50 protein-coding genes (2 of these 50 cut by a window edge) are annotated in these 57,671 nt (G+C 64.9%); 21 read left to right on the forward strand and 29 right to left on the reverse strand.

What is annotated here, in order from left to right:
• Together GR167_RS16520 and GR167_RS16525 are read left to right on the forward strand one after the other, a co-directional pair.
• Positions 1–479, forward strand: the final stretch of a protein-coding gene (locus GR167_RS16520; protein ID WP_160974830.1) for a Calx-beta domain-containing protein. The gene continues 1,774 nt to the left of window position 1, outside the view; 479 of the gene's 2,253 nt are visible here — the last part of the coding sequence; its start codon lies beyond the left edge, outside the window; the stop codon is at positions 477–479.
• Between the two features lie 410 nt (positions 480–889).
• Positions 890–3,106: a choice-of-anchor F family protein gene (locus tag GR167_RS16525; RefSeq protein WP_160974831.1), complete on the forward strand. Its 2,217-nt coding sequence runs from the start codon at positions 890–892 to the stop codon at positions 3,104–3,106.
• A 67-nt stretch (positions 3,107–3,173) separates the two neighbouring features.
• Here GR167_RS16525 and GR167_RS16530 read toward each other — a convergent pair whose 3' ends face one another.
• A complete protein-coding gene (locus tag GR167_RS16530; RefSeq protein WP_160974832.1) occupies positions 3,174–3,836 on the reverse strand; it encodes a TetR/AcrR family transcriptional regulator in 663 nt (220 codons plus the stop codon).
• Between the two features lie 79 nt (positions 3,837–3,915).
• Here GR167_RS16530 and GR167_RS16535 point away from each other — a divergent pair, with 79 nt between their 5' ends.
• Genes GR167_RS16535 through GR167_RS16550 form a run of 4 tightly spaced genes read left to right on the forward strand, consistent with a single transcriptional unit; the run spans position 3,916 to position 7,836 of the window.
• Complete coding sequence (locus tag GR167_RS16535; RefSeq protein ID WP_160974833.1) at positions 3,916–5,235, forward strand: flavin-containing monooxygenase; 1,320 nt, start codon at positions 3,916–3,918, stop codon at positions 5,233–5,235.
• A complete protein-coding gene (locus GR167_RS16540; RefSeq protein WP_160974834.1) occupies positions 5,232–6,134 on the forward strand; it encodes a bile acid:sodium symporter family protein in 903 nt (300 codons plus the stop codon). Before GR167_RS16535 ends, GR167_RS16540 begins: the two co-directional genes overlap by 4 nt.
• Entirely contained in the window at positions 6,131–7,069 is a 939-nt protein-coding gene (locus GR167_RS16545) for an SDR family oxidoreductase (RefSeq protein ID WP_160974835.1), read from the forward strand. Before GR167_RS16540 ends, GR167_RS16545 begins: the two co-directional genes overlap by 4 nt.
• A complete protein-coding gene (locus GR167_RS16550; RefSeq protein ID WP_370741335.1) occupies positions 7,066–7,836 on the forward strand; it encodes an SDR family NAD(P)-dependent oxidoreductase in 771 nt (256 codons plus the stop codon). The genes GR167_RS16545 and GR167_RS16550 overlap by 4 nt, the downstream gene beginning before the upstream one ends.
• 4 nt (positions 7,837–7,840) lie before the next feature.
• Here the strand turns inward: GR167_RS16550 and amrS are convergent, their stop codons facing one another.
• Complete coding sequence (amrS, locus tag GR167_RS16555; protein ID WP_212770012.1) at positions 7,841–8,905, reverse strand: AmmeMemoRadiSam system radical SAM enzyme; 1,065 nt, start codon at positions 8,903–8,905, stop codon at positions 7,841–7,843.
• Positions 8,906–8,988: 83 nt separating this feature from the next.
• On the opposite strand from amrS, the gene amrB reads away from it, so the two are divergent.
• The 4 genes from amrB (at position 8,989) to GR167_RS16575 (ending at position 13,501) form a co-directional block, all read left to right on the forward strand.
• On the forward strand, positions 8,989–10,356 hold the full coding sequence (gene amrB, locus GR167_RS16560) for an AmmeMemoRadiSam system protein B (protein WP_160974838.1): 1,368 nt from the start codon (positions 8,989–8,991) through the stop codon (positions 10,354–10,356).
• Positions 10,357–10,450: 94 nt separating this feature from the next.
• Positions 10,451–10,885, forward strand: a complete 435-nt coding sequence (locus GR167_RS16565) for a MarR family winged helix-turn-helix transcriptional regulator (protein WP_160974839.1) — start codon at positions 10,451–10,453, stop codon at positions 10,883–10,885.
• A 97-nt stretch (positions 10,886–10,982) separates the two neighbouring features.
• Entirely contained in the window at positions 10,983–11,975 is a 993-nt protein-coding gene (locus GR167_RS16570) for an HlyD family secretion protein (protein WP_160974840.1), read from the forward strand.
• Positions 11,972–13,501, forward strand: coding sequence for a DHA2 family efflux MFS transporter permease subunit (locus GR167_RS16575; RefSeq protein WP_370741336.1), 1,530 nt, complete (start codon positions 11,972–11,974; stop codon positions 13,499–13,501). Before GR167_RS16570 ends, GR167_RS16575 begins: the two co-directional genes overlap by 4 nt.
• A gap of 14 nt (positions 13,502–13,515) precedes the next feature.
• Here the strand turns inward: GR167_RS16575 and GR167_RS16580 are convergent, their stop codons facing one another.
• The 13 genes from GR167_RS16580 to GR167_RS16640 all read right to left on the reverse strand — a co-directional run bounded on the left by GR167_RS16580 (position 13,516) and on the right by GR167_RS16640 (position 25,210).
• Positions 13,516–14,364, reverse strand: coding sequence for an alpha/beta fold hydrolase (locus GR167_RS16580; RefSeq protein ID WP_160974841.1), 849 nt, complete (start codon positions 14,362–14,364; stop codon positions 13,516–13,518).
• Complete coding sequence (locus GR167_RS16585) at positions 14,361–15,419, reverse strand: branched-chain amino acid ABC transporter permease (RefSeq protein WP_160974842.1); 1,059 nt, start codon at positions 15,417–15,419, stop codon at positions 14,361–14,363. The genes GR167_RS16580 and GR167_RS16585 overlap by 4 nt, the downstream gene beginning before the upstream one ends.
• 10 nt (positions 15,420–15,429) lie before the next feature.
• Positions 15,430–16,422 carry a branched-chain amino acid ABC transporter permease gene (locus GR167_RS16590; RefSeq protein WP_160974843.1) on the reverse strand — a complete coding sequence of 331 codons (993 nt, stop codon included), beginning with the start codon at positions 16,420–16,422 and terminating at the stop codon, positions 15,430–15,432.
• Entirely contained in the window at positions 16,419–17,141 is a 723-nt protein-coding gene (locus GR167_RS16595) for an ABC transporter ATP-binding protein (RefSeq protein WP_160974844.1), read from the reverse strand. The genes GR167_RS16590 and GR167_RS16595 overlap by 4 nt, the downstream gene beginning before the upstream one ends.
• Positions 17,138–17,914, reverse strand: a complete 777-nt coding sequence (locus GR167_RS16600) for an ABC transporter ATP-binding protein (RefSeq protein WP_160974845.1) — start codon at positions 17,912–17,914, stop codon at positions 17,138–17,140. Before GR167_RS16600 ends, GR167_RS16595 begins: the two co-directional genes overlap by 4 nt.
• A 68-nt stretch (positions 17,915–17,982) precedes the next feature.
• Positions 17,983–19,185 carry a substrate-binding domain-containing protein gene (locus GR167_RS16605; RefSeq protein ID WP_160974846.1) on the reverse strand — a complete coding sequence of 401 codons (1,203 nt, stop codon included), beginning with the start codon at positions 19,183–19,185 and terminating at the stop codon, positions 17,983–17,985.
• A gap of 152 nt (positions 19,186–19,337) precedes the next feature.
• Entirely contained in the window at positions 19,338–20,459 is a 1,122-nt protein-coding gene (locus tag GR167_RS16610) for an ABC transporter permease (protein WP_160974847.1), read from the reverse strand.
• Positions 20,456–21,379: an ABC transporter ATP-binding protein gene (locus GR167_RS16615; RefSeq protein ID WP_160974848.1), complete on the reverse strand. Its 924-nt coding sequence runs from the start codon at positions 21,377–21,379 to the stop codon at positions 20,456–20,458. Before GR167_RS16615 ends, GR167_RS16610 begins: the two co-directional genes overlap by 4 nt.
• The gene (locus tag GR167_RS16620) at positions 21,376–22,326 is read right to left on the reverse strand and encodes an HlyD family secretion protein (RefSeq protein WP_160974849.1); all 951 of its coding nucleotides are present in this window, start codon (positions 22,324–22,326) and stop codon (positions 21,376–21,378) included. Before GR167_RS16620 ends, GR167_RS16615 begins: the two co-directional genes overlap by 4 nt.
• Positions 22,323–22,964 (reverse strand): CerR family C-terminal domain-containing protein, encoded by a 642-nt coding sequence (locus GR167_RS16625; RefSeq protein ID WP_160974850.1) that lies wholly within the window; start codon positions 22,962–22,964, stop codon positions 22,323–22,325. The genes GR167_RS16620 and GR167_RS16625 overlap by 4 nt, the downstream gene beginning before the upstream one ends.
• A gap of 130 nt (positions 22,965–23,094) precedes the next feature.
• Complete coding sequence (locus GR167_RS16630) at positions 23,095–23,949, reverse strand: class III extradiol dioxygenase family protein (protein WP_160974851.1); 855 nt, start codon at positions 23,947–23,949, stop codon at positions 23,095–23,097.
• 3 nt (positions 23,950–23,952) lie between these two features.
• Entirely contained in the window at positions 23,953–24,312 is a 360-nt protein-coding gene (locus tag GR167_RS16635; RefSeq protein ID WP_160974852.1) for a protocatechuate 4,5-dioxygenase subunit alpha, read from the reverse strand.
• 13 nt (positions 24,313–24,325) lie between these two features.
• On the reverse strand, positions 24,326–25,210 hold the full coding sequence (locus GR167_RS16640; protein WP_160974853.1) for an amidohydrolase family protein: 885 nt from the start codon (positions 25,208–25,210) through the stop codon (positions 24,326–24,328).
• Between the two features lie 141 nt (positions 25,211–25,351).
• On the opposite strand from GR167_RS16640, the gene GR167_RS16645 reads away from it, so the two are divergent.
• Both GR167_RS16645 and GR167_RS16650 read left to right on the forward strand, forming a co-directional pair.
• Positions 25,352–26,563, forward strand: coding sequence for a LysR family transcriptional regulator (locus tag GR167_RS16645; RefSeq protein WP_160974854.1), 1,212 nt, complete (start codon positions 25,352–25,354; stop codon positions 26,561–26,563).
• Positions 26,564–26,690: 127 nt separating this feature from the next.
• The gene (locus GR167_RS16650) at positions 26,691–27,635 is read left to right on the forward strand and encodes a Gfo/Idh/MocA family oxidoreductase (RefSeq protein WP_160974855.1); all 945 of its coding nucleotides are present in this window, start codon (positions 26,691–26,693) and stop codon (positions 27,633–27,635) included.
• 62 nt (positions 27,636–27,697) lie between these two features.
• On the opposite strand, the gene GR167_RS16655 is transcribed toward GR167_RS16650, so the two are convergent.
• The 3 genes from GR167_RS16655 to GR167_RS16665 all read right to left on the reverse strand — a co-directional run bounded on the left by GR167_RS16655 (position 27,698) and on the right by GR167_RS16665 (position 32,846).
• Positions 27,698–30,154 (reverse strand): ATP-binding protein, encoded by a 2,457-nt coding sequence (locus tag GR167_RS16655; protein WP_160974856.1) that lies wholly within the window; start codon positions 30,152–30,154, stop codon positions 27,698–27,700.
• A 161-nt stretch (positions 30,155–30,315) separates the two neighbouring features.
• Positions 30,316–31,485: a DUF1501 domain-containing protein gene (locus tag GR167_RS16660; RefSeq protein WP_160974857.1), complete on the reverse strand. Its 1,170-nt coding sequence runs from the start codon at positions 31,483–31,485 to the stop codon at positions 30,316–30,318.
• A gap of 2 nt (positions 31,486–31,487) precedes the next feature.
• Positions 31,488–32,846: a DUF1800 domain-containing protein gene (locus GR167_RS16665; RefSeq protein WP_160974858.1), complete on the reverse strand. Its 1,359-nt coding sequence runs from the start codon at positions 32,844–32,846 to the stop codon at positions 31,488–31,490.
• 163 nt (positions 32,847–33,009) lie between these two features.
• Here GR167_RS16665 and GR167_RS16670 point away from each other — a divergent pair, with 163 nt between their 5' ends.
• The 3 genes from GR167_RS16670 to GR167_RS16680 all read left to right on the forward strand — a co-directional run bounded on the left by GR167_RS16670 (position 33,010) and on the right by GR167_RS16680 (position 35,893).
• A complete protein-coding gene (locus tag GR167_RS16670; RefSeq protein ID WP_160974859.1) occupies positions 33,010–33,522 on the forward strand; it encodes an acyloxyacyl hydrolase in 513 nt (170 codons plus the stop codon).
• Between the two features lie 166 nt (positions 33,523–33,688).
• A complete protein-coding gene (locus tag GR167_RS16675) occupies positions 33,689–34,618 on the forward strand; it encodes a murein L,D-transpeptidase catalytic domain family protein (protein WP_235915996.1) in 930 nt (309 codons plus the stop codon).
• Positions 34,619–34,828: 210 nt separating this feature from the next.
• Entirely contained in the window at positions 34,829–35,893 is a 1,065-nt protein-coding gene (locus GR167_RS16680; RefSeq protein ID WP_160974861.1) for a PASTA domain-containing protein, read from the forward strand.
• Between the two features lie 172 nt (positions 35,894–36,065).
• Here GR167_RS16680 and GR167_RS16685 read toward each other — a convergent pair whose 3' ends face one another.
• The 9 genes from GR167_RS16685 to GR167_RS16725 form a co-directional block, all read right to left on the reverse strand.
• Entirely contained in the window at positions 36,066–37,139 is a 1,074-nt protein-coding gene (locus GR167_RS16685; RefSeq protein ID WP_160974862.1) for a BMP family ABC transporter substrate-binding protein, read from the reverse strand.
• 56 nt (positions 37,140–37,195) lie between these two features.
• Entirely contained in the window at positions 37,196–38,002 is an 807-nt protein-coding gene (locus tag GR167_RS16690) for an ion transporter (RefSeq protein ID WP_160974863.1), read from the reverse strand.
• Complete coding sequence (locus tag GR167_RS16695; RefSeq protein ID WP_160974864.1) at positions 37,989–38,909, reverse strand: ABC transporter permease; 921 nt, start codon at positions 38,907–38,909, stop codon at positions 37,989–37,991. The genes GR167_RS16690 and GR167_RS16695 overlap by 14 nt, the downstream gene beginning before the upstream one ends.
• Entirely contained in the window at positions 38,909–39,988 is a 1,080-nt protein-coding gene (locus GR167_RS16700; RefSeq protein ID WP_160974865.1) for an ABC transporter permease, read from the reverse strand. The genes GR167_RS16695 and GR167_RS16700 overlap by 1 nt, the downstream gene beginning before the upstream one ends.
• Positions 39,989–40,024: 36 nt before the next feature.
• Positions 40,025–41,542 carry an ABC transporter ATP-binding protein gene (locus GR167_RS16705; RefSeq protein ID WP_160974866.1) on the reverse strand — a complete coding sequence of 506 codons (1,518 nt, stop codon included), beginning with the start codon at positions 41,540–41,542 and terminating at the stop codon, positions 40,025–40,027.
• Complete coding sequence (gene xdhC, locus GR167_RS16710) at positions 41,539–42,486, reverse strand: xanthine dehydrogenase accessory protein XdhC (RefSeq protein ID WP_160974867.1); 948 nt, start codon at positions 42,484–42,486, stop codon at positions 41,539–41,541. Before xdhC ends, GR167_RS16705 begins: the two co-directional genes overlap by 4 nt.
• Positions 42,476–44,806, reverse strand: coding sequence for a xanthine dehydrogenase molybdopterin binding subunit (xdhB, locus tag GR167_RS16715; RefSeq protein ID WP_160974868.1), 2,331 nt, complete (start codon positions 44,804–44,806; stop codon positions 42,476–42,478). Before xdhB ends, xdhC begins: the two co-directional genes overlap by 11 nt.
• Entirely contained in the window at positions 44,803–46,197 is a 1,395-nt protein-coding gene (xdhA, locus tag GR167_RS16720; RefSeq protein WP_160974869.1) for a xanthine dehydrogenase small subunit, read from the reverse strand. The genes xdhB and xdhA overlap by 4 nt, the downstream gene beginning before the upstream one ends.
• A 179-nt stretch (positions 46,198–46,376) precedes the next feature.
• On the reverse strand, positions 46,377–46,853 hold the full coding sequence (locus tag GR167_RS16725) for an SRPBCC family protein (RefSeq protein WP_160974870.1): 477 nt from the start codon (positions 46,851–46,853) through the stop codon (positions 46,377–46,379).
• Positions 46,854–46,964: 111 nt separating this feature from the next.
• On the opposite strand from GR167_RS16725, the gene dnaE reads away from it, so the two are divergent.
• Positions 46,965–50,471 (forward strand): DNA polymerase III subunit alpha, encoded by a 3,507-nt coding sequence (gene dnaE / locus GR167_RS16730; protein WP_160974871.1) that lies wholly within the window; start codon positions 46,965–46,967, stop codon positions 50,469–50,471.
• A 270-nt stretch (positions 50,472–50,741) separates the two neighbouring features.
• Here the strand turns inward: dnaE and GR167_RS16735 are convergent, their stop codons facing one another.
• Positions 50,742–50,936, reverse strand: a complete 195-nt coding sequence (locus GR167_RS16735) for a SlyX family protein (RefSeq protein ID WP_160974872.1) — start codon at positions 50,934–50,936, stop codon at positions 50,742–50,744.
• A gap of 132 nt (positions 50,937–51,068) precedes the next feature.
• Between GR167_RS16735 and GR167_RS16740 the strand changes: the two genes are divergently transcribed.
• From GR167_RS16740 to hisG, 4 genes are all read left to right on the forward strand, one after another.
• The gene (locus GR167_RS16740) at positions 51,069–51,869 is read left to right on the forward strand and encodes a crotonase/enoyl-CoA hydratase family protein (protein WP_160974873.1); all 801 of its coding nucleotides are present in this window, start codon (positions 51,069–51,071) and stop codon (positions 51,867–51,869) included.
• A gap of 157 nt (positions 51,870–52,026) precedes the next feature.
• Entirely contained in the window at positions 52,027–53,508 is a 1,482-nt protein-coding gene (gene hisS / locus GR167_RS16745; protein WP_160974874.1) for a histidine--tRNA ligase, read from the forward strand.
• Positions 53,501–54,586 (forward strand): ATP phosphoribosyltransferase regulatory subunit, encoded by a 1,086-nt coding sequence (locus tag GR167_RS16750; protein WP_160974875.1) that lies wholly within the window; start codon positions 53,501–53,503, stop codon positions 54,584–54,586. Before hisS ends, GR167_RS16750 begins: the two co-directional genes overlap by 8 nt.
• Positions 54,583–55,278, forward strand: coding sequence for an ATP phosphoribosyltransferase (hisG, locus tag GR167_RS16755; protein ID WP_160974876.1), 696 nt, complete (start codon positions 54,583–54,585; stop codon positions 55,276–55,278). The genes GR167_RS16750 and hisG overlap by 4 nt, the downstream gene beginning before the upstream one ends.
• 128 nt (positions 55,279–55,406) lie before the next feature.
• Here the strand turns inward: hisG and GR167_RS16760 are convergent, their stop codons facing one another.
• Positions 55,407–55,838, reverse strand: coding sequence for a DUF1489 family protein (locus GR167_RS16760; RefSeq protein ID WP_160974877.1), 432 nt, complete (start codon positions 55,836–55,838; stop codon positions 55,407–55,409).
• 203 nt (positions 55,839–56,041) lie between these two features.
• On the opposite strand from GR167_RS16760, the gene GR167_RS16765 reads away from it, so the two are divergent.
• Positions 56,042–57,671, forward strand: the 5' portion of a protein-coding gene (locus GR167_RS16765; protein ID WP_160974878.1) for an adenosylcobalamin-dependent ribonucleoside-diphosphate reductase. It continues 635 nt past the right edge of the window; only the first 1,630 of its 2,265 coding nucleotides appear in the window; the start codon lies at positions 56,042–56,044; its stop codon lies beyond the right edge, outside the window.

The following is a 57,671-nucleotide window of genomic DNA, read 5'->3' on the forward strand; positions in this document are numbered from 1 at the left end:
GTTATGGCAATGATGAACTGCGCGGCGATGCCGGTGACGACACCATCACCGGCGGATTCGGCGCCGACACGGTGATCGGCGGCACCGGCGACGATGTTCTGACCGGGCAGGCGCTGTCGGACCTGATCCTTGGCGGCGACGGGATGGATTTCATCAATGGCGGCTTCGGCCATGACCGGCTGATGGGCGGCGATGGGGCGGACCGGTTTTTCCACCTGGGCATCGAAGGGCACGGTTCGGACTGGATACAGGATTTCGATTCCGTTGAAGGCGATGTGCTGCAATTCGGCGGATCGGCGACGGCGGACCAGTTCCAAGTGAATTTCGCCAATACCGAGAATGCCGGGTCAGCCGACATTGACGAGGCCTTCGTGATCTACCGCCCGACCGGGCAGATCCTCTGGGCGCTGGTCGATGGTGGTGCGTTGGGCGGAATCAGCCTGTCCGTCGCGGATGATGTGTTCAATCTCTTGGCGTAATTTTGCGGAAAAAATTACCTGGGATTGAAAATTGATCTAGATCAAAATTTTCAGAAATTTCCCATTTTTCAGGCGCTCGGCCCCTGCGAATAGCAAAACTTTTTACCGCCATGTGTCGTAGGGGCAACAAGGTTAAGAAATATATAATTTTCGGAATGAAGGCCATCTAACCCCACCGGCTGTTCTGATAGTTTTCGGGTACCATCAGCAATGGGATTGTCCTGGCCGCGTACAATGATCCTGCGCCACATGGTTGAGCGCATAATTGACGTAGTTCAATTTGGACATCCGGCCGGCACCCCGTTGCAGCAACCAAAGGCAGAGCAGATTCTGCATCGTCTGCCATCGAATAAGGTTCCAAAGAAGGGGCGGCATTTCGTCGTGATTGGAAGATGAAAAAAATGTTGAGTTTGAAAAAGATAAGCGTCGCGCCGATCGCCATCATCGCCGGCCTTGCGACCTCGGCCTGGGCCGACACGCTCCCCGATGACGTTCTGGTCAGCACCTCGGGCGACGGTTCGATTTTCGCCGACCCGGAAGAAGGCGTCGAAGAGCCCGGCATCCGCGCCGTCACCTTCACCCGCACCCGGGATGGGGAAGATTTTGTCGATCCGTACGAAGTGATCATCACCGATTTCAGCGATCTGGGCAGCCGCGGCGAAGTCACCAACTGCATCATGACCAACCAGGAAGGCGTCTATTGCGATGCAGCGGGTGGTGCGGGCAAGCGGGTCAAGACCTGGCTGACCGGCCGCAACCCGTTCGACATCCGTCTGCGCACCGAGACTGATTCCATGTACCCGTCGGTGGATTACTTCACCTTCGGCAAGACCTCGAACTTCACCGGCGCGCGGATGACCGGCTTCACCATCGAACTGCTGGATTCCGACGGCAACCCGATGAGCGATACCGCCGCGGCCGAAGCTGTTTTGTACAACCTCGATGCGACCACGCTGGGCATCGGCGCGCGTCTGCCCGACGGTCTGTTCGGCGACGGCGGCAATGAAGGCGAAATCGGCTTCTTCTCGCCGGACCGCGGGTCTCTGACGCTTACCGCGGCAGATGACACCCTGACCTTCGGCGCCCTGACCAACGCGGATTACGTCGCGAATTTCGGCACCGGCTTCCTGGATAACTCCATGGTGCCCGACGGGCTGTTCTGGGACGACAACGACAATCCGCTCGACGAAGCGGCGCTGGTTGCCTGGAACAACCTTTCCGCCGGCGGCTGGACCTACGGCACGCTGGAAACCGCTGCCAATCTCGATGCGCGACTGCAGGAACTGGCCGATACGCTGGGCGTCGAAGTGGCCGATCTCGGTTATGTCGACGGCGGGCTGGTGCCGGCCGATATCGTCGCGCTGGCAGAGGCGAACGGCCTGTTCGCGGTCGATCCCATCGAGGATCTGCGCAACGCGAACCTGAACTACACCATCACCGTGGGCGATGTGGAAAGCGGCGAATTCATCCTGCGCATTTCCCCGACCTTCGCCCCGGTCGTGGAACAGACGGTCACCCCGTACCAGTTCGCCACTGCCGGGTATCTCGACAGCGCGGCCAACGTTCCCTACCTGGATCTTGGCTACGCGGCCGATTACCAGGCGGCGATCGCCGATATCCTGGCGCTCGACACCGCAGAAGCCAACGCGCTGCTGGAAACCACCGGTTTCAGCTTCCTGGCGGGCTTCAACGGCATCGGCCTGGAATTCGGCAAGGCCGTGGTGAACGGTATCGGCATGGCATCGTCCGAGCTGAGCAATGACGGCGCCACCCTGTCGACCAAGGGGATGCCGGACAGCTGGGAAGTCGGTGACGACACCCATGCCTTCGTGTCGCTGGGCGGTTCGAAAGCCACTTATGACGCGACGGCGAACGGCATCGGCTACGACGTCGAAAGCTGGAACGGCATCTTCGGCCTCGAAAAGCGCTTCAGCGGCACCAGCTCGCTCGGCGTGGTCGCGGGCTATTCGGACGGGACGGCGGACGCTGCCCTGTCGCGCGGTTCGATCGACGCGTCGGGGCTGTTCATCGCGGCTGTCGGCCGGACGACCTTCGGCAAGGGCGGCGCAGCGCAGGCGATGGTCGGCTATCAGGACCTGTCCTTCGACACCACCCGCAACGTGATGGGCGCGGTTGCCACCGGCAGCACCGACGGGTCGCAGGTCTTCGCGGCGCTGAAGGGCGAATACATGTTCTCGCAGGGCGGCTTCCGCTTCGGTCCGACCGGGTCGGTCGAATACTATGACCTGTCGGTCGATGGTTTCGATGAAACCGGTGCCGGCGCCTGGAACCTGTCGGTCGGCGACCAGGAGGGTCAGGTGACCATCGTTTCGGCGGGGCTGAGCGGCGAATACGCGCTGTCCACCGGCGAACGGGCGACCAAGCTGACCGGTGCCGTGGCCTATAACAACGCGTCGGGCGACGATCAGCTGGTGCAGACCGGTTTCATCGGCCTGCCCTCGGGCGCCACGCCGGTTGACGGCATGGACACCGACTGGGTGTCGCTGTCGCTGGGCGTCAGCTCCAAGATCGGCGCTTCGACCATGCTGAATGCCGGTTATGTCGGCGCCTTCGGCAGCGACTACGACAGCCACGCGCTGCAGCTGTCGCTGAGCATGCGGTTCTGAGACGCTTCAAAATAAGACGATCCCTGCGGCGCCCTTGTGGCGCCGCAGTTGTTTTTGCGGGACCGGTTTAAGCGTTGCCTTCCTCGGCACCCCGGGCGATCCGGGCCGCGCAGCCGGCGGCGCAGAAGGCCACCAGCCCCTCGGACGACGCCCGCGCCCCGGCCTGGCCCGACAGCGCCGCCACCCGCCACTGCGACGTCAGGAAGGCCAGCAGCGCAGCGATGGAATAGACGAAGGCCTCGGCCGCCACCGCCCGCCCGGCCGCCGGATGAAGCGCCGCGATTTCGTCGATGAAGCGCTGCGCGGTGGGGTCGAACAGATCGGCGGAAATATCCGCCCAGGCCGGATCGGCCGACACCGTCGCCACCAGCCGCGCATAGGCCAGCCATTGCGGATCGCTGCCCTCGGCCTTTTCCAGATAGGGCAGGAAGAAACAGCGCAGCACCGTCTCCAGCGTCAGCGGCCCCTCGGCCTGCGCGCGCTCCAGCGCAGCCAGGCGCAGGCCGGACAATTCCGCCGCCCGCCGTTCCACCACTTCGCGGAACAGCGCCTCCTTGCCGCCGCCGTGATGGTGCACCAGCCCCAGCGGAACCTCGGCCAGGGCGGCGATGTCGCGCACTTTCGCGCCTTCGAATCCGTCCCGCGCGAAAACCGCCTCCGCCGCGTCGAGAATCCGCGACCGGCTTTCGAGTGATCGCTTGGAAGGTGCCCTAAGTCGCTGTTTTTTCATTCGGTTTTCTATTCTCAGTTGAGGCTTGATTATTTTGAACAATGGTTCAATCTAAGACCGTCTTGGGAGGAGACATAACATGATAGATACGAGGGGCCAATTCGCCCTGATCGGCGCGGGCCCGATGGGCCTGGCCGCGGCGAAGGTATTGTGCGAGCAGGGCATCGATTTTCAGGGATTTGAGCTGCATTCCGATGTCGGCGGGCTGTGGGACATCGAGGGGCGCAAGTCCACGATGTACGAAACGGCGCATCTGATTTCATCCAAGCGGATGACCGAATTCACCGATTTCCCGATGCGCGACGAGGTGGCCGAATATCCCAGCCACCGCGAAATGGCGCGCTATTTCCGCGACTTCGCCGATCATTTCGACCTGCGCCGCCGCTACCGTTTCGGGGCCGAGGTCACCCGGGTCGAACCGCTGGGCGGCGACGGCGACGGATGGCGGGTGTGCTGGAAAGACGCCGGGGGCGAGCATGAAGCGATCTATGCCGGGGTCCTGATCGCCAACGGCACCTTGAGCGAGCCGAATTTCCCCAGCTTCCCCGGCCATTTCGACGGCGAGCTGATCCATTCCTCGTCCTATCGCAGCCCCGAACAGTTCAAGGGCAAGCGGGTGCTGGTGGTGGGCGCGGGCAATTCCGGCTGCGACATCGCGGTGGACGCGATCCATCACGGGCAAAGCTGCGACCTGTCGATGCGGCGCGGCTATTACTTCGTGCCGAAATACGTCTTCGGCAAACCCGCCGACACGATGGGCGGGGCGATCCGCCTGCCGATGTGGCTGAAGCGCCGGATCGACGGGGTGATCCTGAAATGGTTTGTCGGCGATCCGGCGAAATACGGGTTCCCCAAGCCCGATTACAAGCTCTACGAAAGCCACCCGGTGGTGAATTCGCTGGTGCTGTTCCACGCTGGGCATGGCGACCTGACGGTGCGCCCGGATATCGACCGGATGGACGGGCACACGGTGCATTTCAAGGACGGATCGCAGGCCGATTACGACATGATCCTCGCCGCGACGGGCTACAAGCTGCATTACCCGTTCATCGACCGCGAGCTGCTGAACTGGCAGGGCGACGCGCCGCATCTTTACCTCAACGCGATGCACCCCGCACGCGACGATATCTTCGTGCTGGGCATGTTGGAGGCCAGCGGCTTGGGCTGGCAGGGGCGCCATGAACAGGCCGACATGGTGGCGCGCTATATCCGCGGGCTGCGCGATGGCAGCGACGCGGCCAAGCGTCTGCGGGCGGAAAAGGCGGCCGGGTTCGACCGGGCGACCGGCGGCATGGCCTACCTCAAACTCGCGCGGATGGCCTATTACGTCGACAAGGCGACCTATCGCAAGACGGTCACCGGCTGGATCAAGGCCCTGGGCCGGAAGGCCGCGGCATGACCGGGATCGACGCGGTACGGCTGAATTTCAGCCCCGATGCGCTGACCCTGCTCAACGCGGTTCTCGCCATCGTCATGTTCTCGGTCGCCATCGACCTCACGCCGGGCGATTTTCGCCAGTTGGCGCGCAGGCCGAAATCGCTGATCGTGGGCTTTGCCTCGCAATTCCTGGTGCTGCCCGCGCTGACCTTCCTTCTGGTCAGCGTGATGCAGCCCGCCGCCTCGATCGCGCTTGGCCTGATCCTCGTCGCGGCCTGCCCGGGGGGCAACGTGTCGAACTTCTTCACCCATCGCGCCGGGGGCAATTCGGCGCTGTCGGTGTCGCTGACGGCGTTTTCCACCGCCGCCGCGATCCTGCTGACGCCGTTCAACATCGCCTTCTGGGGCAGCCTTTACGCCCCCAGCCGCGATCTGCTGCGGCAGACCACGATCGACCCGGTGTCGGTGGCGATCACGGTGGGGCTGATGCTGCTGCTGCCGCTGGTGGCGGGGATCGCACTGAACGTGGCGCGCCCCGATATCACGGCGCGGCTGCGCGGGCCGCTGAAATGGATATCGATGGGCATCTTCGTGGCCTTCGTGCTGATGTCGCTGGCGGCGAACTGGGGGTATTTCCTGCAATTCGTCGGGCTGATCGCGGCGATGGTGGTGATCCATAACGCGGTTGCCTTCGCGGGCGGTTACGCCACCGCGACGCTGGCGCGGTTGTCGCCCTATGACCGCCGCTCGGTCACCATCGAGACGGGAATCCAGAATTCCGGCCTCGGGCTGGTGCTGATCTTCGCCTATTTCGGCGGGCTTGGCGGCATGGCCATCGTCGCGGCCTTCTGGGGGATCTGGCACATCATCGCCGGGTTCGGCCTGTCGACCCTGATGGCAAGGACGGAGGCCCGCCGATGAGCCGCATCCTGATAACCGGCGCGGGCGGCATGATCGGCCGCGCGCTGACAAAGGAACTGGCGCAGGGCCCGCACGAGGTGATCGCGACCGATCTGGCCGCGCCTGATGACCTGCCCGAGGGGGTGCGCTTCGTGCCGCTCGACGTGACCGGCGCCGCGCCCGAACGGGTGATCGCGGCGGAACGGCCGGATGTGATCGTGCATCTGGCCTCCATCGTGACGCCGGGGCCGGGGATGGGGCGCGACCTGGCCTATCGCGTCGATGTCGAGGGCAGCCGCAAGGTGCTGGACGCCGCGCTGGCCCACGGCGTGCGGCGGCTGGTGGTGACCTCGTCCGGGGCGGCCTATGGCTATCACGCCGACAACCCGGTGCCCTTGCGCGAAACCGATGCGCTGCGCGGCAACCCGGAATTCGCCTATGCCGATCACAAGCGGCAGGTCGAGGAAATGCTGGCCGAGGCCCGCGACAGTAACCCGGAACTGGAACAGGTCGTGCTGCGCGTCGGCACGGTTCTGGGCGCGGGCACCGACAACCAGATCACCGCCTTGTTCCGCAAGCCCAAGCTGCTGGCGATCCGCGGCTCGGACAGCCCCTTCGTCTTCATCTGGACCCGCGATCTGGCCCGCATCCTGCTGCGCGCCGCGACCGACGGGCCGGCGGGCATCTATAACGTGGCGGGCGACGGCGCGATGGGGGTCGGCGATCTGGCGCGGCGGCTGGGCAAGCCGGTGCGGCGCATCCCTGCTGCGGCGATCAGGGCGGCGCTGGCACTGGCCCATCCGCTGCGATTGAGCCGTTACGGCCCCGAACAGGTGCGCTTCCTGCAATACCGGCCGGTGCTGGCCAATGACGCGCTGAAGCGCGATTTCGGCTACACGCCGGACCTGACCAGCGCCGAGGTGTTCGACCTGTGGTGCCGGGAGGCAGGGCTGTGAGTGCGCCGGTCGCCGTGATCTCGGGCGGGGCCGGGGGGCTGGGGCGGGCGTTTTCCGCCGCGCTGAGGGCCGAGGGCTGGAAGGTGGTGCTGCTCGACCGCGATATATCGGGGGTCGAGGACGCGCCGGATCAGCAGGCCATCACCTGCGACCTGACCGACCCGGCGCAGATGGATGACGCCTGCGCCCGGGTGATCGCGGAAAATCCCCGCATCGACCTGGTGATCTACAACGCCGGAGTGACCCAGATCGGCGCCTTCGAGGATCTGACCGACGCCGCCCACCGCAGGCTGTTCGAGATCAACTATTTCGCCGCCATTTCGATGGCGCGCCACTTCCTCGACCCGTTGCGGCAAAGCCGGGGGACGCATCTGGCGATTTCGTCTGTCGCGGGGTTTTCGCCGCTTTATCACCGCACCGCCTATGCCGCGTCGAAACATGCGCTGGAAGGTTTCTTTTCCTCGCTGCGCTCGGAAGAGGCGCGCCACGGTGTGCGGGTGCAGATCGCGGCACCGTCCTTCGTCGCCACCAATATCGGCCGGGCCGAGCGGCAGGAGGACGGCATCGCGCGCCCCGGTTCGGCCACGGACGGGGTGGATTACATGACGCCGGAGGAGGCCGCCAAGGTGATCCTGCGCGGCATGAAGCGCGGCGCGCCGATGATTCCGGCGGGCCGGGTTGCGCGGCTGTCATGGTGGATCAACCGGCTGTCGCCGCGGCTGTTCCAGCGGCTGATGGAGAGGAATATCTCGACGTCGGACGGGTAGCGGATCAGCCGATGCGGATCGGCTGCCGCTTGCGGCCCCAGTCGCCCGGCGGGCCGTCGATCACACCCGGGAAAGCGGTGCCGCAGCTGCGGCAATGGCCGTCATCGGTCAGGTTCCAGTCCGACAGCCGGTACCAGTCGCGGCCGATCACCTGTTCTCCGCAGCACGCGCAATAGCTCGATTGCCCGTCCTTGTGATGGGTGTTGCCGACATAGACGTGGTTGACCCCCGCCGCCTTGGCGATGTCGCGCGCCCGTAGCAGGGTTTCCTGCGGCGTGGCGGGCACGTCGGGCATCCGGTGATCGGGGTGGAAGGCGGAAAAATGGATCGGCACGTCCGGCCCCAGCCGGTCCATGATCCATTCCGACATCTCGGTCAGTTCCTGGTCGCTGTCGTTCCAACCCGGGATCAACAGCGTGGTCAGTTCCACCCAGCAATCGGTTTCGTTCACCACGTAGTCGATCGTATCCAGCACCGGCGCCAGCTGGGACGCGGTGAGCTTGTGATAGAAGTCCTCGGAAAATGCCTTCAGGTCGATATTGGCCGCGTCCATATGGGCGAAGAATTCCGCGCGCGGCTCGGGCGAGATGTAGCCGGCGGTCACCGCGACGCTGCGGATTCCCTTCTCATGGCAGGCCTGGGCGATATCGACGGCGTATTCGTGGAAAATCACCGGGTCGTTATAGGTGAACGCGACCGAGGCCGCGCCGGCATTTGCCGCCGCTTCGGCGATCATGTCCGGCGTGGCGTAATCGGTCAGGCTGTCGACCTGGCGGCTGGTCGAAATTTCGTGGTTCTGGCAGAACTTGCAGGCCAGGTTGCAGCCCGCCGTGCCGAAGCTCAGCACCGGTGTGCCCGGCAGGAAATGGTTCAGCGGCTTCTTCTCGATCGGGTCGATGCAGAACCCGGACGAGCGGTTATAGGTGTCGAGCACGATGCGCTGGCCCTCGGCCTTGCGCACGAAACACAGGCCCCGCTGGCCCGGTTTCAGGGCACACATGCGCGGGCATAATTCGCAGACGAGCCGCCCGTCTTCGGGGCGGGACGACCAGAAACGTGCTGTGTTCAAGCTGACCCCTCCAAAATTTGTGATCACAAACTATATAGGGATCAATCGCCCCGGTAACAGGGGCCTCGCGAAGGTAGGTCACAATGTCCGAACGCAGCTGCCGCTTCGCCGGCATGTTCTTTCCCGCAGAAAGCGGCGCGCTGTCCGCCGCCGTGGCGGAGCATCTGAAATCCGCAGAAACCGCAGCCCCCGCCGGGGCTGCCGAAGCGCGCGCCATCGTGTCGGCCCATGCCGGATACCCCTATTCGGGGCGTTTTGCCGGGGCGTCCTTCGGCGCGGTGGGCTGGGTGCCCGCCCGCGTTGTGGTGCTGTCGCCGTCGCACCGGCACCTGTTCCGGGGCATCGCCTTCCCCTCGCAGGCAGTCTTCGCGACCCCGATCGGCGCTTTGCGGATCGACCGCGACGCCTGCGCGGCGCTGGACGCCGCCGGGCTGGCGCATGAAGAAGACGCTGCGCATGACAATGAACACGGGATCGAAACCCAGCTACCCTTCATCCGCACGCTCTGGCCCGAGGCGCGGATCGTGCCGCTGGTCTGCGGCGACGTGCCCGCCGAGCAGGTCGCGGCGGCCATCGACGTGCTGGACGGGCCGGAAACGCTGTTCGTGCTGTCCTCGGACCTCAGCCATTTCCTGCCCCAGTTGGAGGCCAGCGAAAAGGATGCCGAAACCGCCGAGTTGCTGGAAACCGGCAATTGGCAGGACCTGACCCCGTATCACGCCTGCGGCGCCAAGGGCATACAGGGCTGGCTGTTGTCGCGGGCCGGGCAGGGGGCCAAGGCGTTGCGGCTGGACCTGGGCGACAGCGCCGATACCAGTGGCGACCGATCCCGCGTGGTGGGATACGGCGCCTGGGGCTTTTATCCGATCGACGCAGCGATGCTGAATGGCGATGCGCAGGCCGACCTGCTGGGGCTTGCCTATGACGCGATTGCCGGGCGGCTGGCGGGCTGCCCCGCTGCCGCCGCCGATCCGGGCCGCGCCGCCATTCCGTTGCAGACCCGGGCGGCCAGTTTCGTGACGCTGACCCAGAACGGCCAGTTGCGCGGCTGCATCGGGTCGGTCGCCGCGCGCCGGGCGCTGGCGCGGGACGTGGCCGAAAACGCCATCGGCGCGGCCTTCCGCGATCCGCGTTTCATGCCGGTGACGGCCGGGGAATTGCCGGAGCTGCGGATCAAGGTGGCGGTGCTGAGCAAGGCGCAGGACATGCAGGTCTACAGCGAGGAAGACGCGCTGACGCGGATCGAACCGGGGCTCGACGGGCTGATCCTGTCCTCGGCCGGGCGGCGGGGCTTGTTCCTGCCTGCGGTGTGGGAAAGCCTGCCCGATCCGCGCGATTTCCTGACCTCTCTGAAGCAGAAGGCAGGCCTGCCCCGGCAACACTGGGCCGAGGACCTGACGCTGCAGCGGTTCCGGGTGGAAAGCTTCGGCGACGGCGACCTGGCGGCCTGACGGCGCGGGCTGAAACCCGGCCCGGGCGGAATGCTCTTCCATTAGTATTGGTCCGTATAGTATAGGTTCGTACGAATCTACAGGATACGAGCCCATGAGAAACATCGCCGCCATGCTGCACGAAGCGACCCTGCTGATGCGACGGCGCTTTGAAAGCGCCGCGCGGCCGCAGAAGCTGACGCTGATGCAATGGCGGTTCCTCGGGACGCTGGCGCGCAAGGGCGCGATGCGGCAGGTCGCGCTTGGCGAGGCGATCAAGGCCTCGCCGATGACGGTCAGCGACGTGGCCGAACGGCTGGTCGCCGCGGGCCTGATCCGCCGCGACACCGATCCCGACGACAGCCGCGCGAAGATCGTGGCTCTCACGGAATCCGGTGAACGCAAGACCGAGATCATGCGCGACATCAGCGCGGCCGTTTTCGCGGACGCTTTCGACGGCGTTAGCGAAGCCGATCTCGAAGCGTTGCAGCGCGCGCTTCCCAGGATCATCGAAAATCTCGGCGGTACGCTGCCGGACAAGGTGGAATAAGCACATGAACGCAGACGCGAAAAAGCCCGGCGAACACACGGCCCCGTCGGATTCCGGCCAAAAGGCACGCAAGGGTCACGGGCGGCGGCGCCTTCTGATGGCGATGCTGCCGGCGGTGCTGCTGCTCAGCGGCGGCGGCTACTGGGTGACCGGCGGGCGCTATGTCGAAACCGACAACGCCTATATCCACCAACCGATGATTTCGATCTCGCCCGATGTCAGCGGCCGCATCACCGGCGTGTCGGTGGGTGAAAACCAGACCATCGAAAAGGGCGCGGCCCTGTTCGAAATCGATCCCACCCCCTACCGCATCGCGCTGGATCGGGCCGAGGCGACGCTGGCCGCCGCAAGGCTGTCGGTGGCGCAACTGCGCGCCGCCCATGCCACCGCCAAGGCGCAGCTCGAGGCGGCGCGCAATATCCTCGACGTGCAGCAGCGCGAGCTGGAGCGGCAGCAGGAACTGACCGCGCGCGGCGTCGGGTCGATGGCCAAGCTGGACCAAAGCAAGGTGACCATGCTGTCGGCCCGCAACGCGGTGGAAATCGCGCAGCGCCAGTTGGACGCGGCGGCGACCGCGCTGAACGGCGATCCCGAAATCGAAACCGATGCGATGCCTTCTGTCCGCGCCGCCATCGCGGCGCGCGACGCGGCCGCCCGGGACCTGGAAAAAACCACCGTCCGGGCGACCAGCTTCGGCACCGTGTCGCAGATCGAAAGCCTGAACGTGGGCCAGTTCCTCGCCGCCGGGTCCACCGCCACGACACTGGTCGACACCTCGCAAAGCTGGGTCGAGGCCAATTTCAAGGAAACCCAGCTTGACGGGCTCGCCGTCGGACAGCCGGTCGACATCGGCGTCGATGCCTATCCCGGCGTGACCCTGCATGGCAGGGTCGAAAGCTTCGGGTCGGCGACCGGGTCGCAGTTTTCGCTGATCCCGGCGCAGAACGCGACCGGCAACTGGGTCAAGGTGGTACAGCGGGTGCCGGTGCGCATCCGGATCGACGGCGCGCCGGAAAAACCGCTGCGCGACGGGATGAGCGTCTCTGTCGCGGTCGATACCGGCCATTCCCGGCTGGACGCGTTCCGGTGAGCACGCCCGCCCCGTCAAATCCCGGCCTTTCGAAACCCAACCTCATGGTGGCGGCGCCGGGGTGGCTGACCGCGTCGATCATGCTGGCGACGGTGATGCAGGTGCTCGACACCACCATCGCCAACGTGGCGCTGCCGCATATGGCGGCGAGCCTGGGCGCGACGCAGCAGGAAATCACCTGGGTGCTGACCTCCTATATCGTGGCATCGGCCATCGCCACGCCGCTGACCGGCTGGGCGGCAGAGGTGATCGGGCGGCGCCGGGTCTTCGCCGGGGCCATCGCCGGCTTCACCCTGACATCGCTTTTGTGCGGGATTGCCACCGGTCTGCCCGAGATGGTGATCTACCGCGTTTTCCAGGGCCTGTTCGGCGCGGTGCTGATCCCGTTGGCGCAGGCGGTTCTGCTCGACATCAACCCGCGCGAACGGATCGGCCAGGCGATGGCGATCTATGGCGCGGGCATCATGGTCGGCCCGATCATCGGGCCGACGCTGGGCGGCTACCTGACCGAGGTGTTCAACTGGCGCTACGTCTTCTTCATCAACTTGCCCGTCGGGCTGGCCGCGCTGGCCGGGGTGATGAGCTTCCTGCCGAAGGAAAGCACCAAGGCGCGCCGCTTCGATTTCACCGGTTTTGCGATGCTGGCGATCAGCATCGGCGCGCTGCAGCTGATGTTCGACCGGGGCGAGGCGGTTGGCTGGCTGGAATCGGCGGAAATCTGGCTTTACCTTGGGCTTGTCGTATCCGGGCTCTGGGCCTTCGCGATCCATTGCCTGATGGCGGATAACCCGTTCATCGACCTGCGCATGTTCCGCGACCGCAATTTCGTGATGGGGCTGGTGTTCATCTTCATCATCGGGCTGACGCTGTTTTCCGGCCTCGCCTTGCTGCCGCCGCTGCTGCAGAAGCTGATGGGATATCCGGTGATCGAAACCGGGCTGGTGATGGCGCCGCGCGGCGTCGGCACGATGCTGTCGATGCTGCTGGTCGGGCGGCTGGTGTCGCGCTTCGACCCGCGGGTTCTGGTCGCCATCGGGTTGGCGCTGACGGCTTGGTCGCTTTACGACATGTCCGGGTTCGAAACGCAGATGGACGCGCGGCTGATCGTCACCTCGGGGGTGATGCAGGGCTTCGGGCTTGGCTTCGTCTTCGTGCCGCTGTCGACGCTGACCTTCGCCACCATCGCCCCGCATTTTCGCGGCGACGCCACCGCGATGTACAGCCTGGTGCGCAATGTCGGGTCCGGGGTGGGGATTTCGCTGGTCACCGCCGTGCTGTCGCGGATGATGGTGGTCAATCACGAGGAACTGGCGGGGCAGCTGACCGCCACAGCGCCGCAGGTGCGCGATACGCTGCCCGGGTTGCTGCAGCAATCGCCGCTGATGGCAAGCATCGCCGACGGGTTGGTCGGGCAGCAGGCGGCGATGATCGCCTATATCGACAATTTCGTGCTGATGATGATCCTGACCTTGGCGGCCTTTCCGATCGTGTTCCTGCTGCGCAGGCCCGGGGCGGGCCGGTCGTAACCGGCCCTTGGGGTTCAGCTTGTCAGTTTTTGCAGCAGGCTGGCGATCAGCGCGGCGTCTTCGGGGTTGGACAGGGTCGGCGCGTGGCCGCAGTCGGGGAAGGCGCTGGAAGCCGGGCGCGGGCCGGCATCGGTCATGCGCGCCAGGATGTCGTCGGTCAGAAGGTCCGATTGCACCCCTTGCAGCACGTGGGTCGGCGCCGTGATCCGTTCATAGAACGCCCAGTTCGACAATTGCCCGGGCACCGCTTCCAGAGCGTCGATGATACGCGGATCGTAATGCAGCGTCAGCTTGCCGTCGTCGCGCCGTCGGGTCGAGGTTTCCGCCATCCGCGGCCAGAACCCGTCGGGCGCCGGGCCGAACGGGGCATAGACCGTGCGCAGCCAGTCCTCGGCCTCGGCCATGCGGGAAAATTCCGGCAATTCGCGGGCATAGGTGATGATGCGATCCAGCGCCTCATCGGGGATTTCCGGGCCGATATCGTTGATGATCAGGGCGCTGATCCGGTGGGCGTTTTCCCCAGCAGCCACATGCATCCCGATCAGCCCGCCCATCGACGTGCCGATCCAGGCCGCCTTGTCGATGCCGTAGTGATCCAGCATCGCACCCGCGATTCGGGCGTAATAGGCGGTGACGTATTGCTCATTGGGCGCATCGGCCCAGCTCGACAAACCGCGGCCGATCGTGTCGGGGCAGATCACGAAGTAATCTCCCGACAGCGCCAATGCGAGTTCGTCGAAATCCCGGCCCGTGCGGGCCAGCCCGTGCCACATGATCAGCGGCGGCAAGGACGGATCGCCCCATTCCATCACGTGGATGTCGTGCCCCATCAGGGGCAGGAAAACCGAACGCGGCATGTTCATTTCGCGTCTCCCTTGTTGATGATCGTTCCGGCGATCCCGGAGGGGAAGAAATAGACCAAGAGGATGAAGATGATCCCCAGCCACAGCAGCCAGCGTTCGGGGGCCAGCAGGTCGGGCAGCACCGGCACGGAGGCCACGGCGGTCGAGGCGGCCTCCATCAGGTCGCGCAGGTAGTATTGCGCCATCACCAGCGCCGTCGCCCCGATCACCGCGCCCCACATGGTGCCCATGCCGCCGATCACCACCATCAGCAGGATGTCGATCATGATGGTGAAGCTCAGCGCGGTATCCGGTCCGGTATATTTCAGCCACACCGCATAGACCGACCCGGCCAGCGACGCGGTGACGGCGGCGATGCAGAACACCGCGGTGCGGTAGGCCACGACCTTGTATCCGATGCCCTCGGCGCGCGCCTCGTTCTCGCGGATCGCCTTCAGAACGGTGCCAAGCGGCGATCCGGTGATCCGCAGCATCATCCAGAACATCAGCGCGGCGGTCACGAAGACGAAGTAATACGCCGCCAGCTTGCCGTTCAGCTTCACGCCCATCAGCCGCACCACCTTGCCGTCCTCGTCGACCATCAGCTTTGCAGCGGTCTTGAAGATTGCCGGGGTCTTGTAGGTGATCCCGTCCTCGCCGCCGGTCAGCCCCGACAATTGCTGCGCCAGCACCAGCACGACCGAGGCCGCCGCCAGCGTGATCATGGCAAAAAAGATCGCCTTCACCCGCAGGCTCAGCAGGCCGATCAGCACCGCGATCACCAGCGACACCGCCACGCCCGCCAGCGCGCCGAGGCCCAATGCGCCCCAGCCCGCGCCGATATGTTTCAGCGAAATCGCCGCACCATAGGCGCCGAAGCCGAAGAACATGGTATGGGCAAACGACACGATGCCGGTATAGCCGATCAGCAGGTCGTAGCTTGCCACCAGCGCGATGAAGACGGCGATGCGCGCGGCCACTTCCATCGAGCGCACGTCCTGGAACAGGAACGGCGCGAACAACAGTACCGCCCAGATCGCCAGCGACGCGGTTTTGACTGTCAAAGTCCCTTTCATCTCCGCCCCCTCATTTCACCGCCGGGGCCAGCCCGGAGGGCCGCCACAGCAGGATCAGCATCATCAGGATCATGGTCGACGCCAGCGCCAGTTTCGGCGCCAGGAAGCCCACGTAATTATCCGCCAGCCCGACCATGATCGCGCCCAGCAGAGTGCCCTGGATCGATCCCAGCCCGCCGATGATCACCACGATGAACACGACGACCATCAGTTCCGCCCCCAGCGAGGGGGTGATCAGCGTCTCGTAGCCTGCCCACATCGCGCCGCCCAGGGCGGCGAGCGCGGAGCCCACCATGAAGACGCCGATGAACAGCCGGTCGACCTTGAAGCCCAAGGCCTCGACCATTTCGCGGTTCTCGACGCCCGCGCGGATCAGCAGCCCGATCCGGGTGCGGTTCAGCAGCAGGTGCAGCCCGATATAGACCAGCGCGCCGAGGCCGAAGGCGAACAGGCGATAAAGGTCGACCGAGGCGTCGCCGATCAGCAGCGATCCTTCCAGGAAGGCCGGACGCGGCACGTTCAGCGGCGCGCCGCCCCAAGAGGCCAGAATGATCTGTTCGGCGACGATCAGCGCCCCCATGGTGATCAGGATCTGGCGCAGGTGGTCGCTGTAGACCGGCTTGACGATGACGCGCTCGAAGAACCAGCCGCCGGCAAGCCCGAAGGCAATCGCGGCGGCCAGCGCGCAGGTCAGCGCCAGCAGGTTCAGCATCACGCTGTCGGCGCCCAGCCAGCCGCCAAGCGCCGCCAGAACCGATGCAGCGACGAAGGCACCGAAGGAAATGAAGGCCGAATGGCCGAAGTTCAGCACGTCCATCAGCCCGAAGACGAGGCTGAGCCCCGAGGCCATCAGGAAAATCATCATCCCCATCGACAGCCCGGCGACCGTCAGGGTCAGCCAGCTGGACGGCGCGCCGATCAGGATGAAGGCGACAATCGCCATGGCGACGGGCAGCAGGAACACCCCGCCTGCGCGTGAAATAAGCTCGGACAGCCCGGTCATTCGGCTTCCTCCTCGAACATGGACAGGCTGAGCAACCGGTCCTGCAATGGCTTGTCGGCGACGAAATCGGCCATCGTGCCGCGATGCACCACGCGGCCGTCATCGATCACCGCCATGTCGCGGCCCAGCGAGCGCGCGAATTCGAAATTCTGCTCCACCAGCAGGATCGTGGTGTTTGCGGAAATTTCGCGGAACGCCTCGGCCATCGCGTTGACGATGGCCGGAGCCAGCCCCTTGGTCGGCTCGTCGATCAGGATCAGTTCGCGCGGTTCGATAATGGCGCGCGATACGGCCAGCATCTGTTTTTGCCCGCCCGACAGGGTGCCCGCCTGCTTGTCCCAGAACTTCTTCAGCGCCGGGAACAGGGTGTAGATGCGTTCCAGCCGGGTCTGGTCGAACTTGCCGTTGGCGGTGGCCAGGATCATGTTTTCGGCCACGGTCAGCCCGCCGAAGATGCCCATGTTTTCGGGCACGAAGGCGATGCCGCGCTTGGCGATGTCCGACGCGTGCAGCCCGGTGATGTCCTGATCGCGGAAGGTGACCGAACCGGGATTGGGTTTCCACAGGCCCATGATCGAGCGCAGCGTCGTCGTCTTGCCCGCACCGTTGCGGCCCAGCAGCACGAAAACGCCGCCCTCGGGCACGTCGAAACTTACGTCGTGCAGCACCGAATACTGTTCGATCTTGGTCTGCATGTTCTGAAGGCTGAGAAGGGTCATGCGCTGGCGTCCTCCGTCGCGGGGGCGGTGCCGAGATAGACATCGCGCACGATCTGGCTCGACATCACCTCGTCGGGGGCGCCGTCGGCGACCAGCCGGCCGTTGTGCAAAACGATGATCCGGTCGGCCAGGGCGCGCACCACGTCCATCTTGTGTTCGACCAGCAGCACGGTTTTCGACTTGTCGTGCTTGATCTCGGCGATCAGGTCCAACACGTCCGGCGCGTGATCGAGGCTCATCCCCGCGGTGGGTTCGTCGAACATGTAGATATCGGGTTCCATCGCCATCAGAAGCGCCACTTCCAGCTTGCGCTGATCGCCGTGGGGCAGGGCGGATGCGGGTTGATGCGCCACCGCTTGCAGCTTGGTGGCCTCAAGGTAACGTTCGGCGCGCGCGGTCAGTTCGGTGAACCGGCCCACGGGGCGGAAGAATCGCGCCCCTTCGCCTGCCTGCGCCTGCACGGCAAGGCGGATGTTTTCCAAAACGCTGAGCTGCGGAAAGAGGTTGGTGAGCTGGAACGCCCGGCCGATCCCGTGGCGCGCGCGTTTCGAGGCGGGGAAACGGGTCATGTCGATCCCGTCTTTCATCACCCGCCCAGCACTCGGCATCAGCTGCCCCGAGATCATGTTGAAGAAGGTTGTCTTGCCAGCCCCGTTCGGGCCGACGATCACCGTCAGTTCGCCCGGGTTGAAGGCGCAGGATACCGCATCGACGGCAACATGCCCGCCGAACCGGATCGTCAGATCCTCGGTGAGAAGCGATGGATGTGTCATGATAAGTCGTCCAAGGGGAACCCGGCCCGCCGCGGAGGACGGACCGGGGGAAGGGATGGAAAGCGGGCTCAGTTGTTGCGGCCGACCGGGATATCCATCTCGCTGGCTTCGATGATGCGGACGCGTTCGGGGATCGCCCAGTCCACGTTCGGATCGACCTTGATCTTGAAGTGGATCATCGATTGCAGCGCCTGGTGGTCTTCGGGGCGGAAGGTCATTTCACCCTTGGGCGTGTCCCAGGTCATGCCTTCCATCGCGTCGATCAGCCCCTCGGCATCGATGGTTTCGGCGGTTTCGATCGCCTTGACCACGGCCAGCGCTGCCGCCATGCCGCCTGCGGTGAAGAAATCCGGCGGCGTGTCGAAGCGTTCCATATGGGTCTTCACCAGCCATTCGTTCACCGGGTTGTCGTAACCTTCGTAGTAGTAATAGATCGCGCCTTCCATGCCCGGAACCCGCTTGTAGGTCGTCAGCGCGGGCAGGATGTTGCCGCCGGTCGAAATCTTGATGTCGAAGCGTTCCGGCTGCATCGCCAGGATCTTGCCCATCGGGTCGGACGCGCCGGCGACGTAGATATAGATGATCTTGCGGCCCGGCTTGTCCTTCAGCGCGTTGAACATGCGTTCGGTGGCAGCGGTGAAATCGGTGGCGTCGGTGGGCACGTATTCTTCGGTCACCACATGGGCGCCGCGGCTTTCCAGCGCCGATTTGAACGCGGCGATGCCGTCACGGCCAAAGGCGTAATCCTGCGCCAGCGTCGCGACATAAAGATCGTCGCCCGGGTTCAGCGCCAGCGCCTGCGCCTGCGCGTCCATCGAGGAATTGCGCGAGGTCTTGAACACGTAGCGGTTCGAATCCGGACCGGTCAGGCTGTCGGCCACCGCCGGTTCCACGATCAGGATGCGTTCGTATTCCTCGGCGATCGGCAGCATGCCGACGGTGACACCCGACGAGGTGCCGCCGACCGCGATCAGCGCGTCGTCGTCACCGTAAGCTTCGGCCAGCAGGGTGCGGGCGATGTCGGGCTTGAACTGGGTGTCCTTGTGGATGATCTCGAGCGGGTGGCCCTTGACCTCCATCGTGCCGCCGGTGGCGTATTCCAGCCCCAGCTCGAAACCGGTTTCGCTCTGGCCGGAATAGACCTCGAAGCTCGACCCGGACGTGCCGTGGATCAGCGCGATCTTGATCGGGTCCTTGTCGGCCGCCTGGGCCGGTACGGCCAGGGCAAGCGTCGCCCCCAGTGCGGACAGCACTTTGGTTAATTTGTACATCTGTGTTCCTCCCGTTGTCGTCCTGCCCCCCTCCTGGGGCGGGACTGAAAATGCATTGGGCAGGAGCATTCCAAACGGCCTGTTTGAAAGCAAGTTGGTGAAAACACGCAATGGGTTTTCACCTACATGGGGCAGGTGCGCGGGCGTGTACCCTAGTCCAGCGTGCGGCGGAACCGCAGCAGTGCCAGCAGCGCCAGCACCAGCGTGAACAGGCCAAGTGCCGCGAAGGGGGCGGCGACGGTCGCAGGTTCGGCCCCTTTCAGCATCACCGCACGGATCAGGCGCAGGAAATGGGTCAGCGGGAAAACCTCGCCCAGCAGCTGCGCCCATTGCGGCATGCCGCGATAGGGGAACATGAAGCCCGACAGCATCAGCGAGGGCAGGAAGAAAAAGAAGGTCAGCTGCATCGCCTGCATCTGGGTCCGCGCCAGCGTCGAAATCAGGTAGCCCAGGATCACCAGCGCCAGCACGAAGACGAAAATCCCCGCCAGCACCAGCGACAGCGATCCCACGAAGGGCACGTCGAACACCGCTTTTGCGGCGATCAGCACCACCGCCACCTGCACCGCGCCGACGGCGAGGAAGGGCACGATCTTGCCCAGCATGATTTCCAGCGGCGTGGCGGGCATCGACAGCAGGTTTTCCATCGTCCCCCGCTCGACCTCGCGGGTCAGCGCCATCGCGGTCATCATCACCATGGTCAGTTGCAGGATCACCCCCAACAGGCCCGGCACGATGTTGTACTGGGTGATGCCTTCGGGATTGTAGCGGCGGTGCACGATGATTTCGACCGGCGGCGACGCGGCGGCGATTCCCGCTTCGCGCTGCAAGGCCGAGCGGGCCACCGTCGACAGGGTCGATATCGCGCCTGAGGCGACCGACGGGTCGGTGGCGTCGGCTTCGATCAGCATGGTCGCGCCGTCGCCGCGTTCGACCCGGCGGCCGAAATCCGACGGCACGGTGACCACGAAGGACACGTCGCCCTTGGTGATCATTTCCTCGGCCTCGGCCGCCGTCGTACCCATCGCGGTGAAGCGGTAATAGCCGGTCAGTTCCAGCGCCGACACCATGGCGCGGGTGAACCTGTCCTGGGTCGGCGCGACCAGGGCGGCGGGCAATTCCTTGGGATCGGTGTTGATGGCGAAACCGAACAGCATCAACTGCACCAGCGGCACGCCCAGCATCATCGCGAAGGTCACCCGGTCGCGGCGCATCTGGATGGTTTCCTTGGCCAGCAGCGCGCGCAGGCGGATGAAGGAAAAGAACCGGTTCATTGCATGTTGTCCTCGGCGCTGCCCATCAGCTGGATGAACACATCCTCAAGGCTGGTTTCCGCCGGGCCCGCCGTGCAGCCGGTCTGCTCCGCCACCGCCGCGACCGAGGCTTTCAGCGCCGCTCCGTCGCGCCCCACCACGTGCAACGTGGCGCCGAACGGCGCGATTTGATCGACCCCCGGCGCGCCCTTCAGCGCGCGCGCCGCCGCCGCCACCTTGTCGCCGCTGATGATCATCGTGGTCAGGTTCGCATCGCGCAGGACCTCGGCCACGGTGCCCTTGGCGATCAACTGGCCGTAGGAGATATAGGCGATGCGGTGGCAGCGTTCGGCCTCGTCCATGTAATGGGTCGACACCAGCACGGTCAGCCCGTCCTGGGCGAGGTTGTGAATCTCGTCCCAGAATTCCCGCCGCGCCTTGGGATCGACCCCGGCGGTGGGTTCGTCCAGCAGCAGAAGATCGGGCTTGTGCATGATGCAGGCGGCCAGCGCCAGCCGCTGTTTCCAGCCCCCCGACAGCTTCCCGGCCAGTTGATCCTTGCGCGCGGTCAGGCCGAGGTCTTCGAGCGTGTCGCGCACCACCTGCCGTTTCGGTTTCATGCCATAAAGCCCGGCGACGAAATTCAGGTTCTCGGCGATTGTCAGGTCTTCGTAGAAGGAAAACCGCTGCGTCATGTAGCCCACCCGCCGCTTGATCGCGCGGCGGTGACGGCGGATGTCGTAGCCCAGCACGGTGCCGTCGCCGCCGTCGGGTTCCAGCAGCCCGCACATCATCCGGATCGTCGTGGTCTTGCCCGACCCGTTGGGGCCCAGGAAGCCCATGATTTCGCCCTTGCGCACCGACAGCGACACGTCATTGACGACGGTCTTGTCCCCGAACCGCTTGGTCAGCCCGGTCACGGTGATGGCGTTGTCGGTCATTGCCCGGCCCCGGGCAGGGCGACATCGACGATCTGGCCGGGGTTGAGGTCGCTGCCATTGGCTGGCCGCGCCTCGACCAGATAGACGAGCTTCTGGCGGTTCTGCACCGAATACAGCTCGGGCGGGGTGAATTCGGGTTCGTTGGAGATATAGCTGATCTTCGCCTGCAGCCCCGCGTCACAGCCGTCGCAGGCGACCGCCATCAGGTCGCCCACCGCGATCTGCGACAGCGACGCCTCGGGCACGTAGAAGCGCAGTTTCACCGCCCCGTCGGCCAGCACCGACAGGACCGGCGCCGACGGCCCGGCGATTTCGCCCTGCTGGCGGATCACATCGACCACGGTGACGGTTTCGGGCAGCGACAGGCTACGCTGTTCCAACCTCCAGGACACCTGATCGCGCGCCGCTTCGGCCGCCGCGACGGCGGCTTCGGCCTGGGCGATGGCCTGCGGCCGGGCGGGCAGGCGGGCGACGGCGAGTTCCGCCGACACCTGCGCGACGGCGGCCTGGGCCACCTGGGCGGCGGTGACGGCATCGTCGCGCTGCGCATCGGTGACGACGCCGCGTTCTGCCAGCTGGGTCATCCGTTCGCGGGACCGTTCTGCTTCCTCCGCCTGCACCTTGGCCGAGGCCAGCGTCGCCTCGATCACCTCGATTTCCTCGCGCCGCGCCCCTTCCAGCAGGTTGGCGAGCTGCGACCGCGCCTGCGCCAGGTTGGCGTCGGCCTGGGCCAGCGCGATTTCGGCGTCGCGCCGTTCCATTTCCACCATCACCTGGCCGGGGGGCACCCTGTCGCCGCGCACCACCGCGATGTCGCGGATCTGGGCGGTTTCCACCGGCGCGACGAGGGTGAATTCGCCCTCGACATAGCCCGAGGCATAGGGCGCTGGCGGTTCGCAGGCGGTGAACAGCAGCGAGGCGAAGGGAATGGCGCAAAGCAGGCTCATCTGCGGGCCCTTTCGATCATGGCGTTGAGGTTGCCGATAATCAGATCGGCGATCTGTGCGGCCTGGTCCGGGCCGGTCGCGGACCAGCCCATGCGCCGGGCCACGAAGGGTTCGGCGATGCGGAAATAGACGATCTGCCCGATCAGCGAAAAGATCGTCAGCTTGACCTCGTCGGCCTCGGCGGGCTGGCCGGTGGCGATCGACCACAGCTGGCAGAACCGCGCGTGGCGGGGCAGGAACAGGCGGGCGAAGATCAGTTCGGCCGCTTCGCCCGGATCTCCGAGTTCGCGCAGGATGAAGGTGACGGTGTCGCGGGCACCGTCGGAGCCCACGATAATGCCGGTGATCGCCCGGATCGCGGTTTCCATTTCCGCCACCGCCGCCTGCGGCGTGCCGGGCAGCGGGCGCGGCCCTTCGGCCTGCAGCGCGGCGTTCAGCCGCTCGGCCAGCGCTTCGGCGCAGGCGCGCCGCAGCCCGGCCTTGCCGCCGAAGTGATAGGCGATGGAGGCGACGTTGACCCCGGCCCGGTCCGCGATGGCGCGGGTCGAGGTGCCCTCATAGCCCTTGTGGCCGAATAGGTATTGCGCCGCCTCAAGCAGCGCGTCGCGGGTTCCGGCCTGAGTCTGTGTGTCGGTCATGGTGAAATGTTAATCAATCGTTTGATTAAGTGCAAGCCTCGCTATAACCCACTCAGTCCCGCCTGCGGGACAAACAAAAAACGGCGGGCCAGTGGCCCGCCGTTTCCGGTGTTCGGTGATCGCGACAGGATCAGTCGACGCCTTCGCATTCCAGCAGCATCGTACCGGCCCCGGTGTTCGAGATCGGGATGTGGTAGTTCTTGTGCAATGCCTTGACGTTGTCGCCAAGCGCGCCGCGCATCATCATCCACATCAGGAATTCGGTGCCCTGCGCGCCGGCTTTCTCGACCAGCTCCATCCGGGTGATCTTGGTCAGCTCTTCCGGATCGTCGATGATCTTTTCCATGCAGTAGGTGTCGAATTCCTTGTTGATGAACCCGGCCCGTTCGCCGTCGAGCTGGTGGCTCAACCCGCCGGTGCCCAGGATCACCACCTTGATGTCCTCGGGGTAGGATTCGATCGACGCGCGCAGCGCCTTGCCGAAGTCCAGCGCCCGTTTCAGGGTCGGGATCGGGTGCTGCACCGTGTTGGCGCTGACCGGGATCGCGCGGGGCATGTTCGGGTTGGAATGCGCACCGCGCCAGAACAGCTGCATCGGCACGGTGAAACCGTGGTCCACCGGCAGTTCCTGGCACGAGGTGATGTCGAATTCGCGCGCCACCATGCCTTCGATGATGTGCCAGCTCAGCTTCGCGTCGCCGGGGAAGGGCGGCAGCTGCGGGATGCCCCAGCCTTCGTCCTCGTTGACGTATTCATGCGCGGCGCCGATCGCGAAGGTCGGCATCTTGTCGAGGAAGAAGCCCAGGCCGTGGTCGTTGTAGATGTTGATCGCAACGTCCGGCTTGTGCTTGTCGAGCCATTCCCACACCGGCGGGTAGCCGTCGAAGAACGGTTTCCAATAGGGATCGTCGTACAGTTCGTTTGCAATCGCGTTGCCGACGGCGGGGATGTGGCTGGTGGTCAGGCCACCGATGATCTTCGCCATGATTTATTCTCCTTGCTTGCGGAGTTTTTCTTTGAATTCTTCGGTGGTCACGCCGGTCTGCTGGGCACCGATATCCTGCACGCTGAGCTTGTAGATGCCGGCCAGCTTGGCGAGGTAGTAGATGTTCCCGCCTGCGGCGATCATCGCCAGCACGTTCTTGTCGCGCACGGCTTGCTTCTGTTCGTCGTTCAGGCCGAAGCTTTCCATATAGGCTTCGGGATCGGCGACGAAGGCGTTGCGGGCGTCTGCCCGGTTGAAGGAAAAGCACATCTTGTTCAGTGCGTATCCCTTCATTGCCATTTCGCCATCGAAAATCGTGGTGCCTTCGATGTGAACGTGATGGTCGAGGTCCTCAAGTTCCATTGGGCGTCTCCTTTCAGGTGTTCGTTTCTTCGGGCCAGTAAAGGCGCATCGGGTTGTCGATCAGCAGCTTGCGCCGGGCTTCCTCGGTGGTGGCGATCTGCGGGATCACGTCCACCAGTTGGCCGTCGTCTGGCATGTGCGATTTCATGTTCGGGTGGGGCCAGTCGGTGCCCCACAGAACGCGGTCGGGGAAGGCATCGACCAGACGCTTGGCGAAGGGCACGACATCTTCATAGGGCGGGCCGGCGACGGTCAGGCGCTCGGGGCAGCTGACCTTGACCCAGATGTTTTCATTGTCCGCCATCAGGTCGACGAAACGGTCGAAATCGGGGTGATCGGCGCCTTTCGACACGTCGGGGCGGCCCATGTGATCGACCACGATGATGCCCGGCAGGCTGGTCAGGAACGGGGTCAGGTCTTCCAGGTCGGGGGCTTCGAAATAGACCACGATATGCCAGCCCAGCTTGGTGATCCGCTCGGCGATGCCGGTGAAGACTTCGCGCGGGGTGGCATCGACCAGACGCTTGACGAAGTTGAACCGCACGGCGCGCACGCCGGCCTTGTCCATCGCGTCGAGTTCTTCGTCGGTGACGTCGGGCGACACCACGGCCACGCCGCGCGCCAGGTTCCCGGCGGTTTCCAGCGCATCGACCAGCGCGGCGTTATCGGTGCCGTGGCACGACGCCTGCACGATCACGTTGCGGGAAAACCCCAGATGGTCGCGCAGCGCGAAGAGCTTTTCCTTCGGCGCGTCGCAGGGGGTGTATTTCCGCTTCGGCGAATAAGGAAATGTATCGGCGGGGCCGAACACGTGGCAATGCGCGTCCACCGCGCCTGCGGGCGGGGTGTAATCGGGCACCTTCGGATTGGGATGGAAGGGACGATAGTCTGCGTCCATGAGCGTAGTCCTCGTTTTTCGTCGTCGGGGTGTGTGCCCGGCTTGGCGTGAACATAGATATATGGGGCGCGGAACCCCAGTTCATTCCTTGCCGGTCGCAATTTGAAAATGTTATAGGATTTTGGAAAAGGGGGGAATGGCATGGACGCGACTTTGCCCAATGTTCGGCATCTTCTGGCGGTGCACGAAGTCGCGGCCTGCCACCGGATCAAGGACGCGGCCAGGCAGGTGCACCTGTCGCAGCCGGCGGTGACCCAGGCGGTGGCCAAGCTGGAACGCGACCTGTCCGAGCCGCTGTTCGACCGCCGCCCCGAAGGCATGTTCGCGACCGAAGCGGGTAAGTTGTTCCTGCACCGGGTCGACCGGGCGCTGGACCTGCTGAAGGAAGGCGAGCGGCAGGCGCGGCGCAAATCCCCCGATCCCGGGCGGCGCGATTTCCACCGGCTCACCACCGCGACCCAGCTGCGGGCGCTGACGGCGGTGGCGCAGACCGAAAACTTCAGCCATGCCGCCCGCCAGATCGGGGTGTCGCAACCCGCCGTGCACCGCGCCGCGAAGGATCTGGAGCGTCTGTCCGGCATCACCTTTTTCGAACCGGTCCGGCGCGGCGTGCAGCTGACCCCGGCGGCCGAGGCGTTTGCCTATTACGTCCGGCTGGCGGCGGCGGAGATGCGTCAGGGGCGGTACGAGATCAGCGCGCTGCAGGGGCAGGATTCGACCCGCATCGTGGTCGGGTCGCTGCCTCTGTCGCGGCCTTCTCTGTTGCCTGCGGCGATGGACCGGCTGCTGAGGGCGTCGGAGGGCCGGGTGCAGCTGCATTGCGTCGATGCGCCTTATGAATCGCTGCTGCGCGACCTGCGCTTTGGCGATCTGGATTTCCTGGTCGGTGCGCTGCGCAAGGACCTGCCCGCCGATGACGTGGTGCAGGAACCGTTGTTCGAGGACCGGCTTTACATCGTCGCGGGGCAGGGCCACCCGCTGACCCGGCACCCGAACCCGAGCCTTGAGGACACGCTGGCCTATCCCTGGATTGCCCCGCCCAAAGCGACGCCGAGCGGCAGCTACCTGTTCGAAATCCTGAAGATCCCGCAACTGCCCAACACGCCGGTGCGGGTGGTGGCCAGTTCGCTGGCGCTGCTGCGCGGGCTGATGATGCGGGGCGATTACCTGACCATCATGTCGCGCCGCCAGGTCGAGATCGAGGTTGAGACCGGCGCCATCGTCACCCTGCCCATCGACCTGAAGGACAGCGCCCGCGCCATCGGGCTGACCTATCGCGCCGGGTGGGAACCGACCCCGACCCAGACCCGCTTCATCGACCTGATCCGCGACGAGGGGCGCAACCTGCAATAGGCGGGTGCCTATAACAAAATTGAATATTGCTGGCTGCTGTTTCAAATTCCTCCCCGGCACGGCACTATGATAGCTGCAGGGATGACCGAAGCTGCGGCACAGGCCGCACCGATGACGGAGAATTGGCATGAGAATTTGCGTTGCAGGCGCCTATGGCGCCTTTGGCATTAAACACCTGGACGCGCTGGCCGCGATCGAGGACGTGACGGTGACCTCGGTGATGGGGCCGACCGCCGAGAAGATCGAAGCGCTGGCCAAGGAACGCGGCATCGGCCACTGGGCGACCACGCTGGAAGAATGCGTCGCGCGCGACGACGTCGACGCGGTGATCCTGGCGACGCCGACCCAGCTGCACGCCGAACAGGCGATCCTGACGATGCGCGCGGGCAAGCCGGTCTTCATCGAAATCCCGATGTCGGATACTCTGGAAGACGCGCGCCGCATCTGCGAAGTGCAGGAAGAAACCGGGCTGACCTGCATCGCCGGTCAGGTGCGCCGCTTCAATCCCAGCCACCAGTGGATCAAGAACAAGATCGACGCGGGCGAGCTGAAGATCCAGCAGATGGACGTGCAGACCTATTTCTTCCGCCGGTCCAACATGAACGCCAAGGGCGAACCGCGCAGCTGGACCGATCACCTGCTGTGGCACCACGCCTGCCACACCGTCGACCTGTTCCAGTACCAGACCGGCGAAGTCGCATCCGAAGTCTATGGCCTGCAGGGGCCGAAGCACCCCGAGCTGGGCATCGCGATGGACATGTCGATCGGGATGAAGACGGAATCGGGCGCGATCTGCACCCTGTCGCTGTCGTTCAACAACGACGGCCCGCTGGGCACGTTCTTCCGCTATATCTGCGACAACGGCACCTATATCGCGCGTTACGACGACCTGTATGACGGGTATGAGAACCAGATCGACCTGTCCGACGTGGCAGTGTCGAACAACGGGATCGAACTGATCGACCGCGAATTCATCGCCGCGATCAAGGAAGGCCGCAAACCCAACGGCGATTGCCACGACGTTCTGGCGGCGATGGAAACGCTGGACCGGATCGAAAAGAGCATGAGCTGAGCTGACGTTTCAGCAGCGATTGAGGGCCGGCGCTTTGCGCCGGCCTTTTCATTTGCGGCGGCTCAGATGTTCCGTCGCGCGGCGATCGCGCGCTCGATCGCCTCGGCCAGAACCTTGCGGCGTACCGGCTTCATCAGGCGGATTTCCGTTGGGTCCATGTCACCGCCCACCGCATCGGCATCGCGGGCATAGCCGGACAGGAAAATCACCGGCAGCGCCGTGTCGATCTGGCGGATTTCCCGTGCCAGGTCGGTGCCCTGCAAGTGGCCCGGCATGACGATATCGGTGATCAGCAGGTCGAAGGCGGGATCTTTCTGGAACAGCGCCAGCGCCGCGTCGCCGGTCTCGGCCGCCTCGACATTGTGGCCCAGCCGGTCCAGCGTCGCGGTCAGCACGGCGCGCACGCCTTCATCATCCTCGGCCAGCAGGATGCGCAGGGCGGCGGGGGGCGTGTCGCCGCGCAAACCGCTTTCCGCGCCGCTCAGCACCTTTTGCCCCTCATGGGGCTTGAAATAGAGCTTGAACGTGGTGCCCTGACCCGGTTGCGACGTGACCCGGATGGTGCCGCCCGATTGCTTGACGAAACCCTGGACCATCGACAGGCCCAGCCCCGACCCCTTGCCGGGATGCTTGGTCGAAAAGAAGGGTTCAAAGATGCGTTCCCTGATCGCCTCGGAAATCCCTTCGCCGCTGTCGGAGATGGTCAGCACCACATAGGTGCCGGGGTCGATCGCCTCGCCATGCTGTTGAATGGTCCGAGCATCGAGCTGCTGCTGTTCGGTGGTGATCTTCAGCGCGCCGCCCCTGGGCATGGCATCGCGGGCGTTCACGATCAGGTTCAGGATCGCCGAAGCGGTCGATCCGCGATCGACCCAGATCTTCGGCAGCACCGGCGCTAGGTCGACCTGAACGTCGATTGTTGCGGGCAATGTCCGCCCGGCCCAGGCCTCGGTTTCCTTGACCACCTCGTTCAGGTCGACGACCTCGGGGTTGAGCCGCGCGCGGCGGGCGAAGCTCAGCATGCTCTTGGTCAGCTCGGCGCCGCGGTCGGCAGCCTGGATCGCGGTGCCGATCAGGCTCAGGCGGTCGTCGTCTTCGATGCCTTCTTCCTCCAGATCGTCGCGCAGCAGTTCCAGGCTGCCGCGCACCACCGCCAGAAGGTTGTTGAAATCATGCGCCACGCCGCCGGTCATGTGGCCGATGCTTTCCTGCTTCTGCGCCTGGCGCACCATTTCGGCCTGCCGTTCGAAGTCTTCATCGCGCTGTTTCTGTTCGGTGATGTCGACGGCGAAACTGTCGCGCCGGATACTGCCGTCGGGCAGGGGGGTCATCCGCCCGCGGCCTTCAAGCCATTTCACTTCGCCCGTTGGGGTGGTGATCCGCCATTTAAAATGCCAGGGTCTTCTTGTTTCCAAGGCCCGTTGTATTTCCTCTTTGAACCCTGCCAGATCCTCTGGGAAAACCGTATTCCAGAGGACTTGCCCGTCGGCCAGGATCGTTTCCCTGTCGATCCCCCAGATATCCTTGCAGACATCGGAGATGTATTCGATCTGCTGGCTGCCGTCTTGGAACATCTTGAACGAAACATAGGCGCCGGGGGCGTTTTCCATCACGCCTTTCAGGCGGCGGGCGGTGATTTCCATTTCCCGGATCGTCGCCTGCCGCGACACCGCCAGGGCATTTGCCATCACCAGCGGGACAAGGATCAGCAGGCCGACGACGAACAGCAGCAGGCGGTCGTAAAACGGCGGACGTTCCGCCGCTTCCCAGCCTTCGGAGGGGCGGGCGAAGATCGTCCAGCTGCCGCCGGGGATCAGAACCTGTTCCGTGACCGGCCGGTCATTGACCAGATCGAGGGGCCCCAGCATCATTTCAACGGGGCCGAATTTGCCGTGATCGACCGCCACGGCCACTTCGATCCCGTTGCCGGGGTCGGTCATGCCGGATTTCGCCAGGAAGGCATCCATGTCGAAGACCAGCGACAACAGCCCCTTGAACAGCACCGTGTCGTCGCCCGGGGCATAGACCGGAACGCGGAAAATGAAGCCTCGCCCGCCCTGGACAAGATTGATCGGGCCGACCAGCACGATCTGCCCGGTATCGCGCGCCTTGACCACCGCGTCGAGCTGATCCGGCAAGGTCCGGAAATCGAGCCCGATCGCCTGTTCGTTGCCCTTGACCGGGTGCACCCTTGTGATGACCATGTCGGGGGCCCAGGCGATGTTTATAACCTCGGGCAGGTCGGTGAAGATTTCCGACACGACGCGGCTGAATTCGACCTGGGTCATGTCCGGATTGCGGCTCAGGATCGAAGCCACCCCGCGGCTCAGGTGAATGCCGCCATCGATCTGGCTTTGCAGCCGGGTCCGCAGGCTGTCGGTCTTGTCGGCGACTTCGGCCTTGATGTCGGCGGCGGCATTAACGCGGGATTGGTGATGGTAAATGAAGGCCAGAAGACCGACGGCGATGATGGCGACCAGGGACGGAAGATAACTCAGAAATCGGTTTTTTTGCATCATCTGCCTTTTAAAGCCGCATCACGAGGCAAGGCGGCATAATGGGTACTGGCGTATCAAGCTTAATAGGTTGCCGTTTGCATGCAAAGTTTCTCTTGTCTTCCGGGCCTCGGAAACGGTCAGATGCCCATTTCGCGGCACAATAGCAACGGGTATCCGCGGGGTCAGCTAAAATGCAGCAGCCCCTTGTGAGGCAGAACGCCGCCGCTGTTGGGGAAAACCTTGTCCTCGACGAAGTGGCGATCGAGGTCCAGATGGTCGATCAGCACCGCCTTGAACATGCTTTCATAGGCGTTTTGGGATCGCGAACGGGTTTCGTTGAGCAGGGTGGTCTGGGTTAGGCCGGGCCAATGGCCGACGATCCGCCCGCCGCGCACCGCGCCGCCCGCCATGATCGCCAAACCGCCGTCGCCGTGATCGGTGCCCTGGCTGTCGTTTTCCGCCGGGCTGCGGCCGAATTCGGACACGACGACCACGGCGGTGCGGCGCCAGACCCGCGGCCCCAGTTCGTCCTTCAGCGTGGTGATGCCCTGCGCCAGTTGCGCCAGCAGCGGCTCCAGCCGCCGGGCCTGATCGAAATGGGTGTCCCAGCCTTGCAGTTCCATCACCGCGATACGCGCCCCGTCGCTGCGCGACAGGTTCTGCGCGGCCACCTTGGCGGAGCCGATGAAATCCTCCGTCCCCGGCGACGCCTGCGGACCGGTCAGCAACCCGGACCCGGGGGCGCCGAGCTGCAGCGCGTCCATGAACAGCGGGTCGCTGCGGTACATCTGCCCGACCTGGAACAGGAAATCCCGGTCCAGGGCGGCCCGTTCGTCATCGCCCCAGCTCTGGATCGGGGCCTCGCCCTGCAGGATCAGCGGCACCGTGGGGCCCAGCGACAGACCCAGTTCGCGCTCGCCCGGGTTCAGGCCCAGGATGGCGCGGTTCAGCCATCCGTCCTCGGCGCCGAAGGGTTTGCCGCTGCCGTTTTCCAGCATGTTCTGCGCCTCGCTATGGCTCTGGTCGCGATAGCGGGCGGCGACGGCGGGCATGAACAGAAGCTCCCCGGCGCTGTATAGCGGCTTGAGCGCTTCCAGCGCCGGATGCAGGCCGAAATAGCCGTCCAGATCGACCACCTTGTCGGCCATCGACAGCGCCAGGGTGGGGCGCATTTTCTGGTATTCGCTGTCGGCATAGGGCGGCAGCGCGTGCAACCCGTCCAGCCCACCGCGCAGCAGGATCATCACCAGCCGGCTGTCGGTGCGGGGGGAGGCGGCGGCGGCCCGGCCGGCGGCCAGCGCCGTCATCATGCCCGCGCCGGTGGTTTTCAGAAACAAACGTCGGTCGAACATCGTTATCTCCGTTGGAATTCGGGGCTGGCGAGGATCATCGCGATGGCCCGGTCGCCCGAGGGCGCCTGGGTGATCCAGTCGCGGGTCGCCTGCTGCGCCACCGGGTTGATGCTGTTGCGCAGCACGGTTTCGGGATAGAGCGTCGAGGGCAGGCCCGAAGCGAAGCCGCGCAGCCATTCGATCCGCGCCATCAGCGCCTCGGGGGCGATCCAGTCGCCGCTGCGGTCGCCCCAGCCGGCGGGGCTGGGCGCGGTGAAGGGCAGTTGACCGAACAGGTGCAGCGGTTCCAGCACCTCCTGCGCGCCGGGGCGGGTCTGGCCGGTGGCGCGATAGGTGGCGAGCACCAGTTCGTAATGGGATTTCACCTTGGCGGTGGGGTTTTCCCAGGCTTCGTCCAGGTTGATCAGCGCGGCGGACACCGCGGCCAGGTCGCCGCCGCTGGCCTGGAATACCTTGGCGATCCGGGCGACCGCGCCCGCGGGCGGATCGTCATGCACGAAATGGCGCACCAGCTTGGTGGCGATCGTCTGCGCGGTCGCGGGATGGCGCGCCAGGGTGTCGAGCAGCGCCACCCCTTCGTGCAATCCGTTTTCGGCATAGGTCCGGCCCAGCACGTGTTTGGGGCCGGGTTCGTGGAAATCGTGGCGGAATTCGAAGCGGCCATGGATCGGGCCGTCCTCCTCGCCGGGCGTCAGCCCGCCATGGCTCCAGCCGCTGAGCGCCTTGGCCAGGCCGGTCACGTCCTGCTGGGTATAGCCGCCATCGGGACCCAGCGTGTGGCGCTCCAGGATCGTGCGGGCCAGGGTTTCGTGCAGCGGTGCCGTCTGGGTCTGGCCCCTTTTCCGGCTGGCGCGGGATTGCGGGCCCATCGACCCGGCATTGTCGAGATAGCCAATCATGCAGGGATGGCTGCTGACCGCCTTGAGCATGTCGGCAAATGTGCCGAACACATGCGGCCGGATCGCTTCGCGCTCATAGGCGGGGATCGCCGGTCCGACCAGGAGATCGCTGTTGGAGACGCTGAAATGGTTCGACCAGAACATCACCATCCGTTCGGCGAAGGGCGTGTCCGAGGCGATCATCACCTGGGTGCGGGCGGCCACTTCGGGGGTGAAATGGCGGTGAAAACCCGCGTCGGTGCTGGCCTGCAGCGCCTCCGGCCCGGCGCGCTTGGCGCGGTGAATCTCGGTCAGGATACTGTCGGAATCGCGAAACCGCGCCAAGGCCCGGGGCAGGGCCGGGCGCCGCTTGATCTGCGCCCCGAGCCAGCCGCGCGGATTGCCCGCCACCCGGGCGGCATCCCCCGGCGCGGCGCCCAGCCCGAAACGGTTCAGCGCGATGAAGCTGGCAATGTCCTTCATAGGCGGTTTTCCCACTGGTTCCGGCGCGAGAAGTGCGTTTTTTGCACAACGCCCCGCGCCAAAATTCCGATTTCCCCCGCGACATGCACAAACCGGGCCGTTTGGGTGGGTGACATTCAGATTTCCCTGATCTACCCCTAGGGGACCGAGAAGGAGCACATCTATGGACGGAACTTTCGCTGTTCTTTTCCTGCTGGCCGGGCTGGCGGATATGAAGATGGATTATTGCGACAATGGCTGCCTGGCGCAGAACCAGCTGCCCGCGCGGATCGCGGTATCGGGCGGCGATGTGCAGTTCCAGGACGACAGCATCGGCGAGGAACTTTATGTCCGCTACGACATGAAGACCGCCTATGGCCCGTTCCAGCCCGCCTTCGGCGCCTCGGTCACCGATGGCGGCGATGCCTGGGTCGGCTTCGGCGCGGTCTGGACCGGCCATTTCGCACAGCAGCGCGGCTATGTGCAGCTGCACCTGATGCCGGGGCTCTACGCCCAGGGCAGCGGCCCCGACCTGGGCTATCCGGTCGAATTCCGCTCCGGCGCCGAAATCGGGTACGAGACCCGCAACGGGCTGCGTATCGGGGTCAGCTACGACCACCGCTCCAACGCCGATATCAAGGCGGTGAACCCGGGGCTGGAAACCGTGCAGCTGCGGGTCAGCATCCCGCTGCGCTAGCGGCTTACGTGACCCGCTAGGCCAGCTTCCGCCTGCCCTCCAAGCCATGGTTGCCCGTGCAAGGGGGATCTGTGCTACGCTCGGACCGAGGTTGGTCCAGCAGGGGAATTTCACTTTGCCGTTGAAGTCACTCCGTCTCAGCATTGCCGTCAGTCTGGGCGTCGCCTTGGCAGGTTTGCAGACAGGGCAGGCGGATGCGCAGAGCACCGACATTCCCGCCTGGCTGCAAAAACACGTCGGCACCGGCGAAGGTAAGATCGCCCCGGTGGTGCTGGAACGGGCCCGCGCGCTGTACCAGCGTAAACGGGGGGAAGGCGCGGTCGCCAATCCCTGCTACCTCGCCATGGACGCGACCCGGCCCAGCACGTCGGATAACGGCAAGCCGGGGCGCCGGTTCTACGTCATCTGCGAGGCGCAGAAATCCTTCCGCGCGGTGTCGTCGGGCTATGGCAACGGGCGGAAGCTGAAACGGGCGGATTTCTCCAACGGCCGGACCTGCGCGAAAAACTTCAGCAACGCCGAAGGGTCGAAACTGACCGCGGGCGGGTCTTACGTGACCGCCGAAACGCGGACCTCGTTCAAGGGCTATTACCGCCAGTCGGGCAAGCGCGAACCGTTCCACCGCACCTTCCTGCTCTATGACGGCGAAGGCGAGGTGGATAATGCCCGGGAACGCGCCATCGGCGGCCATCCGGCGGTTTTCCTGCGGTGGCAATGCCGCTTCAAGAACCCGGGCAGCCCCCATGCCGACAGCGAAGGCTACGTGCCTTTCGGCAAGCTGGTGAACTACGCCGCCGGGCGCAGCAACGGCTGCACCACCTGGTCGGAAGGGGCCTCCGAGGACATCCTGGACCTGGTGCAGGGCAACCCGACGACGCTCTACATCTATCCTGAATCCGGCGACATCGACGCGGTGGCCAAGGCGGTGAAGACCGGGCGGTCGCTGCCGCGTGCCGGGCTCTATTGGAACGCGGCCTGCCTGAAAGAAATCCGCGCCCCCAAATTCTGGCCCAAGCGAACCCTGCAGCCGATCATCAACGAATGGCGGCAATCGCTGCCGAAACAGCCGCCGCTGGAATTGCCGATCTGCGATTGAGGGGGCTTAGGGGCGGGCGGCGTTTTTTAGGATGTCGGCTCTTTCTGCTGGTCTGGCAAGAGAACGGCCCGCAGGGAACGACAAGTTCGAGCCCGGAGCCGTCGTCAAGCCCACTCGCAAGGTGGTTCCCTGCACAACCACAAATCATGTGTTGCGCAAGCAAACACATCAAGCCAAGCTTCTTGCATGTTTTCTGGTGGACCGCTTCACATGAGCCTCATCACCAAAGCGAGCGCGCTCGCTTGTCTCATTCTGACGGTCTTGTCGACCCCACCATCGATGGCCGAGCCTTACGTCGCGAGCAAATGGGTTTCTGAAATTCGTGCCGCGCAACCGACCATCCTTGATGGCCCGTTGGGCAATGTGAAGGGTGGAAAGATCGCCCCTCACAAGATTCTCGAGATTCTGCCGGTGAAGGAAAACAACGAGTTTTGCAAGGATGCCGGGCCTATTTGGGCCGAGAGATATGATTGCAAATACACGTACAAGATCATCCTGCAGAGGCCGAAGAACGATATCGCCAACGGCAGCCGGGGGGAGCTTCCGGTGCTGCAGCCGTTAACCGGGGTGCCGTGGGAAGGGTATACATACAGGCTTGAATATTTAGTGGCGTTCAAAAGGCGTAACGAATTACGCACGGACCTGACGGTCAAGAAGGTGCCCTATCCCGGTGACAAATCCAAACTTATCCTGTTGATAAACGAAGGCCTCGATCCCGGACGATACACGATCAGCGTGGCTCTCTATCCAAATCGCGTCACACTTGATGACCTGTCGGTCAATTCGGACAGTCTGTTGAAACGATTCTTGCAGCTCTTCAACATGGGCTCTCCGATACCGGATGAGAAGGATGTCGTTGAGGAAATGTTGCTGGAATCACAGAAGATCGAGCTTTTCAAATTGGCATCGACCGCCAAACTCGTCGTTCCAGGCCGGATGCCGTCCATTGTGGGCCTGACGATTGAGGACGCCGACAAGGAACTCGAAGCAAGAGGTCTGCAACCCAAACCACGCCCGGGGGAACCGGAAAAGGCCAGCCAGATCGGTCGGGTGATCAAACAGGGAAAAGCAGAGGGGCGGTACCTGCCACCGGCCACGCCAGTCGATTACATCTACGGCCAGGTGATGTCTTCCGGGGACAGCCGCGGCGCAAGCGACATCGGTCCGGCGGATTGTTGTATCGGCGGGTTTGACGGAACATCTCAATGTTTAGAGAACATGAAAAAGAATAATCCCGAGCTGTATGAGAGATGCCAGGAACTGTTTTACCAGTGAGAGTTCGGGGTAAGGCAACATCGGCGGTGTATTGGCAAACTATTGCGCCAGCCCTGAGCAGAGCAGTGAACTCGCGCTCCCACCCATTCAGAACAGGCCACCGACGCCCCAACCCCAAAACGAAAAGCCCCGCCAATTGGCGGGGCTTTCCTTTTCTCGAAACCCGGTCCGATCAGTTCGGGATGGTGCCTTCGATGCCTTCGACATAGAAGTTCATGCCGGCCAGGGTGCCGTCGTCGGCGACCTCGCCTTCGGCCAGCCACGGGGTGCCGTCTTGCTTGTTCAGCGGGCCGGTGAAGGCGTGATATTCGCCGCTGCCGAGCGCGTCTTTCAGCGCCAGCGCCTCGGCCTTCACCTCGGCCGGGACCGCGTCGGAAATTTCACCGATGCCGACCATGCCTTTGCCGATGCCGTTCCAGGTGTTCACGGTTTCCCAGGTGCCGTCCATCACCGCCTGGGTGCGTTCGATGTAATAGGGCGCCCAGTTGTCGATGATCGAGCTGACGCGCGGCATCGGGGCGTATTCGGACATGTCCGAGGCCTGACCGAAGGTGATCACGTTGCCGGCGGCCTGTGCGGCGGCCTGCGGCGCGGTCGAGTCGGTGTGCTGCAGGATCACGTCGGCGCCCTGTTCGATCAGCGCCTTGGCGGCGTCGGCTTCTTTCGCCGGGTCGAACCAGGTGTAGGCCCAGACGATCTTGAACTGGACGTCGGGGTTCACCTTCTTGGCGTGGATATAGGCCGAGTTGATGCCGCGGATCACTTCAGGGATCGGGAAGGAGGCGATGTAGCCGATCACGTTCGACTTGGTCATGCGCCCGGCGATGGTGCCCTGAACGGCGCGGCCTTCATAGAAGCGGGCCGAATAGACCGACACGTTCGGCGCGGTCTTGTAGCCGGTGGCGTGTTCGAATTTCACGTTGGGGAATTTCTTCGCCACGTTGATGGTCTGGTCCATGTAACCGAACGAGGTGGTGAAGATCAGGTCGGCGCCTTCCAGCGCCATCTGGGTCATCACGCGCTCGGCGTCGGGGCCTTCGGGGACGCTTTCGACGAAGACGGTTTCGACCTTGTCGCCGAATTTCTCTTCAACAGCCAGGCGGCCGTTGTTGTGCTCGTAGGTCCAGCCGCCATCGCCCACCGGGCCGACATAGACGAAACCGACCTTGGTCTTGTCTTCGGCGATACCGGCGGTGGCCAGGCCCATCGCCATGGCTGCGGTTGCAAGCAGTGTTCTTCTTTTCATGTTGGACTCTCCTTTGACATATTGAGTTGGTTGTTTTGGGTGAAACGGGTTCGGGATCAGTTCTTGGAAATCGGCATCTGCTTTTTGCGTGCCCTTTCCTCGCTGGTTTCCATTTTTTCCAGGCTTTCCCCGATCTCCTCGATATCGCGCCCGACCAGGGCCGAGGTGATGACGCCGGCGGGCACCGCGAAGACCCCCATGCCCATGAACAGGATGAGCGAGGTGAAAATCTGGCCGCCCAGGGTGATCGGCACCGCGTCGCCATAGCCCACCGTGGTCAGGGTGATCATCGCCCACCACATGGAAGCGGGGACCGAGCTGAAGATGTCGGGCTGGGCTTCGTGTTCGAAGAAATAGATCCCGACCGAGCTGATATAGACCAGGAACAGCGCGATGACGTAAAACAGCGCCAGTTCGGCCCGCACGCTGTTGAAGGCGCGGGCAAGGCGGCGCAGGGCGCGGCTGTAGCGGATGATCTTGAGCGTCCGCACCATCTGCATCAGGCGCAGAAGCCGGATCGCGGCGCTGCCGCCGACGGTCATGAACAGGCTGGGCATCCAGGCCAGCAGGTCGATGATGCCCCAAAACGACAGGATATAGCGCAAGGGTTTTTCCGCCGCGAAGATCCGCAGCAGGTATTCGACCATGAAGATCGCCACGGCGGCGCGTTCGAACCACAGCAGGATCAGCCGCGCTTGATCCGGCAGGTCCGGCATGGTCGAGGCGGCGAAGGCAAGCGCGGTCAGCACGATCAGCGCATGCAGCGCCACCGCCACGCGGCGGCCGAAGACCTTGTCTTCGCCGTCGAGGATATCGCGTATCCGCCGCCGGGTGGCGCTGTCATGTGCCTTAAGACCCAGCATGGAATCCTTTCCCGAGCGACGCCGGGGCGCGCGAGCGGTCCGCCGACATGATCACCAGCACGATGATGGTGATCAGGTAGGGCGACATCGCCAGGTATTCCACCGGGATCGCGACGCCCGCCGCCTGCAGGTTCAGCTGCAAGACGCTGACCCCACCGAACAGGCAGGCGCCCAGCAGCACGCGCCAGGGTTTCCAGCTGGCGAATACCACCAGCGCCAAGGCGATCCAGCCGATCCCGGCGGTCATTCCTTCGGTCCATTGCGGCACCCGGATCAGGCTGATGTAGGCGCCGCCCAGACCGGCACAGGCGCCGCCGAACAGGATCGCCAGCACCCGGATGCGCACCACCTTGTAGCCAAGCGCATGCGCCGCGTCGTGGTTTTCGCCCACCGCCCGCAGGATCAGACCGGCGCGGCTGTATTTCAGCATTACCCAGACGCCCAGGGTCAGGAAGAAGGCCAGGTAGACGACGAAATCCTGGCTGAACAGGATCGGGCCCAGCACGGGAATATCCGACAGGACCGGAATGTCGCCCTTGGGGAAGGCGGGCGGCTTGACGCCCTGGTAATCCTGCCCGATCAGCGCCGACAGGCCGAGGCCGAACAGCGTCAGCGACAGGCCCGAGGCCACCTGGTTGGCCATCGCGAATTGCGTCAGCAGGGCGAAGAGAAGCGACAGAACCGCGCCGCCGCCAGCCGCAGCGATCAGCCCTACAACGGGCGACCCGGTATTGACCGCGATGGCGAAGCCGCAGATCGCGCCGGTGATCATCATCCCCTCGACACCGAGGTTGAGGACGCCGGCCTTTTCCACCACCAGCTCACCAATGGCGGCCAGCAGCAGCGGGGTTGCGGCCACGATGAGCGAGGCCAGAAGCAGGATCGGGTTGATCGAAGACAGGTCCATCACGCCACCTCTTTCTGGCCGAGCCGGATACGGAAATTGGTCAGCATGTCCACTGCCAGCAGGAAGAACAGCAGCATGCCCTGGAACAGCTGGATCGCCGCCGAGGGCAGGCCCAGCTTGGACTGGGCGATATCGCCGCCGATATAGGTCAACGCCATCAGCGCGCCCGCCAGCAGGATGCCGATCGGGTTCAGCCGGCCCAGGAAGGCCACGATGATCGCGGTGAAGCCGTAGCCCGCGTTGAAATCGATGCTGATCTGGCCCGAGGGGCCGGAAACTTCGAACAGCCCCGCCATCCCGGCCAGAGCGCCCGAGGTGCCCAGGCAGATCAGGATCAGCCGGTTCGGGTTCACGCCTGCGAAACGCGCGGCGCGCGGCGCTTCGCCGGTCAGCCGGATCTGGAAGCCCAGCATGTGCCGGTTCAGCAGCACATAGGCGAAGATCACCGCGATGAAGGCCGCGACCACGCCCCAATGCATGCCCGCATTCTGGTGAATCCAGCTGTTGGCGCTGGCATAGTCGTTCAGGTTGCGCGACCCGGGAAAGCCGAAGCCTTCGGGATTCTTCAGCAATCCCAGCGACATCGAGGCCAGCAATTGCTCGGCCACATAGACCAGCATCAGCGACACCAGGATTTCATTGGTGCCGAATTTGACCTTCAGCAGCGCCGGGATCATCGACCAGGCCCAGCCGCCCAAGGCGCCTGCGATCACCATCAGCGGGAAGATGTACCAGGCCTCCATCGGGTAGAAGGCCAGCCCGACACCGGCACCGGTGATGGCGCCGATGATATATTGCCCCTCGGCGCCGATATTCCATATCCCGGCGCGGAAGCCCAAGGAAAGCCCGATGGCGATCAGCACCAAGGGCGCACCTTTGACCAGCAGTTGCGGCCGGTAATAGAAGGCGAATTCGGAAAACAGCGGGTCCCAGAAGATCGTCTTGATCGCGACGATCGGGTCCTTGCCGAGAAACGCGAACAGCACGCCGCCCGCGATCATCGTCAGCGCCACCGCCAGAAGCGGGGTCAGGTAGGTCCAGAATTGCGACGGCTGGGGCCGTTTTTCAAGCTTCAGCACGCCGTTACCCTTTCGTCTTTCAATCGGTGCAAGAGGTCAAACATGCGCGACCTCCATCCCGTGCGATCCGCCCATCATCAACCCGATCTCGTCCACGCTCAGGTCCTTGGCGGGGCGGATGTCGGACAGCCGCCCTTCGTTCAGAGCGCCGAAATGGTCGGAGATTTCCATCAGCTCGTCGAGGTCCTGGCTGATCACGATCACTGCGGCACCGCCTGCGGCGAGGTCCAGCAGCGCCTGCCGGATCGACGCGGCGGCGGCGGCATCGACGCCCCAGGTCGGCTGGTTCACCACCAGTACCTCGGGGCGTTGCATCACCTCGCGGCCGATGACGAATTTCTGCAGGTTGCCGCCCGACAGCGACCGTGCGGCATTGCCCGGCCCCGGGGTGCGCACGTCGAAGCGCTCGATGATCGCCTCGGCAAAGCTTTTCGCCTTGCCCCATTTCAGGAAACCGCGACTTTCCAGCCCTTCGCGCACCGATCCGGTCAGCAGGGCGTTTTCGATCAGGCTCATGTCCGGGGCGGCGGCATGGCCCAGCCGTTCCTCGGGCGCGGTCAGCAATCCCAGCCGACGCCGCGCCACCGGGCCGAAGGCGCCGATCGCCTTGCCGTCCAGCTTGATCGCGCCGGGTGCGGTGGGGATTTCACCCGACAGCGCGCCCAGCAATTCGTCCTGGCCGTTGCCGGCGACGCCGCCCAGGCCTAGAACTTCGCCCGCGCGCACCGCGAGGCTGATATTCTTCAAAGAGGTGCCGAATTCCGACGGCGACGGCACCGACAGGTCGTTGATCTTCAGCAGAACCGGCCCGATTTCGCCGCCCGCGCGTTCGGGGACGTGCAGGCTCGACCCGACCATCATTTCGGCCATGTCGCGCGCGGTGGTGTCGCGCGGGGTGCATTTACCCACCACCTTGCCCAGCCGCAGGATGGTGGCGTTGTCGCAAAGCGCGCGGATTTCTTCCAGCTTGTGGCTGATATAGAGGATCGCGGTGCCTTCCGAGGACAGCTTGCGCAGGGTCTGGAACAGGATCTCGACCTCCTGCGGGGTCAGCACGCTGGTCGGTTCGTCCATGATCAGCAGCTTGGGGTCCTGCAGCAGGCAGCGGATGATTTCGACCCGCTGACGCTCGCCCGCCGACAGGTCGCCGACGATGCGCGCGGGGTCCAGCGGCAGCCCGTACATTTCCGACACTTCGCGAATACGGGTGGCCAGATCGCGCATCGAGGGCGGGTTTTCCATCCCGAGCGCGATGTTTTCGGCCACGTTCAGCGCCTCGAACAGCGAAAAATGCTGGAACACCATCGCGACACCGGCGGCGCGCGCGGCACTGGGCTGGACGGGCGCGTAGTCGGCGCCACGCAGCTGCATCGTGCCCTGATCGGGTTTGACCAGGCCATAGATCATCTTGACCAGCGTCGACTTGCCGGCGCCGTTTTCGCCCAGCAGCGCATGCACCTCGCCCTGGCCGATATCGAACGACACGCTGTCATTGGCGACAACGCCCGGATAGGCCTTGGTCAACCCGTTTATCGATAGAAGCGTCCCCGTCACGCCATTTTATCCCTTCGTTGGACGGTGTTCCCCGCCTTGGTTTCTAGTAGCCTGCCCGCCACGCCAACGGCAATGGCCTGCGGATGTTTACCCAGGGTCGGGTTGCCGATCGGGCAGGTTATTCTGCCTATCGATTGGGCAGAATGACCCAACTCGCCCAGCCGCTTGCGGAACCGCGCCCATTTCGTCGCCGACCCGATCAGCCCGGCGCTGGCAAAGCCCCGGGTCAGCGCGGCATGGCATAGCGCGAGGTCCAGCGCATGGGAATAGGTCAGGATCAGGTGATGCGCGCCCTGCGGCGCATGGTCCATCAGCAGTTCGGGCCGCGCCGCGGGCAGGGCGGTCACGCCGTCGGGCACATCTTCCGGGAAGCGGTCAGGGGCGGTGTCGATCCAGGTGAGTTCGAAACCCGGCAGCGGCGCGATCACCGAAACCAGCGCCCGGCCGACATGGCCCGCGCCCCAGATCCAGACCGGCAGGGCGGGCGCCTCTACCGGTTCCACCATCCAGCCCTGCAGCAGCTGCGGTTCCGGCGCGATGCCTTCGCCGCGCGCCCGCGCCAGCAGCCGCTTGACGCCCAGGGGCATGTCCGACCCGTCGGTGGGCCGTGCGATCACCGGCTGGCCTTTCAGCCCCGCCAGCCGCTCCGCGTCAAAGACCTCGCGCCAAAGCACCACGCGCCCGCCGCAGCACTGGCCCAGATCGGGGCCAAGCGCATGGCTGCTCAGCCGGTCGATGCCGGTCTGCAGGGCCTCGCGCGCGTCCTGCGCCGCCTGGAATTCCAACGCGCCGCCGCCGATCGTGCCCGATTGGCCGTCCGCCCAGACCAGCATCGCCGCCCCCACCTCGCGCGGCGAAGACCCGGCAAAACCGGCGATCACCACCCGGGCGACCCGGCCATGGGCACTCACCGCCCGCTCCAGCGCATCCAGATCAAACCCCATCGCGCAGCCTCTGCACCGCGGCCAGCAACCGTTCCGGCGTCGCGGGGGCATCGAGCGCGGGGTACTCCGACCCGCAGGCCGCCACCGCGTCGGAAAGCGCCAGGAAGGCCGAAATGCCCAGCATGAAGGGCGGCTCGCCCACCGCCTTGGACCGATAAATCGTGTCCTCGCGGTTCTTGCCGTCCCACAGGGCGACGTTGAACGCGCCCGGCTGATCGGAAAAGGCGGGGATCTTGTAGGTCGAAGGCGCATGGGTGCGCAGCCGCCCGGTGTCGTCCCAGACCAGTTCCTCGCAGGTGAGCCATCCGGCGCCCTGCACATAGCCGCCTTCGACCTGGCCCTTGTCCAGCGCCGGGTTCAGCGACGCGCCCGCGTCATGCAGGATGTCGGCGCGCAGGATGCGGTTTTCGCCCGTCAGCGTGTCCAGCGCCACCTCGGTCAGCGCCGCGCCATAGGCGAAATAGAAAAACGGCCGCCCTTCGCCCTTGATCCGGTCCCAGGCCAGTTTCGGCGTCTTGTAGAAACCGGTCGCCGACAGGCTGATCCGCCCCTCGTAGCAAAGCTGCGCCGCCTCGGCGAAGCTCATCCCGGCCGCGCCCACCTGCACGCGCCCGCCCTCGAAACGCACATCCTCCGGCGTCACCTGATGCCGCTCGGCCAGGAACTCCGCCATCCGGCCGCGGATCGTGTCGCAGGCGGCCTTGACCGCCATGCCGTTCAGATCCGACCCCGACGAGGCCGCGGTGGCCGAGGTGTTGGGCACCTTGGCGGTGTCGGTGGCGGTGATCTTCACCGCCTCCAGCCCGACGCCGAAGCGGCGCGCCGCCACCTGCGCCACCTTCTGGAACAATCCCTGTCCCATCTCGGTACCGCCGTGGTTCAGGTGGATCGACCCGTCCTGGTAGACATGCACCAAGGCGCCCGCCTGGTTGAGATGCGTTAGCGTAAAGGAAATCCCGAACTTGACCGGCGAAAAGGCCAGCCCCTTCTTGATCACCGGGTTGGCGGCATTCCATTCCGCCACCGCCTTCTTGCGCGCGGCGTAATCGGAGGAAGCCAGCAAAGCCTCGGTCATTTCCCAAAGCTCGAAATCCTCGACCTCCTGACCGTAGGGCGTACAATTGTCCTTCTTCTGTTCGGAAATATCCCGGGGGGTGTGGGGGGCAGCGCCCCCCGCCGGTGCGTCGTAATAATTCCGCCGCCGCACCTCGACCGGGTCGAGGTCCAGCACATGCGCCACGTGATCCATCACCCGCTCGATCCCCACCATGCCCTGCGGCCCGCCGAAGCCGCGATAGGCGGTGGCGCTTTGGGTGTTGGTCTTCAACCGGTGGCTTTCGATCCGGATATCGGGCAGCCAGTAGGCGTTGTCGGCATGCAGCATGGCGCGGTCGGCCACCGGCAGCGACAGGTCCTGCGCCCAGCCGCAGCGGGCGAGCTGCACGAATTCGATGCCCAGAACGCGGCCCGCATCATCAAAACCGGCGCGGTAGGTGATGCGGAAATCGTGCCGCTTGCCGGTGATCACCATGTCGTCGTCGCGGTCATAGCGCATCTTGCAGGGTTTGCCGGTCAGCCGCGCCGCCACCGCGCAGGATACCGCCAAAGCGTTGCCCTGGCTTTCCTTGCCGCCAAATCCGCCGCCCATGCGGCGGGTTTCCACCCGCACGCCATGCATCGGCACGCCCAGGGCCTCGGCCACCTTGTGCTGGATCTCGGTCGGGTGCTGGGTGGAGCTGTGCACCAGCATGTCGCCGCCTTCCTGCGGCAGCGCCAGGGCGGCCTGGCCTTCGAGGTAGAAATGTTCCTGCCCGCCCAGGTCCAGCATGCCCTCGATCTGATGCGGCGCGGCGGCGCGCGCCGCCGCGGCGTCGCCGCGGGCGTAGATGCGCGGGCCTTCCTCGAACCGGTTGTCGGCGGCAAGCGCCTCGTCGATGGTCAGGATCGGGGTGTCTTCCTCGTAAGCGATCTCGCCGCGCCTAGCGGCGCGTCTCGCCGCGCCGTGGCTGTCGGCGACCACCAGGAAAATCGGCTGGCCGATGTAATGCACATGGCCGTCGCTCAGCAGCGGTTCGTCATGCACCGAGGGCGATACGTCATTGGCAAAGGGCAGGTCATCGGCGGTCAGCACCGCGACGACGCCGGGGGCGGCGCGCACTGCGCCCAGATCCATCGACGTGATACGGCCCCGGGCGATCTGGCTCAGCCCGAAGGCCAGGTGCAGCGTCCTCTTGGGCGTGGGGATATCGTCGATGTAGCGCGCCTGGCCGGTCACGTGCAGGCGGGCGGCGTCATGCGGCAGGGGGGAGGAAACGCTCATGCTCGCACCTCCTTCACCGAGGTCTCAAGGCCCCGGTCTTCCATGAAATAGCGCGTCAGCATGTTACGCGCGGCCTCCAGCCGGTACTCGGCCGAGGCGCGCATGTCCGACAGCGGCGTGAAGTCCTGCGCCCAAGCGCCCTGGGCGGCCTTGATCGTGTCCTCGCTCCAGGGCTGGCCGATCAGCGCCGCTTCCACATGGGCGGCGCGTTTGGGGATGCCCGCCATGCCGCCGAAGGCGATGCGGGCCGCTGTCACCGTGCCGTCTTCCACCGCGATATGGAAACAGCCGCAGACAGCCGAGATGTCCTGATCGAAGCGTTTCGACAGCTTGTAGCATTTCAGTCGGTCGGGGGATTTGGCGAAGCTGACGGCTTCGACGAATTCCCCCGGCTGCCGGTCCTGCTTGCCATAGTCGATGAAGAAGTTTTCCAGCGGGATGTCCCGCCGGTCGTCGCCCTTGCGCAGATGCAGCGTGGCGCCGAGCGCGATCAGCGCGGGCGGGCCGTCGCCGATGGGCGATCCATTGGCGATATTGCCGCCGATCGTCGCCGCCGCGCGCACCTGCGCCGAGCCGTAGCGGCGCAGCATCGCGCCGAGCGAGGGATGCAGCCGGTCCATCAGCGGAATGAGCCGCGCGACGGTGACACCGGCGCCGATTGTGACGCTGTCTTCGGTTTCGTCGATCCCTTGCAACTCGCGGCAGCGGTTCAGAAAGGCCACGGGGCCCAGATCGCGCATCTGCTTGGTCACCCAGAGGCCGACATCGGTGGCCCCGGCGATCAGCGTGGCGTCGGGGTTGGCGGCGTACCAGCGCGCCAGTTCACCGGCGGTTTCGGGTTGCACCGTGGCGCCGGTGGGGGGCTGGCTGCCCCCCACACCCCCCGCAGGTATTTCGGCCAAGATGAAATCGGACAGCCATTCCGGGACCGGTTCGGAACTGGCGGCTTCGGCCGCGCGCAGGATCGGGGCGTAGCCGGTGCAGCGGCACAGGTTGCCGGCCAAGGCGGTGGCGTGATCCTCCTCGCCATTGAGATGCGCGGTGGCCATCGAGGTGATGAAGCCCGGCGTGCAGAAGCCGCATTGCGACCCGTGATGGTCGATCATCGCCTGCTGCACCGGGTGCAGCTGACCCTCGGGGCCTGCGATGCCTTCGACCGTGCGTACCGATTTGCCGCTGAGCTGCGGCAGGAACAGGATGCAGGCATTGAGCGCCCTGGCGCCGTCTTCGTCCTGCACCATCACCGTGCAGGCGCCGCAATCGCCTTCGTTGCAGCCCTCCTTGGTGCCGGTCAGCCCGCGTGTGTCGCGCAGCCAGTCGAGCAGCGTCGCCGTGGCGGGCACGTCGCGCAGCTCCACGCTCTCTCCGTTGAGAAGAAAGGTGACGTTCATGTGATTAAACCTGCCGCCTTACCGGTTTTAATTAACCCTGCTGGCGCGTCTTCGATGCGGCGTAGAAAATGCGCGGGTCCCCTGTTTCAGCGCTCAGGAAAGCCTGTTTTTGACCTTTTGGCAAGAAAAAGCAGGGGCGCCTGCGCGATTGCGCGGCATATGCCCGGAAATTGGGCGCCTTAACGGTCGATCTGCTGCGCCAGGTCGCCCAGTTGCGAAATCACCCGGCCCCAGCCGTCGCGAAAGCCCATTTCTTCGTGTTTCTGCTTCTGTTCCGGGCTCGCGTGCAGCGCGCGGGTGATATAGCGGGTGCCGGTCACGTCGGAAGATATCAGGATCACGGTGGTCAGGAACCCCTTGCCGCGCGGGTGAAACCCGGGGCCGAGCGCGTCGGTATAGGCAATGAGCCGCCCCGGGCTGAGCGCCAGGAAACAGCCGGTGCTTTCGACAACCTTGCCCTTGGGGCTGCGCATCCGTGTATAGAATTCGCCGCCCGGGCGCAGGTCGAGCCGCACCTCTTCGACCACGGCGGGGTGCGGGCTGAACCATTTTCTGAAAAGCGCCGGATCGGTCCAGCAGCGCCAGACCGTTTGCGGCGAGGCGAACAGCACGCGGTCGAGTTCCAGGTCCGTTTCTTCGGAAAAGGAAAAGAGCACGTGATATCCCCACAATTGCCGTCCGTCAGGCCGCGATTGTCGGTCACCGGCGGCGGCTGTCAAGCGATATCGCGGCTTTCCGGCGCCTGCGCTCTGGCTTAGAATGGCCCGATGAGCAGCCAACCCCGATTCATCCACCTTCGAACCCATACCGAATATTCCCTGCTGGAAGGCGCGGTGCGCCTGAAGAAACTGCCGGGCATGTGCGAAGCGGCCGGTATGCCCGCCGTGGCGGTGACCGACACCAACGCGCTGTTTTCGGCGCTGGAATTTTCGGTCACGGCGCAGGGGGCGGGAATCCAGCCCATCGTCGGCTGCCAGGTCGATCTGGCCTTCGATCATGCCGCGCCCGGCGAACAGCCGAAAGCCCCCGCGCCGGTGGTTCTGCTGTCGCAGACCGAGGAAGGCTATGAGAACCTGATGCGGCTTTCGTCCTGCCTTTACGTCGACAAGGGCGGGCAGGAACCACAGGTGACGCTGGAGGAGCTGGAGGAGTTTTCCGGTGGGCTCATCTGCCTCAGCGGCGGGGCGGACGGGCCGGTGGGCCAGTTCCTGCAGGCGGGCGCGCGCGACAAGGCCGAGGCGCTGATGCGGAAACTGGCCGCGATCTATCCGCAGCGGCTGTATGTCGAGCTGCAGCGCCACCCGGGCGAGGACGGGCTGCCGCTGAACGAGAAGAAGACCGAACGCGGTTTCGTCGAAATGGCCTATGACATGGGCCTGCCGCTGGTCGCCACCAACGACGTCTATTTCCCCAAGGCGGACATGTATGAGGCGCATGACGCGCTGATCTGCATCGCCGAGGGCGCCTATGTCGATCAGGCCGAGCCGCGCCGCCGGTTGACACCGCAGCATTATTTCAAGTCGCAGGAAGAAATGATCGCGCTTTTCGCGGACCTTCCGGAAGCGATTGAAAACACGGTGGAAATCGCGCGGCGTTGTGCCTTTGCCACCTATCGGCGCGATCCGATCCTGCCGAAATTCGCAGATGACGAGGTGGTGGAACTGCGCCGCCAGGCCAATGAGGGCCTGCAGAGGCGGCTGGCGGTGATCCCGCATGCGGTGACGCCCGAGGAATACCAGGAACGGCTGGATTTCGAGCTGGGCATCATCGAGGGCATGGGCTTCCCCGGCTACTTCCTGATCGTGGCCGACTTCATCAAGTGGTCGAAGGATAACGGCATCCCGATCGGCCCAGGCCGGGGGTCTGGCGCGGGGTCCTTGGTGGCCTATGCTTTGACCATCACCGACCTCGATCCGCTGCGCTATTCGCTGCTGTTCGAACGCTTTTTGAACCCGGAACGTGTGTCGATGCCCGACTTCGACATCGACTTTTGCATGGACCGGCGCGAGGAAACGATCCGCTACGTGCAGCAGAAATACGGCCGCGACAAGGTGGGGCAGATCATCACCTTCGGTGCGCTGCTGTCCAAGGCGGCGGTGCGCGATATCGGGCGGGTGTTGCAGATGCCCTATGGCCAGGTGGACCGGCTGTCCAAGCTGATCCCGGTGGAAGGGGTGAAGCCGCTGTCCATCGCCGAGGCGCTGAAGCAGGAAGAACGGCTGCGCGAAGAGGCGCGCAACGAGGAAGTGGTGGACCGGCTGCTGAATTACGGCATGCAGGTCGAAGGGTTGCTCCGGAACGCCTCAACCCACGCGGCGGGTGTGGTGATCGGCGATAGGCCGTTGGACCGTCTGGTGCCGCTTTACCAGGACCCGCGTTCGGACATGCCGGCGACCCAGTTCAACATGAAATGGGTGGAACAGGCCGGGCTGGTGAAATTCGACTTCCTCGGCCTGAAGACGCTGACCGTGGTGCAGAATGCCGTCGACCTGATCAAGAAGAACGGGCGGCACCTGCATATCGGTCCCGACGGCACCCAGTTGTACGAGCCGCCCGAAGGCGCGGTGGACGATATCGGGCATATCCCGCTCGATGACGAAGCGACCTACAAGCTTTATTCCAGCGCCAAGACCGTCGCGGTGTTCCAGGTGGAAAGTTCGGGCATGATGGACGCGCTGCGCCAGATGAAGCCCACCTGTATAGAGGACATCGTGGCGCTGGTGGCGCTGTACCGTCCCGGCCCGATGGAAAACATCCCGACCTATTGCGACGTGAAGCATGGCCGCAAGGAGCTGGAATCGGTCCATCCGACCATCGACCACATCCTGGCCGAAACCCAGGGCATCATCGTTTACCAGGAACAGGTGATGCAGATCGCCCAGGTGATGGCGGGTTACAGCCTTGGCGGCGCCGACCTGCTGCGCCGGGCGATGGGTAAGAAGATCAAGGAAGCGATGGACGCCGAGCGGCCCAAGTTCGAAGCCGGGGCGGCCAAGAACGGGGTCGACAAGAAGAAGGCGAGCGAGGTCTTCGACCTGTTGGAGAAATTCGCCAACTACGGCTTCAACAAATCGCACGCGGCGGCCTATGCGGTGGTGTCCTATCAGACCGGCTGGCTGAAGGCGAACCACCCGGTGGAATTCATGGCCGGTGTCATGAACTGCGATATCCACCTGACCGACAAGCTGTCGATCTATGCCGAGGAAGTGCGCCGCGGGCTGGATATCGAAATCGTGCCGCCCTGCGTCAACCGATCCCTGCCCACCTTCGACGTGGTCGACGGCAAGCTGATCTACGGGCTTGGCGCGCTGAAAAACGTCGGGATCGAGGCGGTGAAGCTGGTATCCGAGGCACGCGGCGACAAGCCCTTCGTCAACCTGTTCGATTTCGCCCGCCGGGTGGACCTGAAGCGGGTCGGCAAGCGGCCGCTGGAAATGCTGGCCCGCGCCGGGGCCTTCGATCAGATCGATCCCAACCGCCGCCGGGTGTTCGAGGCGCTGGATCAGCTGGTCGCCTATTCGGCGGCGATCCATGAACAACGCTCGTCCTCGCAGGTGTCGCTGTTCGGCGAAGCGGGCGACGACCTGCCCGAACCGCGCATCCAGAAGGTCGAGGACTGGCTGCCCGCCGACCGTCTGGCCGAGGAACACAAGGCGATCGGCTTCTACCTGACCGGCCACCCGCTGGACGATTACCTGCCGGCGCTGAAGCGCAAGAAGCTGCTGACGCTGGAAGAAGTGCGCCAGAAGGCGGAAGACAACGGCGCCGCGCTCGAACGGGTGGGGGTGCTGGTGTCGGGGCTGCAGGAACGCAAATCGGGGCGCGGGACGCGGTTTTTCCGCATGAATATCTCGGACCCGACCGGCCAGGTCAGCGGCATGGTGATGTTCCCGCAGGATTTCGATCAGACACGGGCGGTGTTCGACCAGACCAACCAGGTGGTGATGACGCTGGAAGCGCGGTTCAATGAGGGCCAGTTCGACCCGATGGGCCGATCCGTGGCGCCGATGGACACGATCGTGGCCGATGCCGGGTCGACGGGCCTGCGGATTTTTGTCGAGGACGCGGCGGCCATTCCCACCGTCGCCTCGGTCCTGGGCGGCGCGGCGCAGGCGGCGCCGGGCGCTGGGCGCGGGCCGATCTATTTCTGCCTGATGAACCACGACCTGCCGGGCGAGGTGGAAATCGACGCCGGTCAGGAATTCCCGCTGAACCCGCAGATCAAGGGCGCGATCAAGAGCCTCGAAGGCGTGCTGGAAGTGCAAGAGGTCTGATCCTCAGCGCGTCCGCGCCGGGGATAAAGATTATCCACAGAGGTCTGAGAGAGGGCGCTTTCGCGCCGGGTTTGCTTCCGGGGCGGCCCTACGGGTTTGGAGGGCGCTTTCAGGCTGTGGATAACCCTGTGGAAGGTGACGAAAAGCCTATCTTAAACAAGGGGATGGTTGTGGGGCGGCGAAATTCGTTTCCCGCGAATTATCCACAGGGTCGGCGGCCATGAAAAATCGCGGAAAACCGGCGGGTCAGCCTGTGGATAACTCATCCGCTCAGTAATGCGGCGGGCGTTCCTGGCCGGTATAGATATGCGCGCCGGCATCGGCTTCGCGTTCGGCTTCGCGCCGCATCAGCATTTCCACCCGGCGGGTCAGCACGTCGATATCCTTCTGCTGGCGGGCGACGATGTCGGACAGGTCGTCCACCGTGCGGATCAGATGCGCCAGTTTTTCCTCGATGTCCTGCATGACGGGCCTTCCTTGCTGAGCGGGTCAAACTAGCACGGGCAGGCGGGAGGTGAAATCCCCCTCAAATTCCCTGGTGAAATTCCTTGTCTGATCCGGGTGCCATCGGCCAGCATGGGGCAGGGAGGATCGGACATGACGGTAACCATTTCTGACACAGACGGCGTGCGGGTGATTTCCATCGCCCGCCCCGAGGCGCGCAACGCGGTCGATCCCGAAACCGCGCGGGCGCTGTTCGACGCTTTCATGGAAATCGACGCGGACCCGACGGTCAGCGTGGTGGTGCTGGCCGGGATAGGCGGTACGTTCTGTTCCGGATTCGACCTGAAATCCGCCGCCAGCGGCGCGGGCGAATCCTGGCTGCGCGAAATCGACCTGCCCAACGAGTGGGACGCGCGCCGCGATCCCCGCGCGGGCCCGATGGGGCCGACCCGGCTGATGCTGACGAAACCGGTGATCGCGGCGGTCGAAGGCTATGCCGTGGCGGGCGGGCTGGAACTGGCGGCGTGGTGCGACATGCGGGTGGTGTCGCAAAGCGCGACCTTCGGCGTGTTCTGCCGCCGCTGGGGCGTGCCGCTGATCGACGGCGGCACGGTGCGGCTGCCGCGGATCGTCGGGCAGGGGCGGGCCAATGACATGATCCTGACCGGCCGCCCGGTGAGCGCGGAGGAGGCGCATCGCATCGGGCTGGCCGACCGGGTGGTGCCCGAGGGGCAGACGCTGCAGGCCGCACTGGCGCTGGCCGCCGACCTGGCGCGCTTCCCGCAGCGCTGCCTGCGCGCCGATCACCTGTCGGCGCGGATGAGCGGCGCCGAGCTGGGCGCGGCGCTGCGGCGCGAATGGCGCTCGGCCGCGGTGTTCCTGGAAGAAGGGCAGGCGGGGGCCGCGCGCTTCGCCGGTGGCGCCGGGCGGGGCGGCGCGTTCGGGGAGGAGTGAGGGGGCGCTGCCCCCTCTTGGCCTGCGGCCAATTCACCCCCGGAGTATTTTGCCCAAGAAGAAAGCGGGATTTGTCCGCGCCTTGGGGCAGTGCTTGCTTGCCCCTAAGCCTCGCATCCGCTAGAGCCGTGCGCGAGTTGAAGGCAAGGACCGCGACATGGCCAAGCAGAAGAAATCCCCCCGTCCCAAGGCAGAAGCGCCGAAGGGTTTCCGCGATTATTTCGGCGCCGAGGTGACCGAACGCGCAGAGATGCTGCAGAAGATCGCCGGGGTCTATCATCGCTACGGCTTCGACGCGCTGGAAAGTAGCGCCGTGGAAACGGTCGAGGCGCTTGGTAAATACCTGCCCGATGTCGACCGGCCGAACGCCGGTATCTTCGCCTGGCAGGAGGCCGATGACGAAAAATGGCTGGCGCTGCGCTACGACCTGACCGCGCCGCTGGCCCGGGTCTATGCCGAGCACCGCAACGATCTGCCCACACCCTACCGTCGCTATGCGATGGGGCCGGTGTGGCGCAACGAAAAGCCGGGGCCGGGGCGTTATCGGCAGTTCTATCAATGCGATGCCGACACGGTGGGCGCGGCCAGCGTGGCCGCCGATGCCGAGATCTGTTCGATGCTGTCGGACACTTTGGAAGAAGTCGGCATCCCGCGCGGCGATTACATCATCCGGGTCAATAACCGGAAGGTGCTGAACGGCGTGCTGGAGGAAATGGGCGTGACCGACGAGGTGCAGGCCGCCGACGTGCTGCGCACCATCGACAAGTTCGACAAGGTCGGCGAAGAGGGCGTGCGCCAGCTGCTTGGCAAGGGGCGGCTGGATGCCTCTGGCGCCTATATCGACGGCGTGGGGCTGGACGAGGCGCAGGCCGAGCCGGTCATCGCCTTCCTGACCGCGAAAGGCGCGACAAACGCGGACACGTTGCCAAAGCTGATGGCGGCCGTCGGTGAGAGCGCGATCGGGGCTGAGGGCGTTGGCGAGCTTCAGGAGATCGCTTCGCTGCTGGAAGCACAGGGCTATGGCGAGGACCGCATCGTGATCGACCCCAGCGTCGTGCGCGGCCTGGGCTACTACACCGGGCCGGTGTTCGAAGCCGAGCTGACCTTTGAAATCCTTGACGAGAAGGGCCGCAAGAGGCAATTCGGGTCGGTCGCGGGCGGCGGGCGCTACGACGACCTGGTGAAGCGCTTCACCGGTCAGGCGGTGCCTGCGACGGGCGTTTCCATCGGGGTCGACCGTTTGCTGGCGGCGCTGCGCGAAAAGGGACGTATCCAGAGCCACGCCACCGGGCCGGTGGTCGTGACGGTGATGGATCGCGACCGGATGGCCGATTACCAGGCGATGGTGGCCGAGCTGCGCAATGCAGGCATCCGCGCCGAGGTTTACCTGGGCAACCCGAAGAATTTCGGCAACCAGTTGAAATACGCCGACAAGCGCCAATCGCCCGTCGCGGTGATCGAAGGCGGCGACGAGAAGGCCAACGGCGTGGTGCAGATCAAGGACCTGGTGCTGGGCGCCCAGATCGCCGAGAACGCCACGCTGGAGGAATGGAAGGAACGGCCGAGCCAGTTCGAGGTTCCCCGCGCCGATCTGGTCGCCAAGGTGCGCGAAATCCTGGAAGGGCAGAAAGATGGCTGAGAAAGCCCGGATCAGGGCCGAGGCCGCGCGGCTGCGCGCGCTGTTCGAAGCGCAAGGCGCGCAGGGGTTCGAGACCTCCATCCTGCAGCCCGCCGAGGTCCTGCTGGACCTTTACGGCGAAGACATCCGGGCGCGCGCCTATGTGACCTCGGACGCGCTGCGCGGCGAACAGATGCTGCGGCCCGATTTCACCGTGCCGGTGGTGCAGGCGCATATGGCCTATGGCGCCGAACCGGCGCGCTACACCTATGCCGGCGAAGTGTTCCGCCGCCAGGAAGACGATCCCGACCGGGAAAACGAATTCATGCAGGTCGGATACGAGGTGTTCGACCGCGAAAACCCGATCGATTCCGATGCCGAGGTGTTCTCGGTGATCCAATCCGCCCTGGGGGGCGCGCGGCTGCGTGCCGCGACCGGCGATATCGGCATCCTGATGGCTGCGGTCGCGGGGCTGCAGACGACGGACGCGCGCAAGAAGGCGCTGCGCCGCCATATCTGGCATCCGCGCCGGTTCCGCGCTTTGCTGGATCGCTATTCCGGGCGCAGCCCGGTGCCCGCTGCGCGCAAGGCGCTGCTGGCCGCCGCCGATCCCTTCGCCGGTGGCGCGCCCGAAATCGGGCTGCGCTCGCGCGCCGAGGTCGAAGCGCGGATCGCGGCGCTGAAGGCCGATGCCGCCGCCGCGCCGATTTCCGAGCGCGAGGTCGAACTGCTCGACGCGCTGCTGCAGGTGCGTGAAACCCTGCCCAACGCCCTGGAACATCTGCGCGATATCGCGGTGGACATGCCCGCGATCGTCAAGGCGGTGGACCGCCTGGCGCGCCGGATGAAGGCGTTGGACAGGCGCGGCGTCGACGTGGCGGCGCTGGATTTCGAGGCCTCTTACGGGCGTACCTCGATGGAATATTACGACGGGTTCGTCTTCGGCTTCTACGCCGAAGGCCGCCCCGACCTGCCCGCGGTGGCCACCGGCGGGCGCTATGACGCGCTGACCCGTGTGCTGGGGCAGGGCAGGGAAATCCCGGCCGTGGGCGGCGTTGTGCGCCCGGGGCTGCTGCTGCAACTGGAGGCGGGTCAATGAGCGTGAAGCTGGGCGTGCCCTCCAAGGGGCGGCTGATGGAAAAGACCTTCGAATGGTTCGGCGAACGCGGCGTGACCCTGTCGCGCACCGGGTCGGACCGCGAATATGCCGGGAAGGTCGAGGGCGTCGAGGGCGTCGAACTGGTGCTGCTGTCGGCGGGGGAAATCCCGCGCGAACTGGCTGCCGGGCGCATCCATCTGGGCGTCACCGGCACCGACCTGATCCGTGAAAAGCTGGGCCAGTGGGATCAGAAGGTGGAACCGCTGGCGGAACTGGGCTTTGGCCATGCCGACCTGATCATCGCGGTGCCCGCCTGCTGGGTCGATGTCGATACGTTGGACGATCTCGATGCCGCAGCCGCGGCGTTTCGCGAACGGCACGGGTTCCGGCTGCGGGTGGCGACCAAGTATCACCGGCTGGTGCGCGAATTCCTGCGCGATCACGGGGTTGCCGATTACCAGCTGGTCGACAGTCAGGGCGCGACCGAGGGCACGGTGAAGAACGAAACCGCCGAAGCGGTGGCCGACATCACCTCGACCGGCGACACGCTGCGCGCCAACCACCTGAAGATCCTGAGCGACGCCCTGGTGCTGAAATCGCAGGCCACCTTGTTCCGCTCGCGGGTGGCACCGGTCGACAAGGCCGAACGCGACACGATCAAGGAACTGTCCCGGGTTCTGGGCGTCGACTGAAACCGCGCCCTGCGCCGGGCGCGCGCAGGGGGATTGGGGCCAGGAAAAAGCCCTTCTTCTGTTCAAAAATATCCCGGGGGAGTCGCGGCTTGCCGCGACGGGGGCAGCGCCCCCTGCCACGCTCGACCCTACAGAACGCCGATCTCGGCCAGCGCGGCGGACAGTTCCGCCGGAAGCGGCTCTTCGGTCTTGCGGGTGGCGGTCAGGTCGGCAGGGCTGTCTTCGGGTTTCAGGTAACGCCAGCCCTGGAAAGGGCGGCGCAGCGCCTGGGCGGTGCGGTGCAATTCGGGGTCCAGAACGATGGCGCAGCGGCGGATGCCGTCCTGGCCCATCACCTCGTCCAGCCGCAGCACCCGCTGGCGGCACTGGATCACCCCCTTGATCACCCAGTAGATCGACCCGCCGTTCAGCAGTTCGGCCTCCCGCTTGGGCCACATCCGGGTGACGTGGCGCGGCAATCCGTCAGGCGTCTGGGCGTGCGGCATCTTTTGCCACAGCGCCAGGTTGTCGACATCTTCGGTGCCGACGCTCAGCTTGATCAGATTGATATAGTTTTCCACAGCTTACCCACAGAGTCGTCCCGAAGTTCACCGGATATTGTAGCCTGAGGATAGCCGTGGGCAAGGTGTTGTGGTAGGCTCACAATACATTATATTTCTCGGGTGTGGGGGAATTTGGCGTTGAGACTTGCGTTCCGCCTGGTGTATCGAAGCCGTCTTACGCCGATGCCATGCCGATTCACCCAAAACCGAAGGACCGCCCCATGACCCGTTTCGCCGCGCCCATTTCCGAACAGATCTGGGATATGAAATACCGCTTGAAAGAGGCCGACGGCACCCCGGTGGACCGCACCGTGGAAGACAGCTGGCGGCGGATCGCGCGGTCGCTGGCCGAGGTGGAAAAGGACCCCGCACATTGGGAAGAGCGGTTCTACGCGGCGCTGGAGGATTTCAAATACCTGCCCGCCGGCCGGATCACCGCCGGCGCCGGCACCGGGCGCAACGTGACCCTGTTCAACTGCTTCGTCATGGGCACCATCCCCGACAGCATGTCGGGCATCTTCGACATGCTGAAGGAAGCGGCGCTGACCATGCAGCAGGGCGGCGGCATCGGCTATGATTTTTCCACCATCCGGCCGCGCGGCGCGGATGTTCTGGGCGTGGCGGCGGATGCGTCCGGCCCGCTCAGCTTCATGGATGTCTGGGACGCGATGTGCCGCACCATCATGTCTGCGGGTTCGCGTCGCGGCGCGATGATGGCGACGATGCGCTGCGATCACCCCGATATCGAGGATTTCATCACCGCCAAGTCGGATTCGGCGCGGCTGCGGATGTTCAACCTCAGCGTCCTGGTCACCGACGACTTCATGGAAGCGGTCAAGGCGGACGGCCCGTGGGAGCTGAAATTCGGCGACAAGGTCTATCATACGCTGCAGGCGCGCGACCTGTGGAACAAGATCATGCAGTCGACCTATGATTTCGCCGAACCGGGCGTGATCTTCATCGACCGCATCAACAAGGCCAACAACCTTTCCTATTGCGAAACCATCGCCGCCACCAACCCGTGTGGCGAACAGCCGCTGCCGCCCTATGGCGCCTGCCTGCTGGGATCGATCAACCTGGCGCGGCTGGTGGCCGATCCGTTCGGCAAGAAGGCCAAGCTCGACCAGGACAAGCTGGACGAACTGGTGCGCCTTGCGGTGCGGATGATGGACAACGTGGTCGACGCGTCGCAATTTCCGCTGCACGAACAGGCGCTGGAAGCGCAGAACAAGCGCCGGATCGGGCTGGGCGTGACCGGGCTGGCCGATGCCCTGCTGATGCTGGGCCTGCGCTACGGCAGCGACGAGGCGGCCAAGCAGACCGAAGACTGGCTGCACGCGATCGCGCGTTCGGCCTACCTGGCCTCGGTCGATCTGGCCAAGGAAAAGGGCGCCTTCCCGCTGTTCGACGCGGACAAATACCTGGCTTCCGGCACCATGCAGCAGATGGATGACGACGTGCGCGCCGAGATCGCCAAGCACGGCATCCGCAACGCGCTGCTGACCTCGATCGCGCCCACCGGCACGATTTCGCTTTACGCCGGTAACGTCAGTTCCGGCATCGAACCGGTCTTCGCCTATGCTTATACCCGCAAGGTGCTGCAGAAGGACGGTTCGCGCACCGAGGAAGAGGTGGTCGATTACGCGGTGCAGATGTGGCGCGACAAGTTCGGCGACAAGGAATTGCCCGACTATTTCGTCAACGCCCAGACGCTGGAACCGCTGGATCACGTCCGGATGCAGGCGGCGGCGCAGAAATGGGTCGATTCCAGCATTTCCAAGACGATCAACTGCCCCGAGGACATCAGCTTCGAAGGCTTCAAGGACGTCTACATGGAAGCCTATGAGACCG

The organism is Thalassovita mangrovi, assembly GCF_009857745.1.
Lineage (GTDB): Bacteria > Pseudomonadota > Alphaproteobacteria > Rhodobacterales > Rhodobacteraceae > Thalassobius > Thalassobius mangrovi.

Bases quoted from the DNA above. Each gene is read 5' to 3' on its own strand.
- GR167_RS16530 (WP_160974832.1), bottom strand. From the start codon at position 3,836: ATGAAAAAACAGCGACTTAGGGCACCTTCCAAGCGATCACTCGAAAGC.
- GR167_RS16615 (WP_160974848.1), bottom strand. From the start codon at position 21,379: ATGACCGACAACGCCATCACCGTGACCGGGCTGACCAAGCGGTTCGGG.
- GR167_RS16595 (WP_160974844.1), bottom strand. From the start codon at position 17,141: ATGACCCTTCTCAGCCTTCAGAACATGCAGACCAAGATCGAACAGTAT.
- xdhB (WP_160974868.1), bottom strand. From the start codon at position 44,806: ATGAGCGTTTCCTCCCCCCTGCCGCATGACGCCGCCCGCCTGCACGTG.
- GR167_RS16665 (WP_160974858.1), bottom strand. From the start codon at position 32,846: ATGAAGGACATTGCCAGCTTCATCGCGCTGAACCGTTTCGGGCTGGGC.
- amrB (WP_160974838.1), top strand. From the start codon at position 8,989: ATGTCCGAACGCAGCTGCCGCTTCGCCGGCATGTTCTTTCCCGCAGAA.
- xdhA (WP_160974869.1), bottom strand. From the start codon at position 46,197: ATGAACGTCACCTTTCTTCTCAACGGAGAGAGCGTGGAGCTGCGCGAC.
- GR167_RS16605 (WP_160974846.1), bottom strand. From the start codon at position 19,185: ATGTACAAATTAACCAAAGTGCTGTCCGCACTGGGGGCGACGCTTGCC.
- GR167_RS16740 (WP_160974873.1), top strand. From the start codon at position 51,069: ATGACGGTAACCATTTCTGACACAGACGGCGTGCGGGTGATTTCCATC.
- GR167_RS16620 (WP_160974849.1), bottom strand. From the start codon at position 22,326: ATGAGCCTGCTTTGCGCCATTCCCTTCGCCTCGCTGCTGTTCACCGCC.
- GR167_RS16650 (WP_160974855.1), top strand. From the start codon at position 26,691: ATGAGAATTTGCGTTGCAGGCGCCTATGGCGCCTTTGGCATTAAACAC.
- GR167_RS16600 (WP_160974845.1), bottom strand. From the start codon at position 17,914: ATGACACATCCATCGCTTCTCACCGAGGATCTGACGATCCGGTTCGGC.
- GR167_RS16590 (WP_160974843.1), bottom strand. From the start codon at position 16,422: ATGACCGGGCTGTCCGAGCTTATTTCACGCGCAGGCGGGGTGTTCCTG.
- GR167_RS16570 (WP_160974840.1), top strand. From the start codon at position 10,983: ATGGCGATGCTGCCGGCGGTGCTGCTGCTCAGCGGCGGCGGCTACTGG.
- GR167_RS16750 (WP_160974875.1), top strand. From the start codon at position 53,501: ATGGCTGAGAAAGCCCGGATCAGGGCCGAGGCCGCGCGGCTGCGCGCG.
- hisS (WP_160974874.1), top strand. From the start codon at position 52,027: ATGGCCAAGCAGAAGAAATCCCCCCGTCCCAAGGCAGAAGCGCCGAAG.
- dnaE (WP_160974871.1), top strand. From the start codon at position 46,965: ATGAGCAGCCAACCCCGATTCATCCACCTTCGAACCCATACCGAATAT.
- xdhC (WP_160974867.1), bottom strand. From the start codon at position 42,486: ATGGGGTTTGATCTGGATGCGCTGGAGCGGGCGGTGAGTGCCCATGGC.
- GR167_RS16670 (WP_160974859.1), top strand. From the start codon at position 33,010: ATGGACGGAACTTTCGCTGTTCTTTTCCTGCTGGCCGGGCTGGCGGAT.
- GR167_RS16655 (WP_160974856.1), bottom strand. From the start codon at position 30,154: ATGATGCAAAAAAACCGATTTCTGAGTTATCTTCCGTCCCTGGTCGCC.
- GR167_RS16680 (WP_160974861.1), top strand. From the start codon at position 34,829: ATGAGCCTCATCACCAAAGCGAGCGCGCTCGCTTGTCTCATTCTGACG.
- GR167_RS16535 (WP_160974833.1), top strand. From the start codon at position 3,916: ATGATAGATACGAGGGGCCAATTCGCCCTGATCGGCGCGGGCCCGATG.
- GR167_RS16735 (WP_160974872.1), bottom strand. From the start codon at position 50,936: ATGCAGGACATCGAGGAAAAACTGGCGCATCTGATCCGCACGGTGGAC.
- GR167_RS16685 (WP_160974862.1), bottom strand. From the start codon at position 37,139: ATGAAAAGAAGAACACTGCTTGCAACCGCAGCCATGGCGATGGGCCTG.
- GR167_RS16580 (WP_160974841.1), bottom strand. From the start codon at position 14,364: ATGAACATGCCGCGTTCGGTTTTCCTGCCCCTGATGGGGCACGACATC.
- GR167_RS16545 (WP_160974835.1), top strand. From the start codon at position 6,131: ATGAGCCGCATCCTGATAACCGGCGCGGGCGGCATGATCGGCCGCGCG.
- GR167_RS16690 (WP_160974863.1), bottom strand. From the start codon at position 38,002: ATGCTGGGTCTTAAGGCACATGACAGCGCCACCCGGCGGCGGATACGC.
- GR167_RS16660 (WP_160974857.1), bottom strand. From the start codon at position 31,485: ATGTTCGACCGACGTTTGTTTCTGAAAACCACCGGCGCGGGCATGATG.
- GR167_RS16695 (WP_160974864.1), bottom strand. From the start codon at position 38,909: ATGGACCTGTCTTCGATCAACCCGATCCTGCTTCTGGCCTCGCTCATC.
- GR167_RS16635 (WP_160974852.1), bottom strand. From the start codon at position 24,312: ATGGAACTTGAGGACCTCGACCATCACGTTCACATCGAAGGCACCACG.
- GR167_RS16540 (WP_160974834.1), top strand. From the start codon at position 5,232: ATGACCGGGATCGACGCGGTACGGCTGAATTTCAGCCCCGATGCGCTG.
- GR167_RS16645 (WP_160974854.1), top strand. From the start codon at position 25,352: ATGGACGCGACTTTGCCCAATGTTCGGCATCTTCTGGCGGTGCACGAA.
- GR167_RS16585 (WP_160974842.1), bottom strand. From the start codon at position 15,419: ATGAAAGGGACTTTGACAGTCAAAACCGCGTCGCTGGCGATCTGGGCG.
- GR167_RS16565 (WP_160974839.1), top strand. From the start codon at position 10,451: ATGAGAAACATCGCCGCCATGCTGCACGAAGCGACCCTGCTGATGCGA.
- hisG (WP_160974876.1), top strand. From the start codon at position 54,583: ATGAGCGTGAAGCTGGGCGTGCCCTCCAAGGGGCGGCTGATGGAAAAG.
- GR167_RS16630 (WP_160974851.1), bottom strand. From the start codon at position 23,949: ATGGCGAAGATCATCGGTGGCCTGACCACCAGCCACATCCCCGCCGTC.
- GR167_RS16610 (WP_160974847.1), bottom strand. From the start codon at position 20,459: ATGAACCGGTTCTTTTCCTTCATCCGCCTGCGCGCGCTGCTGGCCAAG.
- GR167_RS16625 (WP_160974850.1), bottom strand. From the start codon at position 22,964: ATGACCGACACACAGACTCAGGCCGGAACCCGCGACGCGCTGCTTGAG.
- GR167_RS16640 (WP_160974853.1), bottom strand. From the start codon at position 25,210: ATGGACGCAGACTATCGTCCCTTCCATCCCAATCCGAAGGTGCCCGAT.